We start from the raw sequence: 57,671 nt of genomic DNA, 5'->3' as shown, positions 1-57,671 counted from the left end.
GACCACTTCGGAGATGATGTGCTCGCAAGACTGTGGGCTGCCGAACAAGTCCGACGCGTCGTCGAACGCAGACTCGACGCCGAACTCGCCGAGGCCCGCCTCTCGCGACCTCCGAACCGGACACGCCACTACACCTGGGAAGAACTCGGGGCTGTCCTGGGCATCTCCCCCCAGGGAGCACGTCAACGTGCCCTGCGCCGCCGATCACCCGTCGATCCTCAACGCTGACCGTTCCATGCTGGTCAACGTGCCGGTCGGGTCGGACAGTTCCAGCGAGATCTCCAGGACCAGCTGCCCCACGACTGACTGGCTGCGGCCTGGGCGACGGGGAAGACGTCGAGCCGACGGCCGGGAGACGGGGTGCACGTCATCCCAGGAAAGGGGCAGGAGCATGCAGAGGACTTCGGGGGGACCGGTCACCCCTCGGGCCAGGACGTGGCAGGGCCGGCAGTCAAAGCTGCCTGCGGCGATCGGGCTCACTGGGCGGTAACGGCTCCGCACAGTCCTCGCCGAACGCACAAAAACGATGTCCTCGGTGGTGCACGCGGGATCGATGTACCGGCATTACACGGGTCGCAGGGTGCAGAACGTCATGTTCCCGGTGAAGAACTGCGGGTCCGTGAGGATCGGTGCCGCAGAGACGTATTCGGCCAGACGCATGTGCGGCAGCTCGCGGTTGGCCCGGTGGAGGGCAGCCCAGACGAATGCCGCCCTTGCCGCAGCAATGTCGCCGCTCGTGCCTCGCCCTCGCCCGCCAGGTCAGCATCCGGGACGCCAGGCCCGTTGACCGCGATCTCGTAGTCCAGCGTCTGCGTGGACGCGGGTCGCTCGCCGAAGTAGCTTTCATACCAGGCTCTGAGTAGGACCGCGTCGTCGCCGACCGCCCGGCCGCGTTCTGTGACCGGACCGAGGCCGGAAGCCAGGTCCACACAAGTCACGAAGACTCAGCCCTGTCAGCCGGGCCACAATGGGCAAACGATCACCACCGTGTGACGACCGTTTCCATGAAGCTAAACTCCAACACCGCCGTGGCTAGTAGCGTGTCGCTGCTTAGTTGTGGTGTATGTGGCTGGGATGGTGTTGTTCGGCAGGCCCTTATCCTGCTGGACAAGGACTACTGCCATGGCCTCACTGATGAAGCGGCCGGTCAGGTTGTCGGCGCGGGATCGTGAAGAGTTGATCCGGCTGACCACCACGGGCGTGAGTCCGGCATCGACGATCATGCGGGCGCGGGTGCTGCTCGCGCTGGACGCCTCCGTGGGCGAGATCGGCCCGAAGGAGGTGATCGCGACCCGGCTCGGGGTCTCGGGTGAGACGCTGCGGCTGGTCGCCAGGCGGTTCGCCGAGACCGGCGGCGACATTCGCGCCACGATCTCGCGCAAGAAGCGCGGCCTTCCGCCGGTGCCGTCCCAGGTGACCGGCGAGGTGGAAGCCCGGCTGATCGCGCTGGCGTGCTCGCAGCCGCCTGCCGGACACGCCCGATGGTCGTTGCGGTTGCTGGAAAAACACGTCGAGCTCACCGAGGACATCCCGAACCTGGACCACTCCACCATCGGCCGGGTCCTAAAAAACGGAATTGCGCCCTCATCTGAGGAAGTGCTGGAACATCCCGCCGCCGGCGAACGCGGAGTTCGCCGCCCGCATGGAGGACGTGCTGGCGGTCTACGCCCGGCCGCACGACCCCAACCGTCCAGTGGTGTGCATGGACGAGAAGCCCTTCCAGCTACTCGGTCACGTCCGCGAACCGCTGCCGGCCCGTCCGGGCCGCGACGCCCGCGAGGACAGCGAATACGTCCGCTGCGGCACCTGCTCGATCTTCGTGTGGGCAGAGCCCCTGCGAGGGTGGCGCCGTGTCCACGCCCTGGACCGGCGGACCAAGATCGACTGGGCCGGGCAGGTCAGACAACTCCTGACCGTGGACTATCCCGACGCCGAGACCGTGGTGCTGGTCATGGACAACCTCAACACCCACGGCATCGCCTCGCTCTACGAGGCCTTCGCACCCGACGAGGCCTTCGCCCTCGCCCAGCGACTCGAGATCCACCACACCCCCAAACACGGGTCCTGGCTCAACATCGCCGAGATCGAACTGTCCACGCTGGCGCGGCAATGCCTCGACCGCCGCATCGACGACCTCGACACCCTCAACGCCGAACTCGCCGCCTGGCAACACGCCATCAACACCGAGCAACGCCAAGTCCGCTGGCAGTTCACCACCGACCATGCACGCGTCAAACTCCGCCATCTATACCCCAAGAGTTAGCCGCGACACGCTACTAGTAGTGCTTTGTTAGGTGTTGCTGACCTGGGGTGTTGCTGTGGGTATTCGGGTCTGGACGGGTTGTCGGCAGGTGTTGCAGACGCCCGTCCAGACCGCGAGTAAGGCCTGGAGTTCGCGCAGGACCGCGTAGAGCGTCAGGCCTGCGCAGGGGCTTTTGGGGTGCGGCGGAGCCGGGTGCAGACGGCCTGGGCGACGGCGGCGAGGGTGACGTGACGATGCCAGCCGAGCCAGGCACGGCCTTCGAAGTGGTCCAGGCCGAGTCCGTCTTTGAGTTCGCGGTAGTCGTGCTCGATGCGCCAGCGGATCTTGGCCAGCCGCACCAAGTCCCGCAGCCGGATATCGGCTGGCAGGGTCGACAGCCAGTAGTCGGTGGGCTCGGGTTCACCGGGCGGCCACTCGGCCAGCAGCCAGCACTCGGGCAGGCTGCCGTCAGCGGCGCGGGGGATGTTGCGGCCGGCCGCACCCGCAACGCCAGAAACCGCGATCGCATGCTCGCGGTCGGGTTGCCTGGCGTCTTCCTGGATCCATGGCGCCACACCACAAACCTGCCCGCCGAGCGTCCGGCGTTCATCGCCAAGGTCTTCAGATCCACCGGTTTGTCCTGATAGCGCGGCCCCGGCGGACGGCCGTTGCCGACCCAGGCCGCAGTCGCCAGCACCGACTCGGCGGGGTGAGCGGTCGCGTCCGCCCTGACGGCCAGTACGTAGGTCAGGCCGCGTTCGGTCAGGCCAAGCCGGAACTCGGCGGCATCTCCGTAGCCTGCATCAGCGACCACCGGCCGTCTGGGCAGGCCCCACTCGGTGACGACCTCGTCGAGCATGCCCAGCGCCAGCCGCCACTTCTCCTTGTGCCGCACCTTGTCCGGGATCGCACTGCGCGCCCGGCGAGCCCGGATCCCGGCCGCCGCCAGGTCATCGGCAGCTTTCTCGTCGTCCCAGGATTCCGGCAGGAACAGTCGCCAGTCGATCGTGGCCGAGGCCCAGTCGGTGACCGCGTGCACGCTCACCCCGATCTGACAATTCCCGGTCTTGCCCACAGCGCCGCAGTACATCCGCGCCACACCGGGAGAATCCTTGCCGTCCTTGGGAAACCCGGTGTCGTCGACGACCGGCGCGTCCGGATCGACGAACCCCGCAGCCCACCCGGCCAGGCGGCGGCGCACCTCGACGTGATCCCACGTCGAGGTGCTCACGAACTGCTGCAACTGCTGATGATCGACCCCGAGCCGCGCCGCCATCGGCTGCATCGACTTGCGCTTGCCGTCCAGCATCAACCCACGCAGCTACAGCTCGCCCTTCGCCCGCTGATCACGCCGCGCGAACCCGCCGAACATCGACGCGGCGAACTCTTCGATCACCGGCCGAACCCGAGCCATCTCCTCCGGAGTCACCCCACAAGAAGACCACATCACTCGGTCGACACAGCAACCGCACCTAACAAAGCACTACTAGCCACGGGCAGCCTGCTCGGCATCGCCCACCGGTTGCCTGCCGGTCGAACCGCCAAGCCGGAGTTGCTGCTCGACCCGGTACGAGTGGCCGTCGGCCCGGGGCAAGGCGAGCCTGCGGGACTGTAAAACGAGCGGTGTAACTCCCGATCATGGAAGTGCACCTGATGACCGAGATGATGTCCGGCGTGGAACGCGCTGAGGACCCGAAGTCCGAGACCGGCCCGGGCGGCTTGGACGGCCTGGACGGCCTGGACGGCCTGGACGAGCAGCTGATCGACCAGCTCGTGGGCCGGGCCAGGGCCGGCGGGCTGAAGCTGACCGGTGAGGGCGGGGTGTTGCAGCAGCTGACCAAGCGGCTGCTGGAGTCGGCCCTGGAAGGCGAGATCACCGACCACCTGGGCTACGACAAGCACGACCCGGCCGGTCGCGGCACGGGCAATTCGCGCAACGGAACCCGCGCGAAGACGGTGTTGACCGACGTGGGTCCGGTGGAGATCGACGTGCCCCGCGACCGGGAGGCGAGCTTCGAACCTCGGATCGCGGCCAAGCGGCAGCAGCGGTTGACCGGGGTGGACGAGATGGTGATCTCTTTGTCCGCCAAGGGTTTGACCACCGGGGAGATCAGCGCGCACCTGGCCGAGGTCTATGGGGCCGAGGTGTCCCGGCAGACCATTTCCACGATCACCGACAAGGTGGTCGAGGGCATGGTCGAATGGCAGAACCGGCCCCTGGACGTCGTCTACCCGGTGGTCTTCATCGACGCGGTCCACGTGAAGATCCGGGACGGGCAGGTCGCCAATCGGCCCGTCTACATGGCGATGGCGGTGACCGTCGAGGGCCACCGGGACATCCTCGGGTTGTGGGCAGGGGACGGTGGCGAGGGCGCGAAGTACTGGTTGCACGTGCTCACCGAGCTGCGTAACCGCGGTGTCGCCGACGTGCTCATGGTGGTCTGCGACGGGCTGACCGGACTGCCCGACGCGGTCACCACGGTCTGGCCGCGCACGGTCGTGCAGACCTGCGTCGTCCACCTGCTGCGCAACAGCTTCCGCTACGCCGCACGTCAGCACTGGGACGCCGTCGCCAAGTCCCTCAAGCCCGTCTACACCGCCCCGACCGAGGCCGCCGCGAGGGAGCGGTTCGCCGAGTTCGCGGACGCCTGGGGCGCCCGCTATCCGGCGATCGTGCGGTTGTGGGACAACGCCTGGGCCGAGTTCGTGCCGTTCCTCGCGTTCGACACCGAGATCCGACGGATCGTCTGCTCCACGAACGCGATCGAGTCGGTCAACGCCCGCATCCGCCGGGCGGTCAAGGCCCGGGGCCATTTCCCCAACGAGCAGGCCGCGCTCAAGTGTGTCTACCTGGCGGTCATGAGCCTGGATCCGACCGGCACCGGACGCAAACGCTGGACCATGCGCTGGAAACCGGCGCTCAACGCGTTCGAGATCGCCTTCGACGGCCGCCTGGCCGCCGGACGCAAGTAGCCCCTTCACAACCAGAGTTACACCGCTCGTTTGACAGACCCGGAACGGATTCCCTGCCGCAGTCACAGACAGCGGGCGGGACCGCTCATCGGCAGATGCGGACGTTCTCCGACGCGCTGCTCGCGGCATGAGAGCGCGTTGATCATGGCAGCGTGGATCCCCACCGGTGGCGCACAGCGTTACCTCTGGCCAGGTGTCCGTTCATCGGCATGTGCGGATGTCGGTGTTGACCGGTCGAGGGGGTCGGGTGGGCCGCTGGGCAGCATGGGCGATCATGGCTGCCGGGACTGGTGTCCGCCGCTGTCGGGGAGTTGCACTCCTGCTGGTGGGGCGTGGCAAATCTGAGGGGCTGTACGGGATGGACAAGTACTTCCTGAACCCTGGCCGGCGAGTACCGGGTCGCGGCGGAACTTCTCAAGCGCGAGTTGTTCGCCACGATCACCTACGGGAACCGCAAGGGCGCCGACATCTACGCGATCGGCGACAACCGGCGGACCGCCGTGATCGAGGTCAAGGCGTCCGGCCGGGGTCGGTTCGTCACGAGCTTCCACCAGAAGTACGCCGACGAGACGAAGCCCCATCCCGACTTCTGGGTGCTGTACTCACTGGCCGGGGACGGGTCCGAGCGGTTCTTCGTCCTCACCCACCGGGAACTGGCCCAGGCACAGGCACAGCGCAACCATCCCGGGCAGACCCCGAGCCGGGCCGAGGCCGCCCAGGCCGCAGCCCGTGGCGTCGACAACCTGCTGCTCAAGGATGTCGCGGACCACGAGGCACGCTGGGACAAGATCGTCGACTACTGCACGACCGAATTGTCGTAGAAGCACAGCCATCACCGCTACGGCACGGGGTGCCACGTCCACGCCCGATCTGCGGCATGAGCGGATGTTCGCTTGGCGACGAAACCGCTGAGGTCGGGGCGTGTCGCCTGTGGGCTGGATGTTCTTGGTTCGGTGGTGGCTTGTGGGTGTCGGTGTCTGTTAGCCCGTCCGGGTGCTGGTCGGGGGTTTTGGTGGCTGGTTGGTCGTGTGTCTGCGGATGCTGTAGGGGCGTCGGATGGAGGGGTTGCCCGTGTCGGATCGTGTGCCGTCGTTGCAGGAGTTGATCAAGCGTCGTCAGACGGGCGGGTTCGTGGGGAGACGTGAGCAGTTGGGTGCGTTCGAGGCGAATCTGGGGCTGTCGGTCGATGATGCGCGGCGGCGGTTCCTGTTCTGCCTTCACGGTTCGGCGGGGGTGGGCAAGACGTTCCTGGTGCGGCGGTTCGCCCGGATGGCGCGGGAGCGGGGTGTGTTGACGGCGTACGTGGACGAGTCCGCGTATGACGTGGTGACCGCTGTGGCGACGGTCGTCGGGGAGTTGGCCGGGCAGGGTGCCCGGTGTCGGGAGTTTCCGGGGCTTGTGGAGGAGTACCGGACGCGGCGTCACGAGTTGGAGTCGGACCCGGAGACGCCGGAGGAGGTGTCCTCGGCGTTGACGCGTACCGCGGTGCGGGTGGGGTTGCGGTTGGCCGGTGACCTTCCTCTGGTGGGGGCGGTGGCGGGCGAGGTGGATTCCGAGGCGGTGGCGCGGCGGCTGGACCGGGCGCGGGCGTTTCTGGGGCGCAGGTTCCGCAGCCTGGAGGATGTGCGGTTGCTGTTGTCGCCGGTGGAGGTGCTGACCGCGGCGTTCGTGCGGGATCTGGCCGCGATCTCGGACGCCCGGCCGGTCGCGTTGTTCTTCGACACCTACGAGCGCACCGGGGTGTTCCTGGAGTCCTGGTTGCTGGACCTGCTGGCCGGCCGGTACGGGGACCTGCCCGGCAGTCTGCTGCTGACGGTGGCCGGACAGGCGCCGTTGGACGCCAACCGCTGGGGCGACTACCTGGCGGTGCGGACCGACTTCCCGCTGGAGGTGTTCACCGACGCCGAGGCGCGCCAGTTGCTGTCGGCGCAGGGTGTGACCGACTCCCGGGTCGTGGAGACGGTGCTGGAGCTGTCGGGCAGGCTCCCGGTGTGGGTGGCCACCCTGGCCAGTGCGCGGCCCGGCGGCGCCGACATGGTGGGCGACCCGAGCGGGGACGCGGTCGAGCGGTTCCTCAAGTGGGAGCAGGACCCCCGCCGCCGTGCCGCCGCTCTGCGGGGCGCGCTGCCCCGGACACTCGACCGCGACGTGTTCGCCGTGGTGGACGGCGACTCGGAGGAGCGGTTCGACTGGCTGCGGCGGCTGCCGTTCGTGGTCGAGCACCCCGACGGCTACCGGTACCACGACGTGGTGCGCTCGGCGATGCTGCGCGTGCTGCGCAGGAACTCCACCGCTGACTGGACACGGCACCACCGCACCCTGGCCGGGCACTACCGTGCGGCCAAGGACGCCCTGGACCTCGCCGGCCGCGACGCGCTGAAGAACCAGACGTGGCAACAACTCGCCATCCAGGAGTGCTACCACGACCTCTGCGCCCGCGGGACCGCCGCGCTGCCCGTCGCCCTGGGCGGTCTGGTCGACGCCATCGCCTGGCACCCCTCGCTGGCGACCTCCTGGACCCAGGCCATCACACACGCCGGCAGGGACGCCGCCAACCCGGATCTCACTCGACACCTCAAGGACCTCCCGCCCGTCCCACAAGACGACACCCCGCCCACAGACCTCCTCACCGCCCTGATCGCCCACCACCAACTGACCCCGGCCCACAAAGCCACTGCGCTCGCCGAACGAGGCCAAATCCAGCGGCTGACGGAGCGGTACGCGGAGGCGCTGGCCGACTTCGACCGCGCCATCGAACTCAACCCCGAGTCCGCGCGAGCCATCACCGACCGCGGTGAGACCTATCAGTCCCTGAAGCGGTACGCGGAGGCGCTGGCCGACTTCGACCGCGCCATCGAACTGGACCCCGAATACACGTGGGCCATCGCCATCCGCGGACTCACCTATCGGTTCTTGGAGCGGTACGCGGAGGCGCTGGCCGACTTCGACCGCGCCATCGAACTGGACCCCGAATACGCGGGGGCCATTGCCAACCGCGGACAGACCTACAGGCTGACGAAGCGATACACGGAGGCGCTGGCCGACTTCGACCGCGCCATCGAACTCAACCCCGAGTCCGCGTGGGCCGTCACGAGCCGCGGTGAGACCTATCGGTTCTTGGAGCGGTACGCGGAGGCGCTGGCCGACTTCGACCGCGCCATCGGACTGGACCCCGAATACACGTGGGCCATCACCAACCGCGGACAGACCTACAGGCTGACGAAGCGATACACGGAGGCGCTGGCCGACTTCGACCGCGCCATCGAACTCAACCCCGAATACACGTGGGCCATCACCAACCGCGGACTCACCTATCGGTTCTTGGAGCGGTACGCGGAGGCGCTGGCCGACTTCGACCGCGCCATCGAACTGGACCCCGAGTCCGCGTGGGCCATCACCAACCGCGGACAGACCTACAGGCTGACGAAGCGATACGCGGAGGCGCTGGCCGACTATGACCGCGCCATCGAACTCAACCCCGAGTCCGCGTGGGCCGTCACCAACCGCGGACTCACCTATCGATCCTTGGAGCGGTACGCGGAGGCGCTGGCCGACTTCGACCGCGCCATCGAACTGGACCCCGAATACACGTGGGCCATCACCAACCGCGGACAGACCTACAGGCTGACGAAGCGATACACGGAGGCGCTGGCCGACTTCGACCGCGCCATCGAACTCAACCCCGAATACACGTGGGCCATCACCAACCGCGGACAGACCTACAGGCTGACGAAGCGATACACGGAGGCGCTGGCCGACTTGGAACAGGCTGTCAGGCTAGACCCCAGTAGCGACTGGGAGTGTTACCAGATTGCATTGGTTCTCATGGCCACAGGCAGAGTCGATGAGGCCAGAAAAGAGCTCAAGAAGGCAATGAACTTGGCTTGCGAGGGCATGCCGCACACTGGCATTACAAGCTTCAATATCGTCATATATGAAATCGCTCTCGGCCAGCGTGTGGTCGCCCTGAAGAAGCTGACCGAAATTCTCCATACCGAAGCGGGCGCGTCGCCGTCTGCCATCAATGCGGCAATCGACGATCTAGGAGAACTAAGCAAGGAAATGCAATGGGATCTCTCCGAGTTTGCAGAGATGCTCACGCATGAATTGCAGTCGTAGCCGCATCTAATCCCGCGCGGGACAGCAAGGAGGAACGGGCGCGACCGAGGCCGCCCAGAGCGGCTCGGGGTTTCGTCGGTGGCTGCCCGACACATGTGCGCAACGACTCGCACTATCTTCTCGACCCGCTCGAAGTCGGCATCGGTCAGCGCCGAGCAACGGCGACATCCACTCGGCGGCATGACCGAATACTCGTGTGGTGTTGGCGCGTTGTGTATGCCGATAACCTCATCCATGCGAGCGAGAAGCGTGAACAGGCCAACAGGCAGATAGCCCCGTAGAGGGTCGGTGATCCACAGTCTCGTCAACTGACGGACATGATGACCGACTGCGCTGCTCCGACTGGCCTACCTGGGCGTGACCAGCGCCTTCGCGTTGCTGCGCCCGCTGCCCATGAGCGACCGGGACAACGACACGGAGATCCTTGCGCTGCGCCACCAGATCGTGGTCCTGGAACGCCGACTCAGAGACGCCCGCCCACGGTTCTCCCCCGCCGACCGGGCCTTCCTCGCGGCTCTGCTGCACCGACTCCACCTCGACAAGGTACGCCACCCGCGTAGGACGGACCTGGCCGACCGGTTGAAGCGGCTTGCCGCCAATGCAGGGTGTCGTTCGAGTCGCTGGTGGGCGACGGCGACGCTGTCGAGCGCTGGTCCCGGCGCATGGTGAAGCTGCGCAACAACATCGGCCACGGCGACCCCGTGCCGCTGCACCAGAGCGCCGCGGAGCTGTACGAGATGTGCGAGGCCGCCTATTGGCTGTTCGTCCTCAATCTGCTCGTCGAGGCCGACGTGCCCGACGCGGTCCACAAGAACCTGACGGCAAGGGCACCACGGTTTGCCTTCCTGCGCAAGCACGTCCGCCGGCACTTCTGAGACCGGGAATCCAGGGCCGTCCCAGGTCATCAGCTCGTCTGCCGAGTCCCCGGCGAGGCCGACACCGCAGCCGAGGTGACCGTGGCCGGAACCGGCGACAGATCGCCCACGGCGCTCGGTGCCACGTCACCGCCCCGGCTGGGCCATCGCCCACACGGGCCACCCGAGTTGGGCGACTTCGGCGTGGTCGGTGCCGAGTCTGATCTGGACAAGGGCGGTGTCGTCGCGGGAACGGGGCTGTCGGACGTGGCGAGGCGGATCCCGGCGGTGCCGGGATCCGGCCGGAGTCCCCACCGGGGTTCGTGCTGGCCGCTACAGCGGTCGGGACTCCGGGTTCTGCCGGTGGCGGGCTCTCGGTTCCCGGGTCGTCACCCCCGTTCCAGAATCAGGAAGATCAACGCCGACCACTACTGCGCAGGCCCGCGCCGGTCCCCAGGCTCCGCTATCGGCACTACGGCCGTAGCACCCAGGACAAGACGGCGGGGCACCGGGTCCCGCTCAGCGAGCGCGTCGCGTTCCTTCGGAACGGGCGGGCGCCTGCGGAACGTCGATCACGCCGTGCCCACGTGCCGCTCGGCAAGGGAGTCGAAGAAAGCGGTGAGCGTCTTCGTCGCCTGGGTGGGATCCTGAAGTTCCTTACCGCCGAAGCGATATACCTCGTAGCCGCGCAGCCGGAGTTCGCGGTCCTCGGCGACCATCTCGGCGTAGCGACGTGGGCTCGCGACGCCGTTGTCGTCCGCGTAGTGCTGGACCCCGTCGCACTCTATGACAATTCGCGCGCGGTTGGGAAACAGCAGCAGGAAGTCCATTCGCTGGCGGACGAGAGCCGCCGCGCCCTCGCGCTTGGTATACGGGTCGTAGTGTAGGTAGACCTGGGGAATTAGGGCCGGTATCTCGGGGCCGAGTCGGACATAGCGGGCAACGTAGGTCCGCAGGATCAGACGCTCGGCGTCGTTGTTCCCCAGCGACCGGTCCAGCCTGCGGTGCAGGTCGCGGAAAACGTCTGTCTCGGCTGCGCCAGTCATGTCTTGCCGTGCAGCCCACCAGCCTGCGAGTTCTCGCCAGGTGAGTCCGGCGGGACCCAGCGGGCGGTCATAGACCAGGCAGTGGTGCTCGTTCTCGACAATATCGATGTCGTTGTTGATGGCATCCCGGAACACGATCCTTGGCTTGGGCCCATCAGCGGCGAAGATCAGGTTCTTGAGGTCTCCTGTCACACCCCCGGGCCCGAGGCGGTCCACCAACGCCATCAGTTCCGGAGCATCCACCTCGTCCGCCACTCGACGCGCCACGTCTGCCAACTCCACGAGGGTGTGGTTTGCAAGGATCGACCACACAAATGCCGCCTTGGTCAACTCGCCCCACTCGTCCGGCCAGGGAGACAGACCCAGGTCTTCGAGGAAGTCCTCGATCTGCTGCCTCGTCATTCCGTCTCTGAGGTGCTCCGCGATGGCGTTTCGCAAGCGGCGAGGGCTGACGACCTGCATGAGGTGTAACTGTACGCGGCCCGCCGGGCGCCGAGGCGGCCATCGACCGCACTACAACCGAATGCGCTCAGGTTCTGCCAGGGTGTCGCGGCCGTCGGCGGGCGGTCGACGCCGCGCTCATGGTGCCACCGCGGCGGTATCGACAAGCTGGTCCCGATAGCTCCGGTACGCCTTGCGGTTGGCCGAAGATGCGCCCTCGGCTCCCACCCTCCAGCACTACGTCGAGCCGTGGAAGGACGGCGCCCACCAGCGGCTCGACACGATTGACGCCCGAAGCACACAAGCCGGCGCCGGTGAACGCGCCGACCGGATGACCCGCCGACCCTGACCCCGCCTGCGATCGCGGAACCCGGCACTCGACATCAGGCCCCCGCCCCCTCACCTTCTTCTGCGCCGTATCGTGCCGCCAGCGCGCTACGCCCGCCCGCCGAGGCCGTGCCCGCCTACGAGCGGGTGCTGGGGCCCGACCACCCCACGACCACAGTGATCCGTGCCAACCTCGACAACGCGAAATCGACCTGAAACCCACCACCCCACTAAGAGCTGGTCTCACGTGGCGGTTTTGGCGAGTTGTTTGAAGCAGAACAGTGTTGCCGCGAGTGTGGCGAGAGCGCAGTAGTTGTTGGCGTGGCGTTCGTAGCGGACGACCAGGCGGCGGTGGCCGAACAGCCAGGCGATGGTGCGTTCGACGACCCACCGGTGCCGTCCGAGCCGTTCGGAGGAGTCGACGCCTTTGCGTGCGATGCGCGGGATGGTGCCGCGCTCGCGTAACCAGCGGCGGAGGTGGTCGATGTCGTAGGCCTTGTCCACGTGGAGTTTCGCGGGCCTGAAGCGGCGCGGTCCGCGTCGTGACCGGACGCGCGGGACGGCGCGGGGCATCGGTACGAGTGCCTGGCTGTCGTGCAGGTTGCCCGCGGAGACACCGACCGCGAGCGGCAGGCCCGCCCGGTCGGTCACCAGGTGGATCCTCGAGCCCGGTTTGCCGCGGTCGACCGGGCTCGGGCCGGTCAGCGAGCCCCCTTTTTCGCCCGGACCGCAGCGCTGTCCAGGATCGCCCGCGACCAGTCCACCATGCCCCGGGCGCCGAGTCGGTCGAGCACCTCCTGGTGCAGGCTTCGCCAGAGGGCACACCCGCGGACTTCCCCCTCGCGGACCTGCTCCACAGTCCGCCCGGAGCCGTCCTCGACCACGTAGTCCGCCTCGGCGATCGACCGCAGCGCGGCCCGCTCCAACGCCGACTCGTCGACCACCTCGACCAACACCTCGACGGTTATCCTGAAACGACACCGCACCACACCACCCTCAGCCACCCGTCGACCCCTACGACCCGGGCCGCTCCACGGGCCTTCCGGTTCGGGTCGGTTGACGTCGGTCCGCGCAGATTTGGCCAGGTCCGGGCAGGCTCGACAGAATCACCCGTTCGGGTGGCGACCCCATTCGGTGTCGGCAAAAAATAAGGAGCGAGTCGCTCCTGATCCGCTCCTTCACAGCACCCACGAAGATCGTTTCGTTACCGCCCCGTGACCAATTTCAAGATCGGTACGAACGCACGAAAAAGCCCGCCGACCTGCGCTTATCGCGCCGATACAGCGGGCTCCTTCAGACCGTCGGGACGACAGGATTTGAACCTGCGACCCCTTGACCCCCAGTCGCAGAACGACTGAGCGACGTGCTCGGGCCTGTTCTTCCAGGTCGGTGTCCAGTGTAACCGGCCGAGTAAAGGTGTCCACGATTCAAGTCTTCGGACTGGGCGCCCCTAGGATCGACCGCACCCCTGTGCCAGTGGCTCTGACTGCCCCGGTTCACCTGGCCTGACGGCAGCCCGATCGAGGGGGCCATCCTCACCCGGCACTTCAATCCCCTGCTCCACAGGGCTGCCTCCGCCGCATCCGGTTTCACGATCTCCGGCACTCGGCAGCGACGCTCCTGCTGGAGCAGGTCGTCGAACTGGTCGTGATCAAGGAGCTGCTGGGCCACGCCCACATCGGCGTCACCGCGACGGTCTACGCCCACGTCCGACTCCGCCTCCAGCGCGACGCCATCGACCTCCTCGGCCACGCCCTCCGGGCCACCGGCGAGACAGTCACCGATCCCGACGAAGGCAACGACCCACCACTTTGCGCAGCACCCATCCGCTGACGTTGCCGTCAGCTACTGCCGTCAGACACCCAAAGGCCCCACCGGAAACTGATCCGATGGGGCCTTTCATGAGAGTTTAGATTTGCCGTCGGGCGATCTGAAGCGCCCATTCGACGAATTCAGCAGACACGCTTCCACCTTCGGGCTAATGCTCACCTGCGCATCCGACCAGCCTTCCCCGGAGCTATAAATAGCGAGGACGACACCAGTTACCTTAATCGCAGGATCCACGAATTCGAGAACGTGCTCGCCGCAGACGTCATCAATTTCGATGACCTGAAAACGACGCCCCTGGAATGCTTCGTATCGCACGACGGCCCACCCTATTAGTCCAGGAAACCCGAGGTGTTCCCGTTGAGGTCACCCCCCGGCAGTGATCTCCGCCCTGCTCGGACCAGGTCCGACACCCTATCAGCGGATTTTCGACCCGACTCGCGCGAGAACCTGACCCCTCCGCCCTTCTGCCACGACAGAAGAGCGGAGGAAATCACCGTAGGTCACCAGTCGGCCATCAAGAAAAGATCTTCCCGCCCCTTTCAAATTCAAATTAATGGGCCGACGACCTAGTCTCCAAGCTAATCCTGCCGCAAAGCTTCCACCTCACGAGCCGGGAAGGAGATACCACCCCAAGCCCGCATGTATGCGTCCTGTCCACCACAGCTGACCAAGACTTCATCAGCCATGGAGACGACACAGCGGATGAATTCCGGAACACCGACCTGACCATGCCAGCGCAGACTTCCACCACTCCAGCGACTGGACTCGGGATCCATTCTTGAAAAATAAACCACCTGCAAGTAGACCACTTCTCCTGCGCCCCCGAAAAACAGGCAGGTACCTCCTGGCTCACCGGGCAAGTAGGCTATCGCAGAACTCGATCCCAACTGCAGGTCGGTAGCAGCCCTCACGATAGAACCGAGACCATCACCAACATAGGTGGTGTGCACTTCGACAAATTCTTGCGAGAAGCCCACCACGAGGTCCGCCGAGCCGACATTCCCCATCTTCCAGTGCAACTCGAAAGTGCCCATTTTCATCACCTCGGATAGACCGTGCGAAGTGACTTATCTGGATTCAGGATAGCTTCGACAGATTGCCCACCTCGAGAGCCGGCAGGATATTAAAAGTTATTTGTATGAATTGTCCCGTCCCGAGGAAGTCGGCTCACCGGATCAGGCGTATTAGGCCGCCCCCGAGTTTTCGCCGCATCCTTGACCAACTCTCCGACGTCCTCCAAGTCCAAGTAGTCGGAAAAAGTCGTGTTCCCCGGCACGACTCCCGGACTACTGTTGACATGCTCATTCAGCACGTGTTGCCAACCATCTCCTTGAAAGAGCGGCAGAGTACATTCTTCGTTGTGGACGAGGACGGGCGTGGTGCCTGCGAGTACATAGTACGTGTGGGTCTCGTCGACGGTGAGGTTGTTGACCTGCTGCCCCTGGAACCAGTGGCTGGTCGCGGCTACCGCGGCGAGGTCGCCGGTGTCGGTGAGCAGCCGGTCGCCGGCCTTGAGGTCGGCCGCGTCCACCCACTGCTCCGTGTCGGGCGACCAGAAGGGGTGCTTCCCGGTGGCCGTAACGGTCCTGGCACCGTCGCGGGTGTCGATGGTGAGTTCGACGAGGTGCTTCAGGCCTTGGCCGAGGATTGTCGCTGTGACCGGTTTCGCCTCGGTCTTGCCGGTCTTCTCGTCCCAGGCGATTACCCTGTCGCCGATCTTCACCTGTTCGATGGGTTTGCTGCTGCCGTCCGCCATCAGGACCCGGGTGCCCGGCACGAAACTGTTGCACGGGGGATCCGCCCGCCGCATCCGTTCGGCCGTTTCGTCGACCTTGCGGATGCTGGACCGGGCGTCGCGGACCTTGTCCATCCACCGGTTCGCGGAGGCGATCGCGCCGATCACGCGGGCGGCGCTCTTGATGACCTTGAAGAACTTGCCCCACGGGATCAGGCCGGCGCAGGCCCACAGGTCGCCCTTGGCGAAATCGTCCAAACATCGTATTGGAACCGGGCAGCGTCGCACCCGGACTCCTCAGCCGTCCTCGCGGTAACCAGTGTCTCCGGGCACCCAAGGGCACCCGGAGGCACTGGTTACCGCCAACACCTCACCGGAAAGCTCGACACGACCGGGTGGCAGCGCGACAGCTATTCGACCGCCATGCAACTACTCCCAATTGGCGGTGAGATCTGCAGCCACGACAATAATCGAGCCGCACACGAAGGCGATCTCGTGCAATACCCCCGAAGCGTGTGGAACGATTTCATCCAACTGGAGAGTCCCCATGCGCGGAAACGTGCCGTCCGACTCCTGTACGTTCACACGAAAATCCTGGACGTCCGAATACCGGATACGCAGACCACTTGCATGCTTCCACCTGTTCGGAGTCAGGACAATTTCGAGCCCGATCGAATCGCCTTCATCCGCGGTAGTGGCTTTGCCCAACTCCAGGTCTTTGACACACCTGGAACCACTAAAATCATAGTGCCCAGGATCTGCGGCAAACGCCGCCGCGCCGGCTGGAAGTTCCTTGGAAATCTCCGGAAGGAGTTCCAAGTACTTCCGGGCATCCAAGTCAAATCCATACACATCAGGCAACGGTTCCACGCGCACGTACCTCACGGACATCCACCTCCGACGACGCGCGGGCGCATCCAGTTGTCGCCGTCGAGACCCTCCACCTGACCTGGATCAATACGGCCATCTCGCTTCATTTCACTAATCGCCTTGTTCTTCACGTTTTCGTAGACATCATCCGGCACTGTGACGTCAGCACTATGCCCATGCTTTGCGAAGAACCCCGTACTTCCAAAGAGGCCAACTTCCCTACCCTTGCGGTACACGTGGATCTCAAAGTCGCTGGAGTTGCCAATATTGAATCTGTCGACACGACCGGAATAGTTTCTGCCGAAGTCTTCGGTCTCCTTCGGCTTGCCTTTCCCGCCCCCCTTGTTATGCACCAAGACCGGTGTTTCGCCTGCCAGCACATAGTACGTGTGGGTCTCGTCGACGGTGAGGTTGTTGACCTGCTGCCCCTGGAACCAGTGGCTGGTCGCGGCTACCGCGGCGAGGTCGCCGGTGTCGGTGAGCAGCCGGTCGCCGGCCTTGAGGTCGGCCGCGTCCACCCACTGCTCCGTGTCGGGCGACCAGAAGGGGTGCTTCCCGGTGGCCGTAACGGTCCTGGCACCGTCGCGGGTGTCGATGGTGAGTTCGACGAGGTGCTTCAGGCCTTGGCCGAGGATTGTCGCTGTGACCGGTTTCGCCTCGGTCTTGCCGGTCTTCTCGTCCCAGGCGATTACCCTGTCGCCGATCTTCACCTGTTCGATGGGTTTGCTGCTGCCGTCCGCCATCAGGACCCGGGTGCCCGGCACGAAACTGTTGCACGGGGGATCCGCCCGCCGCATCCGTTCGGCCGTTTCGTCGACCTTGCGGATGCTGGACCGGGCGTCGCGGACCTTGTCCATCCACCGGTTCGCGGAGGCGATCGCGCCGATCACGCGGGCGGCGCTCTTGATGACCTTGAAGAACTTGCCCCACGGGATCAGGCCGGCGCAGGCCCAGAGGTCGCCCTTGGTGAAGCAGTCCCGGACGTCGTTGTAGCCGATGAGGTCCAGGACGATGTCGCCCGCTTCCTCGGTGACGACGTCCCACCAGGACTTGTTCGACGAGGCGATCGCCTTGGTCTCGCGGTACTGCGCCTCGCTCATCCCGTTCTGTTCGGCCGCCCCCTTGGTCCGGTCCTGTTCGGCGCGCGCGATGGTGCTGTAGTAGCGGTTGATCGCCGTGTAGACGGCCCATTCGCGGTCGTACTGCTGCCGCGCAGCCTTCTGTGCCCCCTCGCTGCCGTCGCCCTGATTGAACATTCGGGGGTCGTAGCCGCAGAGCACGCCGTCCGGGCCGCAGTTGCGCAGGCCGTCGGGGTCGGAGTCGGACACGGGGCTGTTGTTGGCGTAGGAGTAACCGTTGAGTTGCTGCGGGTCCGTCGTGTCCATGATCGGGTCGACCGACGTGAAGCGGCCCGCTGCCGGGTCGTACTCGCGGGCACCGAGGTGCACGAGTCCGGTCCGGTCCTCCGTACCGCCGACGAAGCCCTTGTCGTCCGGCCACGCACCCGGCACCGTGCCACGGCGGTTGCCGAACGGATCGGTGTATCGGCGGGTCACGGCGAGGTTGCTGCCGCCCAACGACAAAGACGCCGTGCCCTGGTGGTCGGCGAGCAGGAAGTCCACGCCCGCGCCTGCCGTGCGCACCGCGACAGTGCTGCCGGCGTGGGTGTAGTAACGCTTGCCCTTCACGGTGTTGTTCGCCGTGTCCAGCATCAACTCGGTGCCGGGCAGGTACAGCGTGGTGCGGCCCGGCTCCTTCTTCATCAGCCGCGCACCCGAGGCGTCGTAGACGTACTCCGAGGTCTTCCCGTCGGCCTCGATCGTCTTGGCCGCCCTGCCCTCGACGTCCCACTCGGTGGTCTGGGTGGAGCCGCTGATCTTGCGGGTCTTGGTGTTGCCGACTTCGTCGTAGGTGAATTCGTCGCGGGACGTGCCGGACGGGCCGGTCTGGTCCACGCTGAGCACGCCGTGCGGCCGTGCCGCGCCCGCCGCCGGGTAGGTGGAGGTGCGGGTGGTGTCGCCCTGGGCGGTGTGCTTGACCTCCGTGACGCGGTTGCCGGTCTTGTCGAACGTGTAGTCGTACCAGTAGGGCGCGGTCGCGCCGAGGTTCGCGGTGCTCGGCTGGACCGTGCAGTCGCCGGACGCCGACGTGTAGCCCCGGTTCATCCGGCGCAGGTGGTCGTAGTCGAAGCACTGCACGTCCTGCGGGCCGCCGGTCGGCTGGTCCGCGATCTTCTTGATGTTGCCCGACGGGTCGTAGGAGTACGTCCGGTCGGCCAGGCGGAACCCGGTGGTGGTGTTGCGGTCGACGATCGTCTGCTCCAGGCGGCGGGTGCCCTCCTGGAAGTTGTTCGTCACCCAAGCCGAGTTCGAGCCGTCGCCGAGCGTCAGCCGCAGGGTCTCGCCGTACTTGGAGTACAGGTGTTCCTTCGCGTACGTCTGGAGGCCGTACGTCTTCACCGGCATGTCGAGCTCGTTGTACGTCGTGGCGACAACCTCACCGGCCAGGCCACCGACCGCCGGCAGGGTGCTCGTCGCGACCAGGCCCGTCACCGGGGAGTAGCCCGTGCGGAAGGTGTAGCTGCCGGTGAGTCCGCCCTCGCCCGCCGGGATCGTGGTGACGGTGTTGGTCGGTCGGTTCAGGGCGTCGTAGAAGCCGACCTTCTGGCTGAACGCCTTGCCGCCCAGGTACCTGATGGACTCGGTCGGCAGGCCCTTCTTGAGGGTGTCGTAGGTCCACTCGGCGAGCTTGGTGCCCGTCGTCGAACCGTCGTGCTGGGAGGTCTTGCGGCCCAGCACGTCGTAGACCGTCGCGACGGTCTTGCCGCGGGCGTCGGTGGTGGACACCACCTGGTCGAGGTCGTTGTACGCCGAGGTGGTCGTGCCCCGGTCGGGGTCGTGGTCCTTCACCTTGCGGCCCAACAGGTCGTATTCGTAGCTCCACTGGTTGCCGGCGGGGTCGGTGACCTTGTCCGGCTGGCCCTTGCGGGTGTACGCGTACGTTGTGGCGTCGTAGGTGCCCGACGTCGTCGCGCCGTGGTACTGCCGACGCTCCGTGACCTTGCCGTGCGCGTCTTTGATGATCGTGAACGCCGTGTTGCCCGCCGGCGGGGTGGTGTGGGTGCGATCGCCCTCGTACCCGTTCGTCGTGCGCCACTGCTCGACGTCGAGCTTGCGGTAGACGACCGCGGTGATCCGGCCGAGCTGGTCGAACTGGGTCACGGTCTGGTTCGGCACCGCGTTGTCCAGCACGCCGTGCAGCGTGGTCGTGGGCGCGTCTTCGTTGTAGTAGGCCGCGTTGGTCTTCCACACCGAACCCCGGGCGTCGTACCAGGTGTCGGTCAGCACGCGACCGCCCGCGATCGCGGGGACCTGGGTCTGACGTTCCCGAAGAAGCCCGTCGTAGAGCTTGTACGACGTGGAGTAGGTCTGGTTCTCCAGCAACGACTTGGTCGTCACCACGGTCGGCGCGTCGGTCCGGTAGTCGTAGGCGTACTCGGTGCTCGGCGTCTTGTCGGTGGTGCGCCCGAGCAACCACACCTTCGTCAGTCGACCCAAAGCGTCGTAGGCAAGGTTGACGGCCTCACTGTTCGGGCCGACTTCCTTCACCGGCGCGCCGAACGCGGGCTCGAAGGTGTTGGTGGAGGTGTGGTTGAGCGGGTTGGTGGTCGTCACCGTCCGGGCCGGGTGGCCTGCCGCCGGGGCGTACGCGGTGGTGCTCTTGTTGTCCGCCGCGTCCAACGTCTCGGTCGGGCGGCCGTAGTCGTCGTACTTCGTCTTCGCGACGATCTGCCAGCCGGTGCCGTTCCAGCGCTCCGCCGTGGTCACGTCGCCACGAGTCGGTGCGACACCGTGCGCCTGGTTGTCGAAGGACGAACGGACGTCGTTGACCACGTCGGCGGCAGTGCCGTCACCGGTCGAACACGCCAACGCGAGCGTGCGGACACGGGACGCAGCGTTGAGCAGCCACGCGCCTTCGTTTCGCGCGTACGTGGTCCGTGTGCAGGTCTCGTCGCCGGTGACGGCGGTGTTGCCCGCGTCATCCACCTGCTCGGTGAGGCCCTGCTGGTTGAACGTCGTGGCGATCTGCGTGCGCCGCCACGTGTTGTCCGCCAACAAGGTCCGGCCGCGCACGACCCCGGTCTTGAGCAGGTACGCGCGGTCGTCGCCGTTGGTCGCGGTGGGGCCGTGCAGCCACGGGTCGTTCACCGTGGCGGACACGATCGTGCCGCCCTGGTACTGGCGGGTTTCGCGGACGAAGCCTTGGAGGCGTTCGTGGTCCTCGATGCTGCCGCCGTCGGTGTCCGTCACGTGGACGTCGCGCTTCGCGCCGCCGGGCAGGGTGTCGCCGTCCATACCGCGCAGGTAGGTGGTTTCGGTGATGCTCTGCACGCCCATCGGCTCACCGGCCAGGGTGCGGACGACGCCGTACCCGCGCCACGACGACCAGTTGCGCTGCTCGGCCGTGCCGAAGTCGTTCTCGTCGAAGTGCCACGCCGGGTCGCCCAGGTACTCGTAGGACGTGCGCAGCAGCGCGGAACCGCCGGTGCGGTCGTCCTCGATCACCTGCGTCACCACGTACTTGTGGAACCAGTCGACGATCGGCTCGGTGTGGTTCGGCGGCGACCACCGCGTCGGGTAGCACCGCAGGTTGTTGTACTCCGCCGCAGCCGGCATCCGGTCCGCGCGCCGGCAGTCCGGACCGGAGTAGCCGATGGTGGTGTACCCACCGGTTTCGTTGCGGATGCCGGTGACCCGGAAGCGGGTGATGGGCGCGATGCCCTCCAGCGAGTCCACGCGGTTGGGCATGGACGTGCCGCCGAACGTCATCTCCGGCGTCGACGCGGTGCCGCCGACGTGACCGGTGTGCGTGATGCCCGCCAGCCACAACGACGGCGACAAACCGTCACCCGTGGCCGGGAACTCGTGGCGCAGCGACCACGACTCGACGTCCTTGAACTGCGCCTCGCCGGTCACGTCGTCGCGCCGGATCTGCGTCAGCACCTTCACCAACCGTTTGCGGCTGAAGAACGCCGGCGCGTGGTCGTCACACGGCGCGCCCGCCGTGCACAGGGTGTCGGACGGCACGTCCGGCCAGGAGGCGGCCGTCGACGAGTTGAGCTGCTCCGGCGCACACGTGATGGAGCCGCCGGGCAGACAACGCTCGGCGGTGTCGAACCAGACCCGCGCCGGAGCAGCAGCGAACAACTCGTTGGAGCGCAGCCCGTACTCGATCCGGCGCACCAGGCCCGCGCGCACGTACGGCGTCGCCGCCGACACCGTGTTGTTGCGGCCGTAGTGGTTGACTTCGGTGTCGTAGTAGTACGTCGTCGCGTTGCCGCGCGGGTCGATCACCAGGTCGACGTTCCAGCGCCACGCCTGCTGACACCACGAGTCGGCGAACGCCGCAGCCTTGCACGGCTCCCCGTTGTGGTTGCCGAACACGGGCGTCGTCCAGGCCGAGTTCGTCTCCGGCTTGCCCGACACCCAGCCCGGCAACCGGTTCAGGCCCAGGAAGTACTGGGTGCCGTCGGTGGCGGTGACCTTCCAGTGCTCGCCGTCGTTGTCTCCGTTGGCCGCGCCGGTCAGCTTCTGGATGCGCGAGCCGTCGTCGTTCTTGGGGTGCCATTGGCCTTCGGTGGCGTTCCACACCAGCTCGGACGACACGCCGGCGAGCACGAGCGTGGCGTTGTCGGTGGCCCAGCACAGGTCACCGGTCTTGGTCTGCCCGTTGTTCCCGCCCAGGTCCTCGGCACAACCCTTGTAGCGCCGCTCGATGTACCCGCCACCGCTGAGCTCCCAGCCGTCACCGACGACCGAGGCCTGGTTGTTCGTGGCACTCGTACGCCCGTCGACACTGCCCGAGGAGTAGCCCAGCGCGACGCTCGGCAACGGCCCACCGGGCACCGCGGGCATCTTGAACGGGTAGGAGTAGGAGAAGTCCCCGCTCGACCCGCCGGCGTTCCAACTGCCGGACGGAGCCAGCGGCGTGGCACCGTAGTCGCCACCGGAGCCGGACGTCCCGGCCGTCGCGGCCAACAGCACGCCTGCGGACCGTGCACGCGCGGCCGGCATCTCGACCTCGGCGGTCAGCGCCCGCTCAGCGGTGTTGTTGTCAGTGCGCAGCGGCGTGCCGACCCGGCACTCCGGTTTGTCCGGAGTGGACAGTGCGCACTCGGGCAGCACCTCGAAGCGCAGCCGCGAGCCGTAGTCCGCGCCGAACGCCCCGGCGAACCCGGAGTAGTCCAGCCGGACCGACAGCTTCCCGCCAGCCGGGTCGGCGACCCGCACCAGCACGCCCTCCACCCCGACCTTCTGGGCGGCCGACCGGTCGAACGTCTCCACGGCCACCCGGCCAACCGGGGCGGCGGACCGCTCCGCGCGCGCCGGGGCGTCCGCGCGCGCGATCCGGACCGGCGAGTCACCGGCGGACGCCAAGCCACGCTGAGGGTCCACAGCGGACAAGTCGACTTCGGCTTTGGCGGCGGCAGGCCACCGGACCGGCTCCGGAGCCTTGATCGCCTGCTGCGCCGCCTTGTCCTCGGGCAACGGACGGACGGGCACCGCACTGCCCGGCACCGAACGCTCCTGCTGCAACTCCGGCAGACGTGCGACGATGTCGACCCGCGCGGGCGCGGCGACAGCGGTGACGGTGGAGGCGCACAGGGTTGTGGTAAGCGCTATCAACAGAGCGCGGTCGAACACGCGGCGTATCCGCACGAGCTGAAACCCCCAAGGTCGCAGGAAATTGCGTGAATCCGGCTGAGGGCACTCACCCCGCCGGGAGTCGGCCGTGGCCCAAGAACGGGGCCTGACGTGCTGGTCCACGCCAGGCCCCTGTGTGTCGAGAGTCCGTGGCGTGCCACACGTTCGAAAGCAGGTCCCGGTGCGTCCGTGAACACACCGGGACCTGGTGCTACGCGCGGAACAGGAGCTGGGTGATCTCCTCGTCGGACAGGACGCCCGAGTAGATGCGCACCTCGTCGATCGCACCCCGCCACGGATCAGCGTTCTGGGACGAGAACCGGGTACGGCCGATGAGGAGTTCGCCGTCGTTGGTCCAGCCCGTCACACCGGTCTGCCGGCCGGAGGGCTGGCCGTTGACGTAGAGCCGCGCCTCCTTGGCGACGTAGTCGTACACGCCGGTGAGGAGGACCCATTGGCCCGCCAACGCGCCGTCGACGCTGAGCACGTTCTTGCCGCAGGGGCTGTTGGAGCACAGGACCATGAAGTTCCACTTGCGCTGCTCGGGCCGGTACTGGAGCAGGAACGGGGCGAAGTCCGGGGAACCGACGCTCACCGCCGTGCGGGCGTACTGGTCGAGTTCGTCGAGCCGCACCCAGGCCGAGACCGTGTACGAGCGGTCCGTACGGAAGTTCGGACGCGGGGCGCTGACCGTGCCGATGTTCACGCCGGCGTTGCCCGCGAACTGCGCCGCCGTGAACTCCTCCACCGACCACGACGCGGAGCCGCTGAACGTGGCGTCGGCGCCTGTCACCGCGTCCTTCGTGGTGGTGCCGGACCCCTCCTCGAACGCGTAGTGCGCACGCAGGTGCGCCTGGTTCGCCAACCCGGCGGCCTCGGTCGGCTGGAGCACGCGGTCGTAGACGCGGAGCTCGTCCACCGAACCGGGGAAGAAGTCCGTCGGCTGACCGGCCCACTTGGCGCGGCCCACCAGGAAGTTGCCGTTGGCCGCCCAGCCGCCGGTGGTCGCGGTCGCCGTGCCCTCGGGAATTCCGTTGACGTACAGGGCGATCTGCTTGGTGGCGGAGTCGAACGTACCGACCAGGTGCGTCCACTCGTTGGCGACCGGAGGCTTGCTCGACAGCGCGCGGTAGACACCCGCCTGCGCGGTGTCGGCCGTGGCCATGCTCAGCGCCCAGCGGTCGTCCGCCGCGGACACACCGAGGAAGAAGCCGCTCGCCTGCACGCCGTCCTGACTGACCAACGTCACCCAGCGTCCGCGCTCGGTGAGCTTGACCCACGTCGAGATGGAGAAGCTCTTGGTCGTGTCGATCAGCTTCTCGCGGTAGATCCGGTCGTCGACGCCGTCGAACCCGACACCCTTGCCCACGTGACCGGGGACGTTCAGGTCCGGCTGGTTGAACGGGAGCAGCGGCCGGTTGTTGCCCGACGCGTCCGACAGGTCGCCGTCGAGCTTCCAGTGCGCGATCGGCCCGGAGGGGTCAGCCAGCACGAACACCTTGTACCGATAGATCGCCGAGCGGTTACCCGCCCTGTCGACGGAGCGCACGAACAGCGTCTGCGGGCCGGCCAGCGAAGGCGTCCACTGGATGAGGGCACTACCGCCGGGACCGTTGGCGTAGACCTTGGTCTGGGGGTCATCATTCTGCTGCTGGGTGAAGGAGTACTGGTAGTACTGGACGTCTGTGGCGCCGTTGGGCTTCAACTCGAACGACCCGGTCCGGCCGAGACCGCCGGCCGGCTGGTCGTACGGATACGAGGTGGACTCGACCGTCGGCGCGACCGGAGGCGTCGTGTCGACTACGAATTCGCAGTTGCCTTCCCAGTTGCTGCGGACGTTCCCGTCACCCGCGTACACGGACCAGTTGTAGACCTCGCCCTCCAACAGGATCCCCGCCGGCACGGTCACCTCGGCGAACGAACCCGACGGAACGTTGTTCACAATCGGTTGGGCCACCCAGTAGCTGTTGGTGATCGGACCTCGGTGCACCGCGAAGCCGACGTCGGTCAGGATCGCGTCGGGATCCGGGTCGGAGACGCGGGCCCGCAACCGCGGCGTCTTCGTCCCCACATGGGGACGGGCATCGCCGTTCACGCACGGCAGCAGGCCGCCTTCCATCCCCAGGTCGGCCGGCGCGTTCGGGAACGAGTTGTAGACGACCTCCAGCGTCGGGTTGAGGTCGAAGCGCCGCCAGGCGTTCTGGTTGTTCTCGTCACGGGCGCGCAGGCCGAGCGTCACCGCGCCGGCACCGATGTTGGACGCCGCCTGCACCGCCGCCGTCACGTCGAAGTCCGCACCGCCACCGGACGGGCAGTACTGCCCGTTGTTGTTCACGGACGTGCTGCCCAACTGCTGGATCCATTGGGGCTGCGCGTTCCACGTCGTGCCCCAATCGATCCGGCCGGTCCACCACACGTCGGTCGTGGTGGTGCCGCACGAGAACGAGTGGGCGACCCGGGTGCGCAACTGGGAGCGGAGTACCTGCTTGTACCGCACGCCCCACGTGTCCATCTCGATGAACGACCGCGAAACCAGCCAGCCGTTGTCGTTGACCCGACCGGCCTTGAGGTCGTTGAGCACACCCGCAGTGGAGTCGTAGTTGTGCGCGTCCGGCGCGATGTCCTGCACGACGGCGTGGTGGTTCCGGTTGCCGGCCCACCAGTACTCCGGGTCGATGAAGATCGGGAACTTCCGGTCGGCCGATTCGAGGAAGTCCGTGTCCGGCACGACGGCCACCGTGGTGTCGCCGACCTCGACGCCCATCGCGGCCTCGCGCCCAGCGTCACCGGGGCCCGCCGCACCGGACCGCGTGCCGGACGAGTCCCACATCCGCGACGCGTCGCCGCCGAACACCAGGTCCCCCTTGGGGTTCGTGACCCGGAGACCGTCGGCCGGGGTGGACGCCGTGCGCGCCCTGCCCTGACCCTGCGCAACGCCGACCTCGACGCCCTTGACGTGCGACCGGAACGTCACCTTGCGCAACGCCGGATTCCGCGCCGCCTCAGGCGTCTTGACGACCAGCACCTGGCTGAACCCGCGCGCGGTGACCCGCACGGCGAGGTCCACGCCGGGGTACACCTCGGGATACGTGGCGGTGTCACCCGACAGGACGGGCTTCGGCAGGTCGCCCGGCCAGTCCAGGCCGACTTCCTGCCCGTCCTTGCCCACCACGGCCAACGGTTTGCGCCCGACGGTGCCACCGTCGGACAACTCCAGCTCCACCGGCGTCGCGACCGGCACGATCCCGCCGTCCGGACGCTGGACGAGCGTCAGGTCGACCGGCACCCAGCCCGAACCGCGCCGCACCCGCTCCGGTTCCAGGGACTGCGTCTGCGTGAACGAACCGTCCGGGTTCGCCCGGACCTCCGAGACCTCCGTGGTCAACGACTCGACCAGGACCGACCGGCCCTGCGCCTGGGCCGCGGCCGACGCCGCCGATTCATCGGACGCGACAGCCGGAGGGAGGTCGGGCGCCGCGAAGGCCGGGGCGGGCGTCGCCGTGACGGACAGTCCCAGAACGGCGGTCAGCACCACCCCGAGCCGACGTCTGCGCGCGCGAAAGCCACCCAAAGCCATGTAAACCCCCCGTGAGAAAACGATCCACTCGGACCGCCCAGAGCATCCTGAACGGCACATCCCGGGGGATCGATAGGCCATACAGGTGATGCCAGTTGCACCGTGAGTCGCAGGCCATCAGGTGTAACGCGAGACTTCTTCGCGTCGATAGACGCCCACCAGACTTGCTCAAAGCGTGTCCAGAATGCCGCTTTGTCCGGTTTGAGCAGCGGTGCGGTCACTGCGCGTGCATGTGGGATGCGACACCCTCACCCACGACCAGCGAGGGTGCCCGACCACAGAACCAGTGCTCGACTGCCACAGGACGGGGACCAGAGTCGGAACGAGGCACAGCGGATCGCGCCAGGCTGCGACAAGTCACGCCGGCCGTGACCAGGACCTTGAAGTAGTCCGCAGCGGGCTGCGCGAGCCGCACCGGCAGATGCCGGGGGTTCAGCAGCGGAGGCCCTGCCCAAGGTGACCTGACCCGAGCCGGATCAAACAGCGTCGAGCAGCCAGCGGCGATGCGCGAGATCTACGCGCCGTTGTTCATCGCATCCGCCTGCCACACCACGTGCTCACAACCCGTCTTGGCGACGAGGCTCGATCAACCTGTCATGGCCCGGGATCCACCACCCGGACGACACCCCTGGTGGGGACGCCCGCGAGGTCGTCCAAGGACCCTAAGTACGGATGGTTCCCGGTGGCGGTGATTGCCCTGGCCCCGTGGCCAGCGTCGACGGTGAGTTCAACGCGGTCTCACCACCGCGGAGTGGGACGCGGTCCGGCGAGGGCCGCGTCCTCGCCAGGCTGATCGGATCCACTCAATCCCCTGGAATTGCTCTTCCGCCGTACTCCCGGCTTCCGACACTCCGACCCCCGGTCGCAGAACGACTGAGCGACGTGCTCGGGCCTGTTCTTCCAGGTCGGTGTCAATAGCAGGGCACCATATCGGTTGGCAGATGAGGGTTCCGGATGCCGACCAGGACGCCGGCGAACGCATCACGTTCACCTTGGCGGCGCCACCCCTCGCTGTTCGGCTCCACGCTGCCTGCGGCACTGACCGGGTGTGTGTACGTACGCCACAACACGCGCGACAACGACGTCAGCGCCGCCGCAAGTCCGAGCATGTCCGACTGGCCGGTTCCCTCCGGTGAGTCGCCGACCGCGTGGGCGGCCTGGCCACCGCCGGTCTCCCACACCGCGATCAGCGTCCGGCGCGCCTCGTCATAGGCATAGAGCGTCACACCGCCATCCTGCCGCACCGCACTTCTGCCGTGCACTGCGGCGCGGACACGGGGAAACTATTCGAGCCGCAGTCACCCGTGACACCGACCGGACCGACAATGGACGGGCCGGACGACCTCGACCCGGACACCCAGTCATGTCCGATTTGTGGGGTCACCCTCAGGAAGCCGGATGCTGGGCAAGCTCTGGTTCACGATCCTTTGCTCGCCACTCCGGTGGCCAGGCTGTGCGCTCTCGCCGATTCGACGGGCACCACTGTCTTCGACATACCGCGAGAAGAAGCAGGCGACGTCGCGGGCCTCGTGGCCATCGGCTTTGACGAAAGCAACGAAATGCATGGCATGGTGGGACCGGCAGAGGATTTGGACGACGGCCTGCGAGCGGACGTTCCTGCATACGGCATGGCGCTTCTATACGACAATTCCGACGTCGTCTCGGGAGCCCCTCAGGGATTCATCGCCATCGACCGGATCCGGCTTCCCGCCGCACCCAGTGGCGCAGGCCATCTGGCGTGGCATATGACCCGATCATGCGGACGCCACACCGATTCGGCAACCTTCGGAATTTCTTCGGAGCAAGATCAAGAGATCGCCGAGACTTGAAGTTGCCCCAGGGCACGACACGTAGCGACATACGGGACTCGACCTCGCCAGTTCCTCGAACCACAGGTGTCCGTGACCGGAACCAGTCGCTTCGCCCAGCGCAGTTCGACCTCGCCGACTGTCGATCTGAAGCCGACCTACGTATCCAGGCGTCACCGGGGGTCGGTGTCGTATCGGCGGGGCGCGCAACGTCGGACCGCCGCCGAGTGGCGCGCCAGCTTCAGCATGTGGGCGGTGCGGGCGTGTACCGCGAGTTCGCGGCGCAGGTCAGGTGCCAGTTCACCTTCGGGGTCCACCTCGCGTTCGAACCGCTCCAACGCCGCTTGGGTCGCGTTTGCCGTGCGTGCGCGGCGGTCCGTCGTCTTGGCCCACGACTGGTGCGCTGCCGCACGTGCCCTCAACCGCCGGTCCGCGTCGCCGGCCCCACGCTGGTCAGACATTCTCACCGATCCCCATCCGTGTCTGGGACTCCTGCGCCCTCTCGGCCGCGGCGCTGGCACCGTAGTGGCGCGGCATGTCCTCCGACTCCCACCCCAGCAACAACATCAGGTCGCCGGTGTCCCCACCGGCCCGCTTCCACTCGTGCGCGAAATTGTGCCGCCACCGGTGAGCGTGCACATTGGAAACGCCAGCCGCGCGTCCCCGTCGCTTCAACATGAGCTTGATCCCGTTGGGCGCCAACGCTCGGACACCGCGCTCGGCCAGCCACACGTTCGGCAACCTGGCGGCGGCGTGGCGGTCACGGGCCCGCAGGTACCGGCTCATCGCCCGACCCGTCCGCGGTCCGAACCGCACCCGCCGCTCCTTGCCGCCCTTGCCCCGGTACACCACCGTGTCCCGGTCCAGGTCGACGTCTGCCAGGAGGAGACCGCCCACTTCGGACAGACGCGCTCCGGTGTTGTAGTACAGCCGGATGATCGCCTCGTCGCGCAGGTGCACGAACTCCTTGCCCTTGCACGTGGCCAACACCCGTCCGGTGTCCTCGTCACGGATCACCGGTATCAGCCGCCTGTTCACCTTCGGCTGCCGTACCCGCTCCATCGGCGACCGCTCGATCTCCTCCTCGTCCAACCACAACCACTTGAAGAACTGCTGCAACCCCTTGTGCTTGTTCAACGCCGTCGCCGCCGACCGCGACTCGATCATCCACACCTGGAACAACTCCACATGCCCACGCCGCACCTCCACCGGATCCCCCGCAGCCGCGACACACTCCACGTCGGCCACGGCCTCGTCCGTGAGGAATCTGGCCAATTGGGACACCGCCAGCAGGTAGTTGTACCGCGTGGTTTCCGGCCGATTCGCCGCCCGCAACGACCGGTCCCAATCCCACATGAACCCGGCCCACGACCGCGGCAACCCCCGGCTCAACCGCTCCAACTCACCCCACACGACACAGCCCGACGATCGCGTTCGCACGGGCGGCTGTCCCTCGACCAGGCCGAGCGGACGACGTTCCCAATGTCATCGACACCACCACTTCCCCGGATGGGCAGAAGTCGAGTGTCGACCGCACACCGTCGATCGCGAGGGTCGACGGGACAAGAACCCGGAACCCCACGAGGCGGAAGCAGCACCGCGGCGGCAGGTCTGGACGGCACAACCGGACCACCGGTCGACCGCGTCCGGCGCTGCCCGTCGACTGTCAGTCGCCGGCCTCCAGGAGGCCGCGAGGCAGTGCCCACCGCGGCGGCGGGGCTCTCGGGCACGGAACTCGGCCGAGGCGTCGGGCACTGCCTCGCCCAGGTGGTGCCGAGGATCAGGCGATCCCTGTGGTCGGTGTGGGCCAGATGGTGATGTGCCAGCGTTCGATGTCCACAATCGGGTCGTGATGTTCATGGTGACGGGCTTTGAAGGTTTCGTCACGACCTGTGCACTCGACGACGCAGGTGATGGGACCGGTGGGCGGTGCGGCGGTCACCAGGGCGGCGCGGCCTTCGGTGTCGACCACGGCGATCTCCGGACTGGAGCTGGTGAACGCGTAGCGAGGACGGTGGCCGCGCAGGTGATCGGGCACTTCGGTTTCGTCATCGGCGACCACGAGAGTCACGTGGGCGGTGTGTTCGCTGGTGACGCTGTTGAGACCGATACCGTCACCGGCCGACACCGCCAGTTCCTCCTGCGGGCCCCAGACCAGCCGGGGGTCGTCCTTGATGGGTTGGGGGTGGCTCACCAGGTAGAAGCGCGCGAAGTACACCGGGACGGACGTTTCGTGCGTTCGCACGGCTCTGCCCCCTTCACCGGGCCTGGGCGGAACAGCTGTTCAGCTGTTCCGCCCAGGGTGTGGTGGTCAGCCTAGTGGGTCAGTCGATGTTGGGAGTGCCGACGAGGTCGACCCGGAAGCGTCGGCGCGCAGGACGTGGTCGCGCAGGTAGAAGGCGCTGAGCAGACTTCCGGCGATGCTGTTGTCCAGTTTGCGGATCGGCCTGGCGGAGTAGCTCCAGATGCCCGCACCGCCGTTGTACTCCGTGTACGCCGCGCCTTCGTACGTCGACCGGTACGGGTACTCGTCACACTCCCGTTCACCGGTGACCGGGTCGTTGGTGGCGTAGTCGTCGCCCCAGTGCTGCTTGCAGGTCAGGACCGCGACGTAGTTGTTGCGGTCGTACCGGGTCTTCTCGTAGTCCGGGTGCATCCGGGTGAGCATCTGCCCGGAGGCCCGGCTGCCCGCGACCTTGGTGAGCGGGATGCCGGGCTTGGTCGCCGCGATGTCGTTCTGGGCGTCCCAGATGTGCTTGGCCTGCTGGTAGATCCGGACATTCCAGGACCGACGTACGTGGTCGCACGGGTGCTCGGTGCCCACGCACGATGGACTCCGGCGACACAGCCGCAGCGCCCTTCGGCGGCCCCTTGACCCGCAACCGCGCCTCGTCGCGGGCCGGGGTGCACGCGCCGATCATCACGATTCGCGCCGTACCAGGCTTTCGACACCGGGTATGCCATGGCCTCCTGCCTGGCGCTGTCGCACTGGTGTCGCAGGCGGTCACGCTGATCGCAGAGGAGATGCGGGCCGTGGACATTGCCGATGTCGGCCAAGGTCCGGTCGGTCGTCGCCGACGGGGTACCGGGCCTGGCCTTCCCGTCGGCGCGGTGCTCGCCGTCCGGGGTCGGGAAGTTGATCCGATCGGCCGCTGGAGGAGTTCGACCACCGTCGACATGTTGGAGATTGTCGGGATGCACGGCGATCCCGGTGGGGATTTCGGCGGGCGATTCCCGCCGCACCCCTCTGTTTCGTGCACATTCACCACCTGCCAAATCTCTTTCTCACCAGGGGGAATCATGCGCGGCCTTCGCGTGCGGATTGTCGGCGGCCTGCTCGCGCTGCTCGGGGGAGCCGGTCTGGCGGCAGCCCCGGCGGCGCAGGCCGACCCGGTCACGGTGCTCGCCTTCGACACGTTCGCCAACATCGACTGCACCACCACCGCCGGGGAACCGACCGTCTCCTACAACGGGGTGGGCCTGGACTACGGGAAGAACCAGAACGTCGAGGTCTACCTCGACGTCACCGGTCCTTCCACGATCTCGGCTCTGTCGACCTACAACCACCACACCACCCTCTACGTCGGCTCGTCGGGCAGCTGGGGCACTCCCACCTACACCGACCTCGGCGGCGAGGGGTACTGGACGCTGAAGGTGCGGGCGTACTACCCGTCCGGCGGGCTCCTCGGCGAGGCCAACGACGCCATCACCTGCTGACCGAGTCCCACCGCCGTCCGCGCGGCGGGAATCCGGGAGAAACCACGTCCCTCTCCGGATTCCCGCGGCGCGGCATCCCGTTCCGTCCACCGCTACCCTGGGTCGGGTGGACAGTCGAACAGCGGCCTGTTCGCGTCGGACTCCCGAGGGGGAAGCGTTGCCGGAATTCTCGGAGAACCGAGCGCTGGACCCGAGCCGGACCTATGACGACACACCCGAGGTGCACCTGGAACTCGGGCTCCTCGTCAACGGCAGCATGGCCGACGAGACCGGCCTGATCCGCCGGCTCACCACGGGGCCTGTCGAGCACCTGGCCCCCGAGGAGAAGACGACCGCCGTGTTGTTCAACCGGCTGGCCAACGCGCGTGGCTACGTCCCCGCGATCGTCTTCGACGGCGACTCGTGCTCCCTGGTCCCCGACGCACAGGCCAGGCTGCTCACGGTCTTCGCCACCAGCCGCGGAAGGACGAACCCCAAACCCGGGACGTGACAGAGCCCGTCTCACAGCCGGACGTCGTTCCAAAGTCCGACGAGGATCAAGGGAACGTTCCCCTACGTCAGCGATGCACGGCTGTGGGACGGCGTGGCCATCCGGCTCAGCCAGGACGGCACGAACTGGGCGGAGAAGTCCATACAGGAACGGACAAGCCGGATCAGCAACCGGCGCAACCGCATCGCACAAGTGACCAGTGCTGGGCTAGACGGGCCCAGCCGGACAGGTCGTCCAGGGCGGCAGCGCCGAGGCGTTGCTCGTCGTCGTCGAGGGTCCAGTCCAGGCGAGCCTTGAGCTGGTCCAGCGTGGCGAAGGACTCCAGATTCGTGCCTCCTTGCACACGCGAGCAGGCGGCACGCCAGGCAGGGGTGGGCGTGCGCTCGTGCTCAGAGGATCAGGCGTTGGCCGGGTCGGTCTCCGACTTGCGGCCGGTCGGGGTCCAGACGCTGACGTCGCTGATACCGGTGATCTGCGCCGGCTCGGGTCCGCCCGGCGGGTAGTTCGACGCGCCGTCGAGCGTCAACTTGATGCCGCGCACGAAGTGCTCGCCCGTGGAGACGATCTCCTTCTTGTTCGTCTCGTCCCAGCCGACGAGGACATCCGTGACGTTCCGCACGCCCGCGTAGCAGTTGACCACCGAGCGGTCCGCATGAACTCGGAGTCGTAGTCACGGATCCAGCGCAGCGCGAGGCCCTCGAAGGAGATAGTCGCGCTGTACGGGACGGACTGCGACACGCTCGGCGCTACGGTCGCCAGGATGAACGCCTGGTCGACGAAGGCGTAGGCGTCGGCCGCGCTGATGGTCTGGTCGACCACGAAGTCGAAGCCGGACTTCTGGCCCAGACTCGCCATGCGCAGCGCGCTCTCGGCGGTGGAGTCACCGATGTACTGCGCGAGGTTCAGCTTCTCGTCGGAGAGCAGCGCGGCCTCGAAGTCGCTGCCGACCACGATGTACCGGGCACCATCCTTTGAAGTTTCGCAGGCAGAGGCCGGGCGGGAACTTCGCGACCGGGAGGACGGTCTCGTCCGGGGTGGGTTTCCAGCTGGTCTCGCCCGCGTTGCGCCGACACTCTTTCGCGTCACACGGGATGTCATGGCGGACACAACTCGAAGATCCACAACGGGATCGGAAAATCCACCCTCGCGGGTGATGGAGCCGCAACCCACTTGCGACGCTGACCCTCTGGATACCAGCACCCAGTGCAGCGCCCTGGGTGCATCCAAGAGTAGCGCCGCTCCCTTCTCTCGCTGCGATCCTCGCTGGGACGCAGGTCCCAGCGCTGCCTCGCGCCAACCATCGGGCAGACGGACACCGGTGGTGTTGCGATCCTCGCTGGGACGCAGGTCCCAGCGCTGCGAGCTGAGGCGACGGGGCGCGTGCACGGCGGCGGCAGTTGCGATCCCCGCTGGGACGCAGGTCCCAGCGCTGCGCGTACAACGGTCGCCCGCCCGCCGCCGTGAAGAGGTTGCGATCCTCGCTGGGACGCAGGTCCCAGCGCTGCGAGGCTGTACATGATGTCCTTCCTGTGGGTGCGGGGTTGCGATCCTCGCTGGGACGCAGGTCCCAGCGCTGCACCCGAGCCCGCGCCCGCCGACGTGGAGCGTTGCCGGTTGCGATCCTCGCTGGGACGCAGGTCCCAGCGCTGCTTGCCAAACGTTTCACGCATGGCCCTAATGATGGCAGTTGCGATCCTCGCTGGGACGCAGGTCCCAGCGCTGCCATCTCCCTCCGCAACCTCAAGAGCATCAAGTACGTTGCGATCCTCGCTGGGACGCAGGTCCCAGCGCTGCCATCTCCCTCCGCAACCTCAAGAGCATCAAGTACGTTGCGATCCTCGCTGGGACGCAGGTCCCAGCGCTGCCATCTCCCTCCGCAACCTCAAGAGCATCAAGTACGTTGCGATCCTCGCTGGGACGCAGGTCCCAGCGCTGCCAGTTCACCGGCACCGGCCGTCTCGCTGGCTACAACGCGTTGCGATCCTCGCTGGGACGCAGGTCCCAGCGCTGCTCGTACTCGTTGATGAGGCCGCCGAGGACGGGTCGGTTGCGATCCTCGCTGGGACGCAGGTCCCAGCGCTGCGTACCTGCGCTGCGGCCTGCCGGTGGCGGCTCCCGAGTTGCGATCCTCGCTGGGACGCAGGTCCCAGCGCTGCCCTGGATAAGCAGGGAGAACGTCATCGTGGGTTTGGTCTGGTCGGAGGTTGTCCCGTGGTGTGGGACGACACGCCCACGCTTGCTTGGGAACCTCTCGGCGTGTCGTATCACGCTTGTGGTTCCGAAGCAGGGATGACTGCGGTGTCGGGCTTGGGTCAGATGATCCACGCGCCGGTGTGGGGGATGTCGACCGCGGCGCCGAGGTGTCGGGCGGTGTGGAAGGTACCTCGGTCGAGGTGGTAGATGCGGACGGAGTCGAGTCCGGTGTCGATGGTCGACTGGAGGCGTGCTTCGAGTTGGAGTCGCTGGGCCGGGGTGCAGGTGATCTCGAAAACGGATTTCTGGACTCGGTGTCCGACGCCTTCGCAAATCTTGGCCACCTGTCGCAGGCGGCGTTCTCCTTCGGGTGTGGTGGTGTCGACGTCGTAGGTGACGAGGAGTTCCATCAGGCCACGGTCCAGGGGATGTAGGTGTCGGTGGTTCCGCGGAGGTGGCGGGCGAGGAGTCGGGCCTGAACCAAGGGGATGAGGGCGGCGGGGACGTCGCGGCCGAGGGCGGTGTGGGGCCAGGGGCGTTCGCGGGCGGTGCTCCAGTGTTCGAGGAAGGTCTTGCGGCCGTCGTCGGTAAGTTGGACGGCTCCGCCGGGCACGGTCTCGGTGTGTCGGTCGAGGATCTGTTTGCGGTTGAGGAGGGTGAGGACCAGGCGGTCGACGAGCAGGGGCCGCATCTCCTCCATGAGGTCGAGGGCGAGGGACGGTTTGCCGGCGCGGACGCCGTGGAGGTAGCCGATGTAGGGGTCGAGGCCGACCTGTTCGAGGGCTCCCTGGACCGCGACGCGCAGCATCCCGTATCCGAACGAGAGCAGGCAGTTGACCGGGTCGGTGGCGGGTCTGCGGGTGCGTCCGGCGACAACGCCGGGGGCGAGGGTGTCGAGGGCCTGGAAGTAGTCGCGGGCGGCGCGGCCCTCGATTCCGAGCGTCTGGGACAGGGTGGTGGCGGCGGGGAGTTGTTCGAGGGCGTGGGCGTGGTTGGCGGCGATGTCGCGCAGGCGGTCCTGGCGTGTTCCGGTGAGGTCGCGGGCGGCGCGCAGGAGTAGTTGGCGGTAGTTGTGGAGTTTGCCGGCGACGAACGTCTTGGCGAGGTCGAGTCGTCGGTCGGTGTCGTCGTGGGTGCGGACCTGGGCGAGGCGGAGGAAGGGGTTGCCGTTCTGGGGTCCGCTGGCGCGGGCGAGGAATCGGCCGTTGCGGGTGACCCAGGTGACCGAGCGTCCGTCGGCGGCACACCGGTGGACGAGGTCGTCGGTGAGAGCGACGCCGTTCCAGGCGACGATGTGGTCCAGTCGCACGAGGGGAAGCAGGTGCCTGCCGGGCTTGTCCGGGTGTGCGACGCGCAGGGCGTCGCCGTCGAGGTGGAGGCTGGTGCCCGGGGTGGTGACGTAGAGAGTGCGGAGTAGTTCAGACATCCCAGTCTCCGAGCGGTCTGGGGCGGAAGAGGTCCGTGGTCGCGGGGGTACCGGGAAGGCAGCCGGGGCGCAGTGAGCAGCGGCGGCACCTGTTGTCGTTGACCGGCGGTGGCAGCGTCGCGTCGTCGAGCAGGGCGCGGACGGCGCGGGTGGTGTCGACGACGCGGTCGCGCAGGGTGTCGTCGACGGGGATCTCGTGCCTGCGCCGGTCCCGTCCGGAGAAGACGATGCCGTGGGGGACCGGGGCGGCGAACATCTCGCGCAGGCACAGCACCTGGGCGGCGACCTGGAGGTCGGCGGGCCCGCCCGGGCGGTAGGTGCCGGATTTGTGCTCGATCGGTGTCGGGCCTTCCGCGGTGAGGCTGACGGTGTCGCAGATCCCGTGCAGGCCCAGGGTGTCGCTCCAGACGGGCAGCGAGTGCCACACGCGTCCGCCTGTCCGGTCGGAGCGGGGGCCGGACCGGTCTACCACGGCGTGGGCGAGGTCTCCGCGCACGGTGTCGACGTTGGACTCGAAGTAGCCGTCGACATGGATGAGCGCGGCCTGCCTCGGGCAGTATGCGTGGTGCTCCAGCGCGGAGATCGGGATGCTGCGCAGCACCTCCCCCGGTGAGTCGTGCACGTTCGGTGCCTAACCGATCAGTTTGGTGAGGGTGACGCCGTTGGGGAGTCCGTCCTCGGAGACCGAGACGACGTAGTCGCCGAACCCACGGGGCGGGTCGTCGGTCGCACTGCCTTCGGCGCGCACGACCGTGACACGTTCGGTCAGCTTGTGGGCCGGTGCCGCGCCGAATGCGTCAGGGTGGCTGAACACGTACAGGCCGCGCGGGGTGAGGGTGCCGCGGGTCGCGGAGCGGTCGTGGTCGAACATCATCTCGAGGCATCGGTAGAGGAGTTCGAAGTCCCTGGAGTCGACGCCGGTGTCGGTTCCGCGGCTGGCCGAGTAGTACAGCTCGACCTTGTACAGGCCGTAGGGGACGGTCCACTTGCCCCCCATCTCCGTGGACTGGCCCTTGTCGATGTCCTCCTGCTTGGTCTGGGTGACCCGGGTGATGGCGTGGTCAGCCGGGTAGACCGCGTCGATGCTGCGCGCCATGCCCACTTGCAGCGGTCCTCGGATCTGCCCCAATGCCCCGGTCTTGCCCACTGACAGCACCGCGCCGAAGAGGCGGATGTCGGCGTACTTGTCGCACAACCATGCGCGGGCCTGCGCGGCCTGTTCCTTGGTGATCTTGCCGCCGAGTTTGAGTCCCGTGGCCTCGTAGGAGGCTTCCAGGCGGGGGTTGAGGGCGTATCCGGCCTGCACGAAGATCCCGTAGCGCGGATCGTCCGCGGCGGCGAGGGTCAGGGTGTCCCGGATCTTGCGCTTCAGCGCGACGTCGGTCACCAGACCTTGGCCGCTCTCGTCGTCGGTGCGCGGGCGGTTGCCGGCATCCGGGTCGCCGTTGGGGTTGCCGTCGACGACGTCGAACAAGAACACCATGTCGTGACGGACGGCGGGGTCGAGGTGCGGAGCGGTCACTGGTCGTTCTCCTGGTTCGGGGTGGTCGGGTCGTCGGGGTTGCTCGTGCCTCGTGCGTCGGCGCGTTCGCGCAGGACTTTGAAGCGGTGTGCGCGCTGGTGGTGGTAGCCGAGCAGAAACAGCGACTGCTGCCGGGGGTTGGTGCGTGCGGGCACGCCGTCGGATCCCAGCAGGTTGTGCAATTCGGTCAGTTCACGGCTGTGGTTGACGCCTACGCCGACGCGGTTGCCACGGAACTTGCGCAGCCAGGCGTCGGCCATCTTGCCTCCCGCGATCAGCGCGGCCCGGGGGTTGGCGATGGCCCCGGCGAAGTGGCGGTTGGCGAACGTGGTGTTCACCTTGCCCTGCATGGCGTCGTACTGGAGGGCGTCCAGCGCGGCGAAGATCCGTCCGGCGACGTAGGCCGGGTCGGTGTTGTCGTGGTCGAGTCCGGCCATCGGTTTCTCCGTGATCGAGGGCGTGCGCGTCAGCGCGAGTCGCAGCAACGCGGCACGGGGTGTGTCGAGGCGACCGTCGGTGCGGATGCGGTGCAGCAGGTGCAGCAACAGCGACGGCGGCAGGAGGGTCCCGCGCAGTGCGGCGCGGAGCAGGTCGCGCTGGACCCCGTCCGGGCGGTCCGCGCCTTTTGCTCCGATCGGGGCGTAGCGGTTCTCCGCCGTGAGCCACCGGCCGGTTACCCGCACCAGCCTGGTGAGGGAATGGTGCTCCGGTTCTTCCGTGTGCAGGGTCACGACCTTGCTTTCGGTGAACCACTTCTGGACGTTCTTCTCCACTGTGGACAACGGCATGTCGAGCCAGTCGCGGATCATGACGCGAGCCACGTTGCCGCCGACAGTCAGTGCGCAGAACCGGGCCGTGTCGATCGGCTCGTCGTCGGAGGAGCGGCCCTTGCGCACGGAGGTGAACAGTGCGCGGACCTTCTCGGGTTCCGCGTCGATGATCAGCCTCATGGCGTTGACCTCGACCGGTTCCGTGGTCCACCAGGCCATGCGACTGTCCTGGCCGCCGTAGGACGCGGTGTCCTCGGACTCCAGCAGCCGGGACAGCCCCGCCGACAGGCCCTCGCCGCAGGTGATGCAGATCGGCGAGCAGGCCAACTGGACGCTCAGGTCGTAGCCGAATACCCGTTCGTTGAGACTGACCAGAGCAGCGTCGTTCGACGCTCCCGGCACGAGCCGGGCCGGCACCTTGCCCGGCACGGTGTCCAGCAGTGGACCGGACTGCCCGCACACCAGACACAGGCCGTATCGCCCGTCGCCCTTGCGGCGGGCGACTTCCGCGTTCCAGAACGGCACCACGGATGGGGCGCGGTAGGCGTCGGTGCCGTCCACGGTAATCAGGACACGTTGCTTGGCCAGGATCTCCGGGTCGCGGCGCAACCGGTCCGCGGCCCCGGAGGCGCAGAACCGCGAGACCGCTCGGGCGATCGGGTCGTCCCGGCCTTCGGGGCTGTCGGCCCATCGCCGGCTCAGGTCGGCGAAGGCGGCGCGGCAGCGGGCGACCCGTTCGGGATTGCTGTCGGTGTCCGGCCAGCCCAGCACGTACTGCACGTCGTCGGCGGCGAGGTTGGGAGACACTCCGACAGTGCGCACCACGACGGGCACGGTGTGTTCGGCACCGCGTGGTTTGCCGCGCGGATCGGTGTACACCAGCGACTCCAGGGCCTCGCTCAACGGCGTGCCGTCCTGGTCCAGGCGCAGGTGCCAGTCGAATCTCAGCGACCGATGGAACGGTTTGGCCTGCGGGTCTCGGGAGGCGTAGTCGACCAGTCGTTTGACCAACATCAGGCGGCTCCGGCCGAGATGCCGTCGACCGGCACGTGCAGGACCCCATGGACGATTTCGGCTTCGAACCAGGTGAACGACGGCGGAGTGGTCGTGTGGTCGACCGAGTGCAGCATCAGCCCCAGCTTTTCCGACCACGTCGTCTGCGCGGCGGTGCCGTCGGGGTCGCCGAAGAACGCGGAGAACTCCCGCACCCCGAGATAGGGCTGGGAGAAGCAACTGCCTCGGGTGACCCGACGGCGGAACTGGTCGCGGAATGCGGCTTCGGGCTTGCCCGCGTCAGGCAAGGGTACGGCGTGGGCGTGGATCCGGTAGGCGACGTCGCGCAAGCACAGCGCGTTGCGCTGCACGCGGTTCGCCACGGTGTCCAGCCTGCGGGAGCCCGAGGCAGCGTCCGCGAGGGATGCGAGGTCCGTGGTCTCGTTGCGTCGTTGCGTGAACTGCTTGACCTCGTTGAGCACTTCGATCGCGACGACCTGCCACCGGAACTGGGGCTTCCAATAGATCGATTCCAGGACGCCTACTGCTGCCGAGGGGGTCATCACCGGGTAGGACACCCGTTCCACCTTCAGTTCGGGGCGGGTGAACAAGGCCGCGTCGCCCCACACCTGCACCGCCAGCGGCGGAGCTCCCGAAGCCGACATCGGAAGGTCAAGCTTCACCACACCGTGTCCTCTCTCGTCCCTGTCTCTTTCACACCGACCTGCGCGTCGTACTTGCCCACCCATTCCCACAGGTCGTCCTCACCGGCGATCACCGGGCGGCACAACGCCTTCACCTCCGACAAGTTCGCCACATGCCTGGGCAGCGGGACCGTGTACTTCCGCAGTTCCCGCAACACCGGTCCCAGGTGCCCGGTTCCCGCGCGCAGCTCGGCCACCAGCTCGGCCGCCCTGACGTCAGGGTCGTAGGTGGTGATGATCACCGCCACCGGGTCTTCCTCGATCATGCGGAATGCCAGTCCGGCAAGGCGTTTCCCGTTGTCGAGTTCCGGTCCTCGGGCGACCGACAAGAAGTCCAGCTTGGTGCGGTTCGCCTGGATCACCGCACCGCGACGGTCCTCGTCGACGTTGAGCCCGCCGTAGAGATCCCGGTAGTAGCGGTCGAGCTGCACCTGGTCGTCCGGGTCCCGGCCGGGGCCGAAGTACGCGCGGGTCTTGTCCACACCAGCCTTGTAGAACGCGGGAACGGGCGCGTCCGAGGCATCGAACACCACCACTCGCCCGGGCTGTGACAGATTCCCCTCACGATTGGCCCGCCCTGCCGCCTGTTGCAGGGATTCGGCGGGGGCCAGTGCACGGAACACCACCGGGAAGTCCAGATCCACTCCCGCCTCGACCAGCTGGGTGGAGATCACCAGCACGGGCGCGCCGGAACCCAGGAGTTCGCGCACACGACCCAGCGCCACGTCGCGGTGGGCCGGGCACATGCGGGTAGACAGGTGAACGACGGCAGCCTCCGGCCGGTGTTCGCTCACGTGGCGGAACAACTCCTGGGCATGCTTGACCGTGTTGACGATCGCGAGCACCTGAGGTTCCTGCACCATCTGCTCGGCGATACCGGCCAACGTCGGCCGAGGATCGCACCGCCACTCGTAGCGGACCCGCTTCAGGCGGGCATACAGCTCGATCGGCGCGTCGACCAATGGTGTTACCCGCAAGTCCTTCCACACCGCCAGGTGTTCGAACCCCGGCTGTGTGGCCGACGCCAGCAGCACCGTCGTGCCGAAGTGCTCTGACAGGGTGCGCAACACCTCCAAGATCGGCACCAGCAGTGACACCGGCAGAGACTGCACCTCGTCCAACACCACCACCGCGTTGGCCAACCGGTGCAGCTTGCGCGACCGGGCCGGCCTGTTACCGAACAGGGAGTCGAACAACTGCACCGTCGTCGTCACCACGAACGGCGAATCCCAGTTCTCCGCCGCCAACCTCAAGCGACGATCGTCCAGTTCCGCGTTCGAGTGGTGCTCCAGCACCGCGTGCTCACCGAGCAACGACCGGTACACGGCGGCGTTCTGCTCGGTGATCGTCGTGAACGGCACCGCCACGACCACCCGCGCCATGCCGTGCTCGGCGGCGTGGTGCAGCGCGAATCCCGCAGCCGTCATCGTCTTGCCGGACCCGGTCGGCGCGGGCAGCCGGTACACACCCGGCTCCCCCTTCGCCAGCCGCACCGCGTCGTCGTAGACCGCGGTCCGCACTCGGTCGATCTCCGATGGCGGCCTGCCCGCAAGAAACACGGCCCGACGCTCCTCGAACCTTCGCACCAGCGCCTTCATGCTGGTGTGGCGCAACACATGAGGCCGCGCCAGCCCCTGGTGGTGAGCAGCCGTGTCCAGGTGGTCGGCGTCCACCAAAGCCGAGAACACCAGCCGGATACCCAACTCCCCCAGCAGCGGCGAATCCAGCCACGACTCGGGCAGCAGCGGCGGCCCCGCCAGCAGATCGCGTGCTTCGGGCACCTCGACGAAAAACCTGCCCGCCGTTTCGCGGTGCCCGTCGTCCTCCCACTTCAGGCCGAGCAGATCCTTCACCACGGTCAGACCACCGTGGTGACCCAACACCGCCATTGCCGCCGCCGACGCACGGTCCCGGAGCATCAGGGCGCCCAACTGCTTGTGCCGAATCTCCACCCGTTCGCCCGTTGCAGCGACCGCCTCCAACTTCTCCTGCCACGCACAACGGGCCTTGCCCGCGTCGTGCACGAGACCGAGAGCCCACGCCAAAGGCCCGACACCGAACGAATCCGCAAAACCACGGGCAAGCTCCGCCGTCGAGCGGACGTGATCCACCAGCGGATGCCAAAGACCGGTCACCTTGCTGGGACTGTGCGCCCACACCCGAACTAACACTCCTCACATCGCCGTCCCCGACGGACCAGGGTGACCGTAAGGACGCACACCGACAAAACAACGCCCATCCGAACCTGACGCCGAGAGAAACACCCGAATGGAGCAGTAGTTCGACCAACCTCGAACAGCGACACGAGAAGCTCGTGAACAACGACCTATACCGCACCGTCAAACAGTCGGTACCGGCTGGAATAGGACTACCGCCGAAGCCCTCAGCGACCTTCAAAGCTAGCTTGAGGCCAGGACCCGCCGGCAAGACGGCCTACAGCGCCACCCAGCCCGTCAACCCGAAGCCACCGCCCGGAACAGACAGCACCGCTCTGGACCTGCTCACGAACTCCGACACCATGGCACCACCCCCTTCGAGGCAGCCCCCAGACAGGCAGCGACCAGCAATAGCCCACAAAGTGCGAATTGCAGCCAAACGGAGTAGCGCGCCGGCTGGAACCACCGGCGCGCCGCAAACTCCACGAACGTTGAATCCCTTGGCGAACACAGGTTGCGATCCTCGCTGGCACTCACGCCCCAGCGCCCAATGTCGGAATGCGATCATCCGACGTAGACCACGGTACCACTTTCCTGTGCTCGCCGAGGGGTCTAGAGTTTCCTGTGGTCTTGAGGGAGGAGAGACCTGAGGCCGCATGAGAGCATCAGTCAGCGACCGGCTACGCTCGCCGACGGACAGCACCAACAGTCCGGATTTGATCGACGCTCACATCAGTACGCATGAGATGGAATTTCTCACGACCACCTATTACGAAACTCGAGAGGTGCATCAGTTGCCGAGGGATTCTCGCAGAAAACGCACTCCCGCCAGGCGGAACAGCAGACCCGCCCGGTTTCATAGGCGCCCTCAGAAGGGGCACCGGCCTGAGCAGAGCGGCAACTCCGCTCAGGCCGCCGCCGTCTTCCGCATGGTCATGCAGGCCGTCGGGATCGCCATCCACTTGATCGTCCTGCTGACCCGCTAGCTCCGGCGGGGTCGGTGCACGCAATAACGCCATCGACCCCGCCGGTCCGCGGTCGCCCGTAGAACATAGCAACCAGCCGTCTGGGCACCTTTCGATGCCTCGACCGCTACATGTGAAGCAGTGGTTCTGCCTGGCCAGGTACGGCAAGACCTGAGCCCTCAAAGGGAGGCCGGGTTGCGGGCTGCCCGCTTTGCTTTCCGTTCAGCGCCAACGAGTTGCGGTCCTCGCTGGAAGCGGGCTTCCAGCGCTGCGCAGCGCGCCACGGTGGCCCTCACGACGGCCAACGGGTTGCGATCCTCGCTGGAAGCGGGCTTCCAGCGCTGCCGGTGACCCAGGTCGACCACGAGCTGGTGCCGATGTTGCGATCCTCGCTGGAAGCGGGCTTCCAGCGCTGCATCTCCGCACCGATGACGCTCGCCTCGATCTCCTCGTTGCGATCCTCGCTGGAAGCGGGCTTCCAGCGCTGCGTACTACGACCCGTCGCTCCCCCGCAGCAGCACCCCGTTGCGATCCTCGCTGGAAGCAGGCTTCCAGCGCTGCAGGTTGTTGTCCATGTCCATGTCACCGATGAGGTCGTTGCGATCCTCGCTGGAAGCGGGCTTCCAGCGCTGCCACGGTCATCTGCAACGCTACGGGCGCACTCGCCCCGTTGCGATCCTCGCTGGAAGCGGGCTTCCATCGCTGCTCGGGACGGAGTGGCTGCCGGACCGACACCCACGGGGTTGCGATCCTCGCTGGAAGCGGGCTTCCAGCGCTGCGCTGATGCGCCTGCGCGGGACGGACGGGGTTCGCGAGTTGCGATCCTCGCTGGAAGCGGGCTTCCAGCGCTGCGCGGAACTCCGGCAGGCCCGGGACAGGGAGGACGCGTTGCGATCCTCGCTGGAAGCGGGCTTCCAGCGCTGCCCGCCGCGGGCTGGCGCGGCTGGTCGCTGGGCATCGTTGCGATCCTCGCTGGAAGCGGGCTTCCAGCGCTGCGATCAGCCACCGCCGCGCCGTCTCCTCGGCGACGTTGCGATCCTCGCTGGAAGCGGGCTTCCAGCGCTGCGGAACGGTCCCCCACCTTGCAGAGAGCGGGATGGTTGCGATCCTCGCTGGAAGCGGGCTTCCAGCGCTGCCGGCGTCGAACTGCTCGGCGTAGGCGTCGGGGTCGTTGCGATCCTCGCTGGAAGCGGGCTTCCAGCGCTGCCAAGTACGTTCCCCGCGCCGTGCGGGTCGAGTGGTGGTTGCGATCCTCGCTGGAAGCGGGCTTCCAGCGCTGCCAAGTACGTTCCCCGCGCCGTGCGGGTCGAGTGGTGGTTGCGATCCTCGCTGGAAGCGGGCTTCCAGCGCTGCGCGCATGTTCACCTGCACCGTGGCCGTGCCACTAAGTTGCGATCCTCGCTGGAAGCGGGCTTCCAGCGCTGCCCGATGCGGCACAACGGGTCCAGTTCGGTGGGCACGTTGCGATCCTCGCTGGAAGCGGGCTTCCAGCGCTGCTGTTCCGCGCCGTCGCGTCGCTCATCCTGTCGGAAGTTGCGATCCTCGCTGGAAGCGGGCTTCCAGCGCTGCGGCGATGCCGAGGCCCGCCCCCCACGGCCCGGACAGGTTGCGATCCTCGCTGGAAGCGGGCTTCCAGCGCTGCAGATGGCCGGCCAGGTCGCGGGCGAGCTGTACGTGTTGCGATCCTCGCTGGAAGCGGGCTTCCAGCGCTGCTGGGGCAGTTGTGGGCCGTCGCCGCCCGCTGCGAGGTGTTGCGATCCTCGCTGGAAGCGGGCTTCCAGCGCTGCCGCGCGGGGCAAGTACAGGGTGCTGGGGCCGTCGACGTTGCGATCCTCGCTGGAAGCGGGCTTCCAGCGCTGCTCGGGCCCGGCGGGTTCCTGCCCGGGGTGGACCCCGAGTTGCGATCCTCGCTGGAAGCGGGCTTCCAGCGCTGCGTTGGTGTTCAAGCTGTTCCTTACCGCGATCCACCAGTTGCGATCCTCGCTGGAAGCGGGCTTCCAGCGCTGCCGCCAAGCCGCCATGCGATCTCGGCCTCGTCGGGGTTGCGATCCTCGCTGGAAGCGGGCTTCCAGCGCTGCCCACTCAGGGATGACCAGGGGGCAAAACAACACCCGGTTGCGATCCTCGCTGGAAGCGGGCTTCCAGCGCTGCCCCCTGGATGACCAGGGACAACACATCTATCACGGAACCGAACCGTTGGATTGTCCCGTATCCCGGGATGACACGCCGGGGCGGGCTTCGGAACCTCCCGGCGTGTCTTGTCACGCTTGGGGTTCCGAAGCAACCCGCGCCGGTTCCGAAACCACGGAGGTTCAACCGCACAGCGTCCGGGCACAGCGCCTTGCGCTGACCGCCGATTTCGTACCCGTACCAGCCGCGACGAGGACCGGTCGGTATCCGTGCGCCGCCGTGTCGTCAACCTCAAGCAATACTGCTACACCACGACGGCGATACTCGTAGACGACTTCGTCGTAGCAAGCACCCGGCAACCAGCTCAGCCTAGGACCAAATCGCAGTGTGGGCATGGTCTCGGCCCACGGGAGTACCGCGAGCGGCTCAATGGTCAACCCCGCCAGGGTGGACGTCGACAGTTGGCCTGTGCGCCTCGGTCAGCACTTTCGACATGAGCCGGTGACAGACGCCTTCGCCGCGACCGGCGGGTGGTACCGGTGTCGGGTTCGATGAGAAGACCGCGACGACCTGGACCACATCGTGAATACCGCGAGGAAGCTCCACGCCGAACTCGCACCGTTCACGGTCACCATCGACTCGGTCCACATCGCCCCCGAAGACTCCAGATGCCCGCCCCGCCTCCTGGGCCGCTGACGCGACTACGGCGGGCCATCCGCGCCGCGATCAGCGAGGTATCGAGGCTCTACAACGTGCCCGGATCCGAAAGCGGATCCCGCCGGGAGATCCACGACTCCTGCCTCCACGACGTGTCGATCGGCCAGAACCTCGCCGTGGGCACCGCCGTACCGGCACTTCCTCGGAAGATGATTGAGTCCAGGGGCATCAAGGACATGACGATCAATGTGGTCGGAGCAGTTGCCGCAAGTTCTGTCCACTGTGGACCCCAAGCCCGGGAGTCTGGTCGCGGTGGAGCCGCAGGTACAAGGGCGTTGGCGTGGTCTAGGCGGGGTCACACCCAGGGTGGCCGAACTCGGGCCACAGTGGGTCCGGCAGTGACGCTCCACGAGGGGTTCTCAGGAGGGTTCGGACGTGGACTGCGGCGTGGGGGTCCAGATCAATCCACTGTCCGAGTGCCAGTCGTAGTCGACGGCGAGCGCTGTTCTCGTCACCCGTGGACCACTGGATTCTTGCCTGGTGGACGTGGCATCGGGCGACCAGTGCGGCGTCGGAGTGCTTTTCGCCCAACACCATCGCGCGTTCCAAGTAGGTTTTCGCGGTTCGTTGTCGGCCCACTTCTACCATGAGGCGTCCGAGGTGCTCCAGCATGACCGCGACCCCCATCTGGTCGCCGCGGGCAACCTGGTCCTCCAGGATCTCGTCGGCGCAGTCGATCACCCGGTGCATACGTCCCTGTGCCCGGTAGGTGACCGCCAGGGACAGCAACGCCGCAGCCGACGATTCGCGGTCGTCCCTGGCACGGTGCACGGCCAGTTCGTGCCTGCCCTGCGCGACCGCGAGTCTGTAGTCCTTCCTCGCGTGAAAGAACGTCGCGCCGCGCCGGAACGCGACTGCCAGCGCAGGCGACGAGGGAAGGTTTCCTGCCAGCAGGACTGCGGCGTCGTGGATCGTTCTGCACAGTCCGGCATCGGCGTTGCCGGGGAGAAGGAGCCACAGGTGTGAGATGAGGTCGGCCACGGCTTCAGTGGGTTCGTCGGTCTCCGCGTCCCGCAACGCGCCGATCACGCGATCGTGTTCGGATTCGAACCACGACCTCGGCGCGGCGTGATCCGGGAGCAAGTCGGAGTGGTGCACGGTGTCGCCGTCGAAGCCACCCAGGGTCGGCCGCAGTTCGCGTGCCTGCTGGAGGAGATATTCGATGTCGCCCACCGGAGCCGCCTCGGATCGTGCGGTCGTGGGTCGACCGGTCCGCTGTCCAGTACAGCGTGACGATGGCTGTCGTGCGGGCAGGGCGACGGAGGCAAGTGGGTGGACGGGCCGGGTTGCCTACCTGTGTGTGGCGGCGGTCGTCTCGAACAGGTCCAGCAGTCGGACCCAGTCGAAGTCGGCCAGGCCGTCCTGGCCTCGGACGGTGATCGCGTCGGGGTCGAGCAGGGTCACGCCCGCTCGGGCCAGGCGGGCGATGCTGTCGTCGTAGGCCGGGTGTTGCCGCAGCGCTGCTTTCGCGCAGGGTGCGGCGAGGATGGGCAGCCCGCTGGACAGCAGCTCGTTGAGCACGCCCAGCGCGGGGGTGTCGGAGAAGCCGGCTGCCCACTTGTTGATGGTGTTGAAGGTGAGCGGGGCTGCCAGGACGGCATCCGCCTTGGGCAGCGACCTCTCCTGCAACGGCGGTCGTGCCGTGACCCGGACCAGGCATCCGGTCCGCCGGGCGATGGCCTCGACGTCGACCCACATCCCGGCGGTCGGTGTGGCGACCAGGCACACGCCCCAGCCCCGACCGGCCAGCGCCACGACCACGTCCTCGATGTGCAGCACCGGTGGCGCGGCCGACACGACCAGGTACACCCACCTGCTCACGCCAGAACCCCAGCCCGGTCCGCGAGCCCGCGCAGTGCCGGCACGACCAGTCTGCGTTCACGGCCCAGCAGGACCCGGATCACCGCGTGCGCGGTACCGCTGGTCTTCACCAACTCGGGTGCGACGCGCTCGGCCTCCAGCAGGTGGATGACGGCCAACGGGTCCTCGGCCTGCCGGGCACGCGCCCACGCGTTGTCCACATGCGACTGACCTTGCCTGCCGCTCAGTCCCGCGGGCATCGCGGACAGGTCGATCCGCTCGCCGACCGCGACCACCGCTCGCGGGTCGTCGAGGGCGACCGCCGCCGACATCCGGTGGATCCCGACGTTGGTCGGGCCGAACGCGCTGAACCCGATGTTGTCGTCGCGCCCCAACCGCCCGGCCAGCACCTCGGCGTGGTCCAACCGCCGCTGCGCCTCGACCCGGTCGTCACGTCGCGCGGCGATGATGGCGGTGATCAGGGTCAACGAGCCCCGCCAGCTGAGGCTGCCGGGATCGTCGCCACGAAGGCGGTCGGCGGACTCGGTCGCGTTCCGCTCCGCGTCCTCGGCCGCGCCCAGCTTCAGCAGGGCGCAGGTCAGCTGGTAGCCCGCCGCCGCACGACCGAAGGGATCGTCGGCCTCCTCGGCGGCGCCGAGCGCGCGTTCCGCCGCCTCGTACGCGGCGATACCGTCCCCGCGCTTCGTGGCCAGTTTGGCCTCGACCACGGCCACGCCCGCGCGCAGCATCAGCGCCCGACGCAGGTCGCCGCCCCGCGCGTCCGCCACGAGTTCCGACACCTTCCCCGTGATATCGGGCAGACTGCGACCCACGTGCTCGTACCGGGCCGCCTGGTATGCCCGGTGCAGATCGGTGACCAGGGCCGCCAGGTAGGAGGATCTGCCTACCCGCGATCGGCCTGCGGGAACCTCGGTGCCCTGACGGCCGCGCCGCCGGGTCCGTTCCGCCCGCGCGCTGTCGTGCAACGCGATGAGCGCCCCACCCGCCTCCAGCACCCGGTCGACGGCCATCACCAACTCGGCCGACGCGAGGCTTCCGTCGGTACGCTCCGCCCACGCCGTGTACTGACGCGTATAGCCGACCAGACCGGCCAACTCCCGCTGGCTCAGCCCGGCGGCCTGCCGTCGCCGCTTGATCTCCTCGGCCAGTCGAACGGCGGTGGGAAAGTCGTCCATTCCCACATCGTGCTCGTCGGACATGATCGGCTCCGCCAGTGACGAGGGCATACGACGAAGGCAGGTACTCCCCGTATTCGAGTTGCCTCCTTCCGTGATCGTACCCGCCCCTGGTCGCATAGCCCCTAGTCGCGCCATTGAGCAATGAGCGACACCCCGAGAACAGCCGCCCGTGCGACCAGCCACAGATCTTCGACGGAGCACACCCATGGCCAAGGACGAACTCGACCACGCCACCCACGTGTCACGGGTGAACACCGACCTGGGCCGCTACTGCGTGCGCCTACTGGAGGAGTCCGACCCCCGCAGCACCACGGCCTACACCACACCAATGCACAGAGTCGAAAACGACCTGGCAACGGATCTCCTCGAACTGGGACAGATCCTCGTCAAGCGAGCGGGACTCCACCATCAAGCGGACACCATGGCACCCCTCACGGTTCCGGGCACAGTGCTCGACACCTGACCCCAGAACGACTTCGACAGACAAGATCGCGACAAACGATCACCAACGGAAGGCACCGCCATGCACGACCCTCACGCCTCGACCTCCGCAGACCGAATGCCCGCCCCGTCGGCTGCACTACGGGCGTTGGCAGGCCAGTAGGCGCCCCGGCTGTTCGCGATCGGCTACGAGAGCGAGGAGCACGGCGAGATCGGTATCGCGGCATGGGGCATGGCCTTCCCCCATCAGGCACAGGTCACCTCCGCCGACGGCACCCACCAGGTGATCACGAGCCAACCGGAACACGCCATCCGCCACTTCGAGGAGACCGACGCGACCATGCACGTTCTCCACGTTGGGTGATGCCAGTCCAGTGGTCCACGACACCCAAAGCAAGCTGCGTGCCTTCATCCTGGGTGTCCAGGCCGGGAAGTTCGACGACCCGATCTGAGAACCCGCAGGACGAGTCGGCGGCGACGCCAGGTGCCGGATCCCTTCCGGATCTGATCGATGCCCCTGTCCAAGGCCGGCGGACGGGGCATCGTCGCGTTCGCGAGACGTGCGCACGGGGCATACCACCGACCCGTCGACCACTCGACGTAGAAAGGTCCCACCGCCTTCGTCACTGACACGGCATGGTGATCGCACGACGGATCGATGCACTCGGGGGTGTTGGTGGCGTCTCTGAGGGAAGTGGCCGAGGTGGTGACCAACGCCCAGACCAAGGCGCGGGAGTGCGGGAAGGCCCTCGACACCACGCTGGATCTCGTCGAGGACGCCCAGTCCCTGCTCGCCGTCGCCCTGGAGGGCGATGCGACAGGCGAGAAGGACGCGGTCCTGGCGACGTTGGCCGACGTCGTCAAGGGCATCAAGGACCTGCTCAAGGTTCTGGACACGGCAGTCGGCCACACCGAGTCGGTCGTGACCGGTCTGCTCGGCAACCATCCCTCCCCGACTCCCCCGCCTCCCGGTCGAACACCCCCCGCACGACCGTCTTCCGTGCCGGACGCCGGCAAGCCCTCTCCGCTCGCCCCGGAGAAGGTCGAGGACCTGCGCGGGGACCTTCCGCCGCCGGTGGTCGGCGGAAGCGGGCAAAAGACCCACGGCCGCTGGGTCGGCCCCGACGGCATCGTCCGGCACCTCGTGAGCGGGAACGGACCGGAAGCCACCGCGGCCGGCGAGTTCCTCCAAGGACTGCCGTTGCCACAACCCGGCGTTCCCATCGCGGTGTCCCACGTTGAGACGAAGCTGGCGATGCACATGCGGGACACGGACGTCCGGCACGCTGCGGTGGTGATCAACAACCGGCCCTGCGCCGGCCGGTTCGGGTGCGAGATCCTGGTGGGGTTGATCCTGCCCGAGGGATCCACACTGACGGTCTACGGTTCTGGCGGGTACGAGCAGACGATCCGGGGAGGGCTACGACCACCGTGGCAACGTTGAGCGCGATCTTCGACCACGAGACCGGCAGCACTCCGCTGGAGGTCACCACCCACGAGGAGCTGGCCGAACTGGTCGACAGGCTGACCCGGCTGACCGGCGGCCCGGTGCCGTCGATCGCCGAGATCACCGTGGCCGAGGACCCCTACGGCCTGCCGATGCTCTACGTCGGCATCGGCGAGGACCGCGGCTTCGTCCAGGAGCTGGGCGACCCGCCACGGGCCACCGTCGGAGACCCCGACGCCACCGGGGAGGCCCAGTTCGACTACATGGCCAACACCCAACAGGTCCCGGCCTGGCAGGTCGTGCCACGCGACACGGTCGTCGCGGTGTTGACGGCCTACCTCGACCACGGCGGCCTCATCCCACCCGACCACCCCCACCTCCGCCCGACCGGCTGATCCCCTCCTTGCCGAGGCAGACCACTCCTGCCGACCGGGCGAGCCGTCTGCCTCACGACAACGGACGATCGACCGGCAACCCGCCATGGAGCGGTCGCCGCCGAGCTGTCGACACGGTTGTCCCCGCTGTTCGAGTTTGTCGTCCTGCCGTTCCAACACGAAAGGCCGCGGCAGGTTCTCCCGTCTCCCGGCAGTCACCGACGACAGACGTGGCCGGGTGGCGCAGTGGTTCGGTGCCGTGTCGGGCGCGGACCCGGTGGACGGGCCGATCCGAGACCCGGAGGTTTGCCCGTTACTGCGACAGGGCGAGCCGGTCTTGGAGTCGGGCGTGGCGGAACTGGTACACCGCACCGGCTTGGCGCAGCACGCCCCGCCGGGTGGCATCGTCGAGGAACTCGGGCAGCGAGCGCGGCAGGCGGCCGGTGAGCGGCAGGCAGATCCGGGCGAACAGGAGCCACTGGCCCCACGCGGTGAGCGCCAGGCAGTAGCACAGGCCGCCGCCCACGCCGGTGAGCAGCGCCAGGCGCACCACGGCTTCCGGGCTGAAGACGAGCTGCGCGTGCGCACCTTCCGGGCGCTGGAGCAGGAGCACGGCGCCCAGGGTGACCAGGCCCCCGTAGACGAGGCTGAACAGCACGACCCTGCCCAGGACGTTGGCGCGGTTGACGTTGCGCAGGTCGGTGGGCCCGGCCGCGGACGCGATGTCGAGCGGGGATTCCACGGCGGCGGCCACGGCCAGCGCCAGTCCGGTCGGCACGGCGAACACCAACCCCAACGTGGCCCCGTTGACCAGGACCGTCCCCACGTCGCGGGCCGTGTCGTAGAGGACGAGGCCCAGCAGCCCGAGCCCCAGCCCGTTGGCCAGTCCGAACCCCGGTCTGCGATTCTGTCCGTCGAGATCGGCGAGAACCATGGCTACGTCCAAGAACTGGGCAATCGGCCACGCGCGACCATCGGTGAACCAAGGCCGCACCGCATCGTCCTGTTCGACCTCATCGCCTTCCGGACGTCCGCCACCACGGCGAGGAACTTCAGTCCGGATCCACCGCATCGAGGAAGCGTCGCCATGCCGGCGCGCCCACCACGATCTCCGGCGACGTCCCGACGGCTTTGGTGTCACGGACGCGAACCACTACGTCCGTGATCATCACCTCGACGCAGTTGTTGCTCGGGTTCGAGTGACTGGACTTGATCCAGCCGTCGCCCGTCCGGATCGGCGTGGCGCCCATCAGTCCTCCATCTCCTTCGCGGCCTTGTGGATCTCGTCGAGGGTGGCGTCGCGGTCCGAGGCGCGTTCGAACACGTCCTCGAAGCTCGCGGCGAGTTCCACCAGTGCGGCGCGACGGTCCACGAGTCCCGCGGTGCTGGTGATCGAGTCGATCCACGCGTGGTCGGGCACCCAGCGGGACGCGAAGCTCATGATCGAGACCGACGAGCCGATCATCGAGTGCGCGCCCGCGCTGTAGGGCAGGGCGCGGATGCGTACGCGTTCGTCACCGCGTTCGACGAACTCGGCCAGGTGCGCCAGTTGTCGGCGCATCACGGCCCGCCCGCCGACGTGCATCCGGAGCGAGGCCGGTCCCAGCACCACGAGGTAGCGGACCGGGTCGGGCCCTTCCAGCCTGGCCTGACGCGCCAGGCGTGACTCGACTCGGGGGCCGACGTCGACCGGCCTGATGTAGGTCGAGCCGCCCTTGATCATCGCCCGTGCGTAGTCGGCGGTCTGCAACAGGCCGGGAATCGTCTCCGCGACGTACTCGCGGATCTCCGCGGCACCGGCCTCCAGGCCGAGGAACCTGACGAACTCGTCGCCGAACACCGATTCGTAGTCGTTCCACCACCGACGCCGCTCGGCCTCGACCCGCAGGGCCTCCAACTCCGCGACCTCGGCCGGTTCCAGCTCGTAGTGCTCCGCGAGACGGGCCAGACCGGCGGGCGCGAGTCGTCGCTTCGCGATCTCGATCGTCGAGACGTTGTTGCCGCCCAGCCCTGTCGCCTTGCCGACGGCGGCGGTCGTCAGCCCCAGCGCGCTGCGGTGCGCGCGGAGCCGCCGGCCGAGTTCGACCGCGTGCACGGTGGTGAGGATCGGTCCGCCGGTCATCGACCTGAAGCCTCCCGCACATCCGCTGGTGCCCGTCCGCACGAGCGTACGACCCGCCGACGGCTACACCCGATCGGGCCACTTCATTCGATATTGAATCGGAGCTACCTTGATTGTACTCAAGATGGACATCAACCGACCACGCCGAGGTGCCCATGTCCCACACCCGCCCAGTACCCCGACCCACCAGCCGCACGGAGCACGCGGCGGACGACGAGCCGGAACCAGCAACGTCGACGCGGTGGTCGTGATGGGCATACGACCGTTCCGCTGGCTTCCGCATGACGGCGCACGTCACGCGATCCCCGACGAACTCGCCGCACACGAGAGCGGGTCGACGCTCTGCGGAGTCGCGGTGACCGTCCCGCACCTGCCGCTGCCGAGGAATCCCGACTGGTGCTGGCCCACGTGCCGTGACTGCGAAGCGGCGTGGCGGGCCTTCGAGGGCATCCCCGTCATCCCGTGGCCGTGCCCGAAACAGATACGCCCCTCGACTCGAACGACGAAGGGCCGCCGGTGACGCCCACCCACAACCACGTGGCCTACAACGAAGTGGTCGAGTCGGCGTTGAGCAGACTCGAACAACTCGCCGATATCCCGCACACCGCGGACGAATCGGCCATCAGATCGTTCGTCCGGGACGACCTGCCCCGACTGGTCGCCGGGATGCGAGCGTTGATCGCGATGCACGCCCCCGATGTCCACAGCCGTTGTCGCCACTGCCGCGCAGGGTGGTGGCGACGTCGCCAGTCCGTACCGTGTCGCGTGGTCCCGGAGTTCGTATCGGCCGTCAACGGCGCAAAGACCCACCATGCAAGGCACCGCCGTCGTCCACGACTGCCCGCCGGGCGGCCCGCTCCAGTCCTTTGAGGACGGCCGAGCTGTCGCCGTCCGGTTTCACAACCTGCCTTCCCCTACGGATTGCCGCTCGCACCTCGGCCGTGCCGCGCCCCACGGCCGGGCAGAGGGAACGCTGAGCGCCCGGACGGGCAGGCACCACGGGGCGGCAGGCCCGAGAGGCAGACGCAAGCGGTTGCCCTCCTGAAGGCGGGCCGACACCCGCTACGATCACGCTTCGAAGCCGGTCGATTACCGATCGGGACCTGCCCCCAGTGTCCCCGCCACGCACGGAGCCCCGCCGTGAACGACAGCGCAGTTCCCGAAGACAGGCAACTCCCGGCCGCCACACGGTTGGCCCACGCCATCAGGCGACTCCGCAAAGAGGCCGGGTTCAGCCATCAGCAACTGGCGGACCTGGTCGGCTACTCCCGCCAGTACGTGTCGCTGGCCGACCGCGTCGGCCGCAACCTCCCCTCACGGGACCTGATCAGCGCCATCGACCACGCGCTGGGCGCGAACGGCGACTTGATCGCGTTGCGCGAACTGGCAAAGCTCGACCAGCAGGCACGCCGACGCCGGATCTCCGCGACCACCGCCGACGATTTCTCCCAGGAACCGACTCCCCACGTCCCGGTACCGGCCGCGACAGTCGATCGGGACGCAGCCAAGGAGGCACGGACGTTCGGTCTCGCGACGGTGGAGGCGATGTTGATGGACACTGCGGAAGAGTCCTCCGGCTACCTGGCGTGGACGGAATCGACGAACGTCGGCGAGCTGACCATCGAGCAGATGCACACCGAGGTCCGGCGCATCGCCCGTTCCTACCTGAAAGTTCCGACTCTGCCGTTGTTCGCACGCACCAGGGCCTTGCGGGACCACGCGTTCGCCTTGCTGTCCGGGCACCAGGATCCGCGCCACAGCCGTGAGCTGTACGCCGTCGCCGGCTGGTCGCTGACCATGCTCTCGTGGATCTCGGTCGATCTGGGCCGCGCCGATGCCGCGGAGGACCACGGCCGCGCCGCGTGGGCGTGCGCCGAACGCGCCGACCACAACGGATTGCGCGCGTGGGTACGTGCAACGCAGCACACGTCGTTGTTCTGGCAGGGCGACTACTCCGGTGCCGCCCGATACGCGGCCGATGGCCTGACCTACAGCGGGACAGGGACAGCGGCGCTGTTCTTGTCCAGCGCCCTCGCTCTGGACCTGGCCCGAGTCGGCGACGGCGAGGCCGCCGCGTCGGCGCTGGTCCGGGGACAACGCGCCGCGGAGACTTCCACGCCTGCCGAGGACGAGTTGGCAGGCCCACTGACCTGCTCGGTCGACCGCGCCGCGTCGTTGTGGTCGGACACCGAGCTGGCGTTGGGCCGCGCCCATGACGCGTTGACGTTCGCCGACCGGGCCGTGGGGATGTTCGAGGCCACGGCCGAGGAACGCCGCAACCGGGGATCGGAGCGCATGACGCGCCTTCAACAGGTCAAGGCGCACCTGGTCCTCGGCGACCTGGACGCTGCCGAAGAGGCGCTGCGGCCGGTGATGGCCACTCCCCCGGTCCACCGCGTTCGCCCCTTGGCGCACCGCGTCGCGGAAGCAGGAGCGTTGGCGATCCGGGCAGGAGGAGCCGACCCTGCCGCGCGGCGGATCCGCGACGCGGTCAACGACTTCCACCGGGAAATCCCCACGAAGGAGTTGCCCGCGTGAGCCGGCTGGAGCCGATGAGGGATCACTGGTGGTGGCGGCCCGGGTGGCGGGTGGGCCGGTCGTTCTACACCTGGCACGTGACCTTCGCCGAGCAACCCGACGCGCAGCAGCTCGTCACCGACTACGCGCCTGTACTCGCCTCGCTTCCCCAACTCGACCCCGTTCCCATCCGATGGCTGCACCTCACCCTCCAAGGCATCGGCTTCACCGACGAGGTCGACCGCGACGACGTGGACCGCATCGTCCGGGCCGCGCACAAGCGATGCACCAACCTGGATCCGTTCGCCGTGACCATCGGCCCGGCCCACGTAGACCCCGAGACCGTCCAGATGCCCGCCCTGCCCTTGCAACCGCTGGCACAACTGCGCCTCACCATCCGGTCCGCCATCGGCGACGTGTGGGGCTCGGACAACGTCCCGGAACCGGAGGCCGGATTCCGGGCGCATGTCAGCCTCGGCTACTCCAACACGACCGGCCCCGCCGAACCGGTCGCCCAGGCCCTCCGTGCCCACGGTGAACACACCGCCCAGGTCATCGTGTCCTCGGTGTCACTCATCGATCTCAACCGCGACCACCGGAACTACGAGTGGAGCGACGTCGCATCGGTCGGACTCGGTCGCGCCTGAGCAACTGCACCACCATCCGCTCCGGCCCGAATCGCTCAATCGTCGTGGGTGACCGGCACCAACGCTCAGACGGTCGTCCGACTCACCCGAGGCCGCCGACAAGGCCAGGCCCCGGATGTGGTTCTGCCGCGAGCCAACGACAACAACCGCACCTGACCGTCCCCGGCATCTCCGCACGCGACCGGTCCTCACACACTGCAGGTGGACCGATCGCCGAAACAGGGGGCAAGTGTTCCTGCTATTCCAGTTGCCCCCGTTTGTGATCGCTGTCGACATCGTCGGAATAGCTAGTGTTCAGGCCATTGAGCAACGCATCGGAGCCAGGTCTACAACTCGAACACCGGAATGAGAGGCACTACCGTGCACGATCGCCGCGGACCGAACTTGGCGGATGACGCGCTCCCCCCGCCTTCCTCACTACGAACCTTGGCCGTCGAGTGCGCTCCCCGAGTGTTCGCCATCGGCTACGAGGACGGAGAACATGACGTCGTCGGCATCACAGCCTGGGGGCTCGCCTTCCCCGGCCAGACCCAGGCCGTTTCGACCGACGGCACCCACCAGGTCGTCACCGACGAGCCGGAACAGGCTGTGCGGCACTTCGCGGAAGACGGCGCGACCATGCACATGATCGAATTGCGGATCCGGTAGCCCCCGCGATCCGCCCCGGAACCGAAGGCGCAGGGAAGACCCACATGGCGTCCGGACCGGCGGAATCCTCCCGCGCATTGCTCCCAGCGAGTGATGCCACCACGAACCCCTCCGTCATCCGTGGATGGTGGGATGTCCCGGCGGACCGTCGCCCGTCGGTGCTCGCC

Annotated in this window: 43 protein-coding genes, 3 pseudogenes and 2 CRISPR repeat arrays (1 of these 48 running past the window's edge); of the genes and pseudogenes, 19 read left to right on the top strand and 27 right to left on the bottom strand. The window is 67.5% G+C overall.

Annotated features, from left to right (window positions below):
- Positions 1-1,074 precede the first annotated feature (1,074 nt).
- Positions 1,075-1,506: pseudogene (locus tag AC0HI0_RS46105) on the top strand (hypothetical protein); the annotation flags it as partial.
- A gap of 70 nt (positions 1,507-1,576) precedes the next feature.
- On the top strand, positions 1,577-2,263 hold the full coding sequence (locus AC0HI0_RS46100) for an IS630 family transposase (protein ID WP_480929765.1): 687 nt from the start codon (positions 1,577-1,579) through the stop codon (positions 2,261-2,263).
- A 152-nt stretch (positions 2,264-2,415) separates the two neighbouring features.
- Here AC0HI0_RS46100 and AC0HI0_RS46095 read toward each other — a convergent pair.
- Positions 2,416-3,671 (bottom strand): annotated as a pseudogene (locus AC0HI0_RS46095) (IS701 family transposase).
- Positions 3,672-3,895: 224 nt separating this feature from the next.
- Here AC0HI0_RS46095 and AC0HI0_RS46090 point away from each other — a divergent pair.
- The 5 genes from AC0HI0_RS46090 (at position 3,896) to AC0HI0_RS46070 (ending at position 10,209) form a co-directional block, all read left to right on the top strand.
- The gene (locus tag AC0HI0_RS46090) at positions 3,896-5,215 is read left to right on the top strand and encodes an IS256 family transposase (RefSeq protein ID WP_480934544.1); all 1,320 of its coding nucleotides are present in this window, start codon (positions 3,896-3,898) and stop codon (positions 5,213-5,215) included.
- Between the two features lie 425 nt (positions 5,216-5,640).
- Positions 5,641-6,036: a hypothetical protein gene (locus AC0HI0_RS46085; RefSeq protein WP_480929764.1), complete on the top strand. Its 396-nt coding sequence runs from the start codon at positions 5,641-5,643 to the stop codon at positions 6,034-6,036.
- Between the two features lie 250 nt (positions 6,037-6,286).
- Positions 6,287-9,334, top strand: coding sequence for a tetratricopeptide repeat protein (locus AC0HI0_RS46080; RefSeq protein WP_480929763.1), 3,048 nt, complete (start codon positions 6,287-6,289; stop codon positions 9,332-9,334).
- 357 nt (positions 9,335-9,691) lie between these two features.
- On the top strand, positions 9,692-10,003 hold the full coding sequence (locus AC0HI0_RS46075; protein WP_480929762.1) for a hypothetical protein: 312 nt from the start codon (positions 9,692-9,694) through the stop codon (positions 10,001-10,003).
- Complete coding sequence (locus tag AC0HI0_RS46070) at positions 9,997-10,209, top strand: hypothetical protein (RefSeq protein ID WP_480929761.1); 213 nt, start codon at positions 9,997-9,999, stop codon at positions 10,207-10,209. The genes AC0HI0_RS46075 and AC0HI0_RS46070 overlap by 7 nt, the downstream gene beginning before the upstream one ends.
- 551 nt (positions 10,210-10,760) lie before the next feature.
- Here the strand turns inward: AC0HI0_RS46070 and AC0HI0_RS46065 are convergent.
- On the bottom strand, positions 10,761-11,696 hold the full coding sequence (locus tag AC0HI0_RS46065) for a hypothetical protein (protein WP_480929760.1): 936 nt from the start codon (positions 11,694-11,696) through the stop codon (positions 10,761-10,763).
- A 549-nt stretch (positions 11,697-12,245) separates the two neighbouring features.
- Positions 12,246-12,820 (bottom strand): annotated as a pseudogene (locus AC0HI0_RS46060) (IS5 family transposase); the annotation flags it as partial.
- 763 nt (positions 12,821-13,583) lie between these two features.
- Here AC0HI0_RS46060 and AC0HI0_RS46055 point away from each other — a divergent pair.
- On the top strand, positions 13,584-13,835 hold the full coding sequence (locus AC0HI0_RS46055) for a tyrosine-type recombinase/integrase (protein ID WP_480934543.1): 252 nt from the start codon (positions 13,584-13,586) through the stop codon (positions 13,833-13,835).
- 66 nt (positions 13,836-13,901) lie between these two features.
- Here AC0HI0_RS46055 and AC0HI0_RS46050 read toward each other — a convergent pair whose 3' ends face one another.
- The 7 genes from AC0HI0_RS46050 to AC0HI0_RS46020 form a co-directional block, all read right to left on the bottom strand.
- Positions 13,902-14,147 (bottom strand): hypothetical protein, encoded by a 246-nt coding sequence (locus AC0HI0_RS46050; protein ID WP_480929759.1) that lies wholly within the window; start codon positions 14,145-14,147, stop codon positions 13,902-13,904.
- Between the two features lie 263 nt (positions 14,148-14,410).
- Complete coding sequence (locus AC0HI0_RS46045) at positions 14,411-14,866, bottom strand: hypothetical protein (protein WP_480929758.1); 456 nt, start codon at positions 14,864-14,866, stop codon at positions 14,411-14,413.
- Positions 14,867-14,955: 89 nt separating this feature from the next.
- Positions 14,956-15,825, bottom strand: a complete 870-nt coding sequence (locus AC0HI0_RS46040; protein ID WP_480929757.1) for a polymorphic toxin-type HINT domain-containing protein — start codon at positions 15,823-15,825, stop codon at positions 14,956-14,958.
- A gap of 171 nt (positions 15,826-15,996) precedes the next feature.
- Positions 15,997-16,452 (bottom strand): hypothetical protein, encoded by a 456-nt coding sequence (locus AC0HI0_RS46035; protein ID WP_480929756.1) that lies wholly within the window; start codon positions 16,450-16,452, stop codon positions 15,997-15,999.
- Positions 16,449-23,141, bottom strand: a complete 6,693-nt coding sequence (locus AC0HI0_RS46030; protein WP_480929755.1) for a polymorphic toxin-type HINT domain-containing protein — start codon at positions 23,139-23,141, stop codon at positions 16,449-16,451. The genes AC0HI0_RS46035 and AC0HI0_RS46030 overlap by 4 nt, the downstream gene beginning before the upstream one ends.
- Before the next feature lie 211 nt (positions 23,142-23,352).
- A complete protein-coding gene (locus tag AC0HI0_RS46025) occupies positions 23,353-26,673 on the bottom strand; it encodes a LamG-like jellyroll fold domain-containing protein (protein ID WP_480929754.1) in 3,321 nt (1,106 codons plus the stop codon).
- Positions 26,674-27,629: 956 nt separating this feature from the next.
- On the bottom strand, positions 27,630-27,944 hold the full coding sequence (locus tag AC0HI0_RS46020; RefSeq protein ID WP_480929753.1) for a hypothetical protein: 315 nt from the start codon (positions 27,942-27,944) through the stop codon (positions 27,630-27,632).
- 99 nt (positions 27,945-28,043) lie between these two features.
- On the opposite strand from AC0HI0_RS46020, the gene AC0HI0_RS46015 reads away from it, so the two are divergent.
- Positions 28,044-28,547, top strand: coding sequence for a hypothetical protein (locus AC0HI0_RS46015; RefSeq protein WP_480929752.1), 504 nt, complete (start codon positions 28,044-28,046; stop codon positions 28,545-28,547).
- Positions 28,548-28,979: 432 nt separating this feature from the next.
- Here the strand turns inward: AC0HI0_RS46015 and AC0HI0_RS46010 are convergent, their stop codons facing one another.
- The 3 genes from AC0HI0_RS46010 to AC0HI0_RS46000 form a co-directional block, all read right to left on the bottom strand.
- Entirely contained in the window at positions 28,980-29,882 is a 903-nt protein-coding gene (locus AC0HI0_RS46010; RefSeq protein WP_480929751.1) for a tyrosine-type recombinase/integrase, read from the bottom strand.
- Between the two features lie 424 nt (positions 29,883-30,306).
- Positions 30,307-30,744, bottom strand: coding sequence for a hypothetical protein (locus AC0HI0_RS46005; RefSeq protein ID WP_480929750.1), 438 nt, complete (start codon positions 30,742-30,744; stop codon positions 30,307-30,309).
- 93 nt (positions 30,745-30,837) lie between these two features.
- The gene (locus AC0HI0_RS46000; RefSeq protein ID WP_480929749.1) at positions 30,838-31,350 is read right to left on the bottom strand and encodes a NucA/NucB deoxyribonuclease domain-containing protein; all 513 of its coding nucleotides are present in this window, start codon (positions 31,348-31,350) and stop codon (positions 30,838-30,840) included.
- 476 nt (positions 31,351-31,826) lie between these two features.
- Between AC0HI0_RS46000 and AC0HI0_RS45995 the strand changes: the two genes are divergently transcribed.
- A complete protein-coding gene (locus tag AC0HI0_RS45995; protein ID WP_480929748.1) occupies positions 31,827-32,243 on the top strand; it encodes a hypothetical protein in 417 nt (138 codons plus the stop codon).
- A gap of 157 nt (positions 32,244-32,400) precedes the next feature.
- On the top strand, positions 32,401-32,733 hold the full coding sequence (locus tag AC0HI0_RS45990) for a hypothetical protein (RefSeq protein WP_480929747.1): 333 nt from the start codon (positions 32,401-32,403) through the stop codon (positions 32,731-32,733).
- 397 nt (positions 32,734-33,130) lie between these two features.
- On the opposite strand, the gene AC0HI0_RS45985 is transcribed toward AC0HI0_RS45990, so the two are convergent.
- The 11 genes from AC0HI0_RS45985 to AC0HI0_RS45935 all read right to left on the bottom strand — a co-directional run bounded on the left by AC0HI0_RS45985 (position 33,131) and on the right by AC0HI0_RS45935 (position 49,305).
- A complete protein-coding gene (locus AC0HI0_RS45985; protein ID WP_480929746.1) occupies positions 33,131-33,373 on the bottom strand; it encodes a hypothetical protein in 243 nt (80 codons plus the stop codon).
- Between the two features lie 610 nt (positions 33,374-33,983).
- Positions 33,984-34,889: a CRISPR direct-repeat array (repeat unit 37 nt; unit sequence GTTGCGATCCTCGCTGGGACGCAGGTCCCAGCGCTGC).
- A gap of 156 nt (positions 34,890-35,045) precedes the next feature.
- Entirely contained in the window at positions 35,046-35,336 is a 291-nt protein-coding gene (gene cas2, locus AC0HI0_RS45980; protein ID WP_480929745.1) for a CRISPR-associated endonuclease Cas2, read from the bottom strand.
- Positions 35,336-36,352: a type I-C CRISPR-associated endonuclease Cas1c gene (cas1c, locus tag AC0HI0_RS45975; protein ID WP_480929744.1), complete on the bottom strand. Its 1,017-nt coding sequence runs from the start codon at positions 36,350-36,352 to the stop codon at positions 35,336-35,338. Before cas1c ends, cas2 begins: the two co-directional genes overlap by 1 nt.
- Positions 36,345-36,974, bottom strand: coding sequence for a CRISPR-associated protein Cas4 (cas4, locus tag AC0HI0_RS45970; protein ID WP_480929743.1), 630 nt, complete (start codon positions 36,972-36,974; stop codon positions 36,345-36,347). Before cas4 ends, cas1c begins: the two co-directional genes overlap by 8 nt.
- Before the next feature lie 9 nt (positions 36,975-36,983).
- Entirely contained in the window at positions 36,984-37,874 is an 891-nt protein-coding gene (cas7c, locus tag AC0HI0_RS45965; RefSeq protein WP_480929742.1) for a type I-C CRISPR-associated protein Cas7/Csd2, read from the bottom strand.
- Positions 37,871-39,658 carry a type I-C CRISPR-associated protein Cas8c/Csd1 gene (cas8c, locus tag AC0HI0_RS45960; RefSeq protein WP_480929741.1) on the bottom strand — a complete coding sequence of 596 codons (1,788 nt, stop codon included), beginning with the start codon at positions 39,656-39,658 and terminating at the stop codon, positions 37,871-37,873. Before cas8c ends, cas7c begins: the two co-directional genes overlap by 4 nt.
- A complete protein-coding gene (gene cas5c / locus AC0HI0_RS45955; protein ID WP_480929740.1) occupies positions 39,658-40,320 on the bottom strand; it encodes a type I-C CRISPR-associated protein Cas5c in 663 nt (220 codons plus the stop codon). Before cas5c ends, cas8c begins: the two co-directional genes overlap by 1 nt.
- Entirely contained in the window at positions 40,317-42,476 is a 2,160-nt protein-coding gene (cas3, locus tag AC0HI0_RS45950) for a CRISPR-associated helicase Cas3' (protein WP_480929739.1), read from the bottom strand. The genes cas5c and cas3 overlap by 4 nt, the downstream gene beginning before the upstream one ends.
- Before the next feature lie 1,221 nt (positions 42,477-43,697).
- Positions 43,698-45,613: a CRISPR direct-repeat array (repeat unit 37 nt; unit sequence GTTGCGATCCTCGCTGGAAGCGGGCTTCCAGCGCTGC).
- A gap of 981 nt (positions 45,614-46,594) precedes the next feature.
- Positions 46,595-47,482 carry a hypothetical protein gene (locus AC0HI0_RS45945; RefSeq protein ID WP_480929738.1) on the bottom strand — a complete coding sequence of 296 codons (888 nt, stop codon included), beginning with the start codon at positions 47,480-47,482 and terminating at the stop codon, positions 46,595-46,597.
- A 117-nt stretch (positions 47,483-47,599) separates the two neighbouring features.
- Positions 47,600-48,130: a flavoprotein gene (locus AC0HI0_RS45940; RefSeq protein ID WP_480929737.1), complete on the bottom strand. Its 531-nt coding sequence runs from the start codon at positions 48,128-48,130 to the stop codon at positions 47,600-47,602.
- A complete protein-coding gene (locus tag AC0HI0_RS45935; RefSeq protein ID WP_480929736.1) occupies positions 48,127-49,305 on the bottom strand; it encodes a helix-turn-helix domain-containing protein in 1,179 nt (392 codons plus the stop codon). The genes AC0HI0_RS45940 and AC0HI0_RS45935 overlap by 4 nt, the downstream gene beginning before the upstream one ends.
- Positions 49,306-49,513: 208 nt before the next feature.
- Between AC0HI0_RS45935 and AC0HI0_RS45930 the strand changes: the two genes are divergently transcribed.
- From AC0HI0_RS45930 to AC0HI0_RS45920, 3 genes are all read left to right on the top strand, one after another.
- Positions 49,514-49,771, top strand: coding sequence for a hypothetical protein (locus AC0HI0_RS45930; RefSeq protein ID WP_480929735.1), 258 nt, complete (start codon positions 49,514-49,516; stop codon positions 49,769-49,771).
- Between the two features lie 672 nt (positions 49,772-50,443).
- Positions 50,444-51,193, top strand: coding sequence for a DddA-like double-stranded DNA deaminase toxin (locus AC0HI0_RS45925; RefSeq protein WP_480929734.1), 750 nt, complete (start codon positions 50,444-50,446; stop codon positions 51,191-51,193).
- Positions 51,181-51,591 carry an Imm1 family immunity protein gene (locus tag AC0HI0_RS45920; RefSeq protein ID WP_480929733.1) on the top strand — a complete coding sequence of 137 codons (411 nt, stop codon included), beginning with the start codon at positions 51,181-51,183 and terminating at the stop codon, positions 51,589-51,591. The genes AC0HI0_RS45925 and AC0HI0_RS45920 overlap by 13 nt, the downstream gene beginning before the upstream one ends.
- Before the next feature lie 292 nt (positions 51,592-51,883).
- Here AC0HI0_RS45920 and AC0HI0_RS45915 read toward each other — a convergent pair whose 3' ends face one another.
- The 3 genes from AC0HI0_RS45915 to AC0HI0_RS45905 all read right to left on the bottom strand — a co-directional run bounded on the left by AC0HI0_RS45915 (position 51,884) and on the right by AC0HI0_RS45905 (position 53,692).
- Positions 51,884-52,504 carry a hypothetical protein gene (locus tag AC0HI0_RS45915; RefSeq protein WP_480929732.1) on the bottom strand — a complete coding sequence of 207 codons (621 nt, stop codon included), beginning with the start codon at positions 52,502-52,504 and terminating at the stop codon, positions 51,884-51,886.
- 118 nt (positions 52,505-52,622) lie between these two features.
- The gene (locus AC0HI0_RS45910; RefSeq protein WP_480929731.1) at positions 52,623-52,820 is read right to left on the bottom strand and encodes a DUF397 domain-containing protein; all 198 of its coding nucleotides are present in this window, start codon (positions 52,818-52,820) and stop codon (positions 52,623-52,625) included.
- Positions 52,820-53,692 carry a helix-turn-helix domain-containing protein gene (locus AC0HI0_RS45905; RefSeq protein ID WP_480929730.1) on the bottom strand — a complete coding sequence of 291 codons (873 nt, stop codon included), beginning with the start codon at positions 53,690-53,692 and terminating at the stop codon, positions 52,820-52,822. Before AC0HI0_RS45905 ends, AC0HI0_RS45910 begins: the two co-directional genes overlap by 1 nt.
- A 124-nt stretch (positions 53,693-53,816) precedes the next feature.
- Here AC0HI0_RS45905 and AC0HI0_RS45900 point away from each other — a divergent pair, with 124 nt between their 5' ends.
- The 5 genes from AC0HI0_RS45900 to AC0HI0_RS45880 all read left to right on the top strand — a co-directional run.
- Positions 53,817-54,212, top strand: coding sequence for an HC3 family zinc finger protein (locus AC0HI0_RS45900; protein WP_480929729.1), 396 nt, complete (start codon positions 53,817-53,819; stop codon positions 54,210-54,212).
- Between the two features lie 620 nt (positions 54,213-54,832).
- Entirely contained in the window at positions 54,833-56,230 is a 1,398-nt protein-coding gene (locus AC0HI0_RS45895) for a helix-turn-helix transcriptional regulator (protein WP_480929728.1), read from the top strand.
- A gap of 77 nt (positions 56,231-56,307) precedes the next feature.
- Entirely contained in the window at positions 56,308-56,856 is a 549-nt protein-coding gene (locus AC0HI0_RS45890; protein ID WP_480929727.1) for a 2'-5' RNA ligase family protein, read from the top strand.
- A gap of 450 nt (positions 56,857-57,306) precedes the next feature.
- A complete protein-coding gene (locus AC0HI0_RS45885; RefSeq protein ID WP_480929726.1) occupies positions 57,307-57,504 on the top strand; it encodes a hypothetical protein in 198 nt (65 codons plus the stop codon).
- A 158-nt stretch (positions 57,505-57,662) separates the two neighbouring features.
- Positions 57,663-57,671, top strand: the 5' portion of a protein-coding gene (locus tag AC0HI0_RS45880; RefSeq protein WP_480929725.1) for a hypothetical protein. 321 nt of this gene lie beyond the right edge of the window; only the first 9 of its 330 coding nucleotides appear in the window; it begins with the start codon at positions 57,663-57,665; its stop codon lies off the right edge, out of view.

The sequence above is a fragment of the Saccharothrix sp. NBAS 001 genome, from assembly GCF_056640475.1.
This window is presented reverse-complemented; position numbering and strand designations above follow the sequence as displayed.

Excerpts from the sequence above, each read along its gene's own strand:
- AC0HI0_RS46090 (WP_480934544.1), top strand. The coding sequence starts at position 3,896 with ATGACCGAGATGATGTCCGGCGTGGAACGCGCTGAGGACCCGAAGTCC.
- AC0HI0_RS46070 (WP_480929761.1), top strand. The coding sequence starts at position 9,997 with ATGGTGAAGCTGCGCAACAACATCGGCCACGGCGACCCCGTGCCGCTG.
- AC0HI0_RS46065 (WP_480929760.1), bottom strand. The coding sequence starts at position 11,696 with ATGCAGGTCGTCAGCCCTCGCCGCTTGCGAAACGCCATCGCGGAGCAC.
- AC0HI0_RS46045 (WP_480929758.1), bottom strand. The coding sequence starts at position 14,866 with ATGGGCACTTTCGAGTTGCACTGGAAGATGGGGAATGTCGGCTCGGCG.
- AC0HI0_RS46015 (WP_480929752.1), top strand. The coding sequence starts at position 28,044 with ATGGACGGGCCGGACGACCTCGACCCGGACACCCAGTCATGTCCGATT.
- AC0HI0_RS46010 (WP_480929751.1), bottom strand. The coding sequence starts at position 29,882 with ATGTGGGATTGGGACCGGTCGTTGCGGGCGGCGAATCGGCCGGAAACC.
- AC0HI0_RS45995 (WP_480929748.1), top strand. The coding sequence starts at position 31,827 with ATGCGCGGCCTTCGCGTGCGGATTGTCGGCGGCCTGCTCGCGCTGCTC.
- cas2 (WP_480929745.1), bottom strand. The coding sequence starts at position 35,336 with ATGGAACTCCTCGTCACCTACGACGTCGACACCACCACACCCGAAGGA.
- cas1c (WP_480929744.1), bottom strand. The coding sequence starts at position 36,352 with ATGTCTGAACTACTCCGCACTCTCTACGTCACCACCCCGGGCACCAGC.
- cas8c (WP_480929741.1), bottom strand. The coding sequence starts at position 39,658 with ATGTTGGTCAAACGACTGGTCGACTACGCCTCCCGAGACCCGCAGGCC.
- AC0HI0_RS45935 (WP_480929736.1), bottom strand. The coding sequence starts at position 49,305 with ATGGACGACTTTCCCACCGCCGTTCGACTGGCCGAGGAGATCAAGCGG.
- AC0HI0_RS45930 (WP_480929735.1), top strand. The coding sequence starts at position 49,514 with ATGGCCAAGGACGAACTCGACCACGCCACCCACGTGTCACGGGTGAAC.
- AC0HI0_RS45915 (WP_480929732.1), bottom strand. The coding sequence starts at position 52,504 with ATGGTTCTCGCCGATCTCGACGGACAGAATCGCAGACCGGGGTTCGGA.
- AC0HI0_RS45910 (WP_480929731.1), bottom strand. The coding sequence starts at position 52,820 with ATGGGCGCCACGCCGATCCGGACGGGCGACGGCTGGATCAAGTCCAGT.
- AC0HI0_RS45905 (WP_480929730.1), bottom strand. The coding sequence starts at position 53,692 with ATGACCGGCGGACCGATCCTCACCACCGTGCACGCGGTCGAACTCGGC.
- AC0HI0_RS45900 (WP_480929729.1), top strand. The coding sequence starts at position 53,817 with ATGGACATCAACCGACCACGCCGAGGTGCCCATGTCCCACACCCGCCC.